A 55874-nucleotide genomic window follows, 5' to 3' on the forward strand; every position below is an offset into this window, starting at 1 on the left:
CCTTCAGGAAGCCGGGATTCTTCACCGCCGCGGTGCCGATGATGACGTACGAAAGCCCGTCGTCCAGCCAGCGCTCGATGGTGTTCAGGTCGCGGATGCCGCCGCCCAGCTGCACCGGGATCTCGTCGCCGACCTCGGCGATGATGGCCTTGATGGCCTCCTCGTTGCGGGGCTTGCCCACGAACGCGCCATTCAGGTCCACCAGGTGCAGGCGGCGGGCGCCCTGCTCCACCCAGTGGCGTGCCATGGCGGCGGGATCTTCGGAAAAGACGGTGGCCTGGTCCATGTCGCCTTGTTTGAGGCGTACACACTGACCGTCCTTCAGGTCGATGGCCGGAATGAGCAACATATGCGTGACGAGCGTGGTTGAGTGAGTGAGATTGAGCGAGACCGGCGCATGCCGGTCAGGTCGGGTCGATAGTCGATTGGAAACGGGTCAGGTGCCGGGTCGGTCAGCGGTCGGACATCGGTAAAAAAAGCGAATCGCGAATCGGCAAGCCTGTTGCTTCAGGGGTTCCAGTGGACGAAGTTCCGGTACAGCTGCAGGCCCAGGGCCGCGCTTTTCTCGGGGTGGAACTGCGTCGCGAAAATATTATCGCGCGCTACCGCGCTGGTAAACACGACTCCGTATTCCGTTTCGCCGGCGACATGGGCCGGATCCTGCGCCTGCACATAGTAGCTGTGGACGAAATAGAACCAGCTGTCGTCCGGGATGCCGCTCCACAGCGGGTGCGGCCTGGCCTGGCGCACCCGGTTCCAGCCCATCTGCGGCACCTTGTAGCGCGAGCCATCGGGCTGCGTCATGCCGTCCAGCGCAAAGCGCACTACCTGGCCGGGCATCAGCGCCAGCGCCGGGGTGCGGTCCGCGCCGGCGCGGCTTTCGGTGCTGAATTCGAACAGCATCTGCTCGCCCACGCACACGCCCAGCATCGGCTTGCTGGCGGCGGCCTCGACTACCGCCTGCTGCAGGCCGGACGCTCCCAGCGCCGACATGCAGTCGGGCATGGCGCCCTGGCCGGGCAGCACCACGCGGTCCGCCGAGCGGATGCCTTCGGGCGCATCCACCACCCGGACATCGGCTTCCGGCGCCGCGGCACGCAGCGCCTGCGCCACCGAGCGCAGGTTGCCCATGCCGTAATCCACAATTGCTATGGTAGTCATGATTTCAAAACAGGCAACAATGTCTTCAGCCCGTCAACGATGAATTCCACGGCCAGCGCCGACAGGATCAAACCCATCAACCGCGTGCCGATATTGATGCCGGTGCGCCCGATCACCCGGGCGATCGGGTCCGCCGCGCGGAATACCAGGTACACCATCGCGCCCAGCAACGCACCAATGCCGACCAGGATCAGCAGCTGGTACCAGTGCTGGGTCTTGCCGGCATAAACGATCACCGTGCTGATCGAGCCGGGGCCGGTCAGCAGCGGCAGCGCCAGCGGCACCACCGCGATGCTCGAGCGTGCCTCGGCCTCGTCCTCTTCCTCTGGCGTGGCCTTGGTGCGGCTGGTCTGCGCATTCAGCATGTTCATGGCCATCATGATCATGATGAGCCCGCCGCCCACCTGCAGCGATGCCACCGAGATATTGAAGAACTCGATGATCTGCTGCCCCAGCAACGCCGACACCGCCACCACGATTGCCACCGAGACTGACGCGATCTTGATGGTATGCCGCTTTTCCGCCTCGGTCTGCTGCGTGGTCAGGCTGATGAAGAACGGGATCGCCCCCGGGTTGATCAGCGCCAGCAGCGAAATAAACGACTTGAGCGTATCCATTGGTTGCGGTTCGCCAGCGTCGCTGGCCGGGTTCGTGCCGGGAAGGTCAGCGGGCGCCGCAACCAGCCGGCACGCCTACGGTTTCAGGAAGCTCAGAGGGTACCCTTGGTCGACGGGATCGTGTTGGCCGCGCGCGGGTCCAGTTCCACCGCCATGCGCAAGGCCCGGCCAAAGGCCTTGAATACCGTTTCGCACTGGTGATGGGCATTGATGCCGCGCAGGTTGTCGATATGCAGGGTCACGCCCGCATGATTGACGAAGCCGCGGAAGAACTCGATGGTCAGGTCCACGTCGAAACTGCCAACGCGCGCGCGCGTGAACGGCACGTGGAACTCCAGGCCGGGGCGGCCGGAGAAATCGATCACCACGCGCGACAGGCATTCGTCCAGCGGCACGTAGCTGTGGCCGTAGCGGGTGATGCCCTTCTTGTCGCCGATGGCCCTGGCGACCGCCTGGCCGAGCGTGATGCCGACGTCTTCCACCGTATGGTGGTCGTCGATATGCGTGTCGCCGGTGGCTTCGACTTCCAGGTCGAACATGCCATGCCGGGCGATCTGGTCCAGCATGTGGTCAAGGAACGGTACGCCGGACGCCAGCTTCTGGCGGCCGCTGCCGTCGAGATTCAGGGAAACGCGGATTTGCGTTTCCGAAGTATTGCGGGTGACCTCTGCAACACGCATGGTGTTAATCCTGCAGCGACGCTGCGAATGCCTCAAGGAACTGCGCGTTTTCTTCGGGCGTGCTGACCGTGACGCGCAGACAATTGGCCAGCAACGGGTGCATTTTACTCACGTTCTTGATCAATACCTTGCGGGCCAGCAGCCGGTCGAAGGCCTGTGCGGCATCCGGCACGCGCGCCAGCACGAAGTTGGCGGCGCTGGGGAACACCGTGACGCCGGGCTGCGCGGCCATGCCGTCGGCCACGCGGGCGCGCTCGGCGCGCAGTTGCGCGGCCTGTTCGTCCAGTACGGACACGTGTTCGAGCGCGAACAGCGCGGCCGCCTCGGTCAGCACGTTGACGTTGTAGGGCGGGCGCACCTTGTCCAGCTGCGCCAGCCATTCGGGCGCGCCGGCCAGGTAGCCCAGGCGGATGCCGGCCAGGCCCAGCTTCGATACGGTGCGCATCACCAGCAGGTTGCCGAACTCCACCAGGCGCGGCATCCAGCTGTGCTGGGCGAACGGCTGGTAGGCCTCGTCGACCACCACCAGGCTGTTGCAGGCCTCGCCCTGGGCGGCGCGGACGATGGCCTCCATGTCGTCGGCATCGAACAGGTTGCCGGTGGGGTTGTTCGGGTAGGCCAGGTAGATGATGGCAGGCTGGTGCTCGGCCATCGCCGCCAGCATGGCGGCGCGGTCAAGCGTGAAGTCCGCACGCAGCGGCACGCCGACGAATTGCAGGCCGGCGAACTGTGCCGACATCGCATACATGACAAAGCCCGGCACCGGTGCCATCACCTTCGCGCCCGGCTTGGCCGCGGCCAGCGCCAGCATGCTGATGATCTCGTCCGAGCCGTTGCCGAGCAGCACGTCCATGCCGGCCGGCACCTGCATCACCGTCTTCAGCTTCGCGCGCAGCGCTTCGCTGCTGGGCACCGGATAGCGGTTCAGTGCGACCTCACCGAGCCGCGCGGCCAGTTGCTCGCGCAGTTCGGCCGGCAGGCGGTAGGGATTCTCCATCGCGTCGAGCTTGACCAGACCGTGCGAATCCGGCACGTGGTAAGCGCCCATGGCGCGCACGTCGTCACGGATGATGCGTTCGATCAGGGAGGGCTCTACGGCTGACATGGAAGCTCCAGGGTGGGTGGGGTCAGGGTTAGCTACGCTTGAAACGGTATTCCGCGCTGCGGGCGTGGGCCTGCAGCCCTTCGCCATAGGCCAGCTCGGCGGCGATCTGCCCGAGCATCTGCGCCCCGCCCTCGCTCACTTCGATCAGGCTCGAGCGCTTCTGGAAGTCATAGACGCCCAGCGGCGACGAGAAGCGCGCGGTGCGCGAGGTCGGCAGCACGTGGTTCGGGCCGGCGCAGTAGTCGCCCAGCGACTCGCTGGTATAGCGGCCCAGGAAGATGGCGCCGGCGTGGCGAATCTTCTCGCTCCACTGGCGCGGGTTCTCGGCGGAGATCTCGAGGTGCTCGGGCGCGATCGCGTTGGCGATCTCGCAGGCCTCTTCCATGTCGCGCACCTTGATCAGCGCGCCACGGCCGGAGATCGACGCAGCGATCACGTCGCGGCGCGGCATGGTGCCAAGCTGGCGCTGGATGCTGGCTTCGACGCGGGCGATATAGTCCGCATCGGGGCACAGCAGGATCGACTGCGCCAGTTCGTCATGCTCGGCCTGCGAGAACAGGTCCATCGCCACCCAGTCGGGGTCGGTGGTGCCATCGCAGATCACCAGGATCTCGGACGGGCCGGCGATCATGTCGATGCCGACGGTGCCGAACACGCGCCGCTTGGCCGCGGCGACGTAGGCATTGCCAGGGCCGACAATCTTGTCGACCTGCGGCAGCGTCGCGGTGCCATAGGCCAGCGCACCAACCGCCTGGGCGCCGCCGATGGTAAACACGCGATCGACGCCGGCGATCTGCGCCGCAGCCAGCACCAGTTCATTGCGCACGCCGCCCGGCGTGGGCACGACCATGATGATTTCCTTCACGCCGGCCACGCGCGCCGGAATCGCATTCATCAGCACCGACGACGGGTAGGCGGCCTTGCCGCCCGGCACGTAGATGCCGACGCGGTCCAGCGGCGTCACCTTCTGGCCCAGCATGGTGCCGTCGGCCTCGGTGTATTCCCAGCTGTGGCTGCCGCATTCGATCTTCTGCTTCTCGTGGTAGGCACGCACGCGCGCGGCGGCGGCCTCAAGCGCGGCGCGGCGCTTGGGCTCGAGGTCTTCGAGCGCGGCTTCCAGCTGCTGCTGCGCGACCTCGAGTGCGCCCATCGACGCCGCTTCCACGCGGTCGAAGCGCCGGGTGTATTCCAGCACCGCGGCATCGCCGCGCGACTTCACGTCGGCCAGGATCTGCGCGGCGGCGCGATCGATGGCCTCGTCCTCGCCAGCCTCGAAGGCCAGCACCTGGCGCAGCGCCTCGGCAAAGCCCGGCGCGCTGGAATCGAGCCGGCGGACCGGCAGGTTTTCCATTTCGGTTGGGTTCATGACTTCTTTCCTTCTCGGGCGGCCACGGCCTCAGGCCAGTGCCGCCGAAGCGCGTTCAAAGGCGTCGAGGATCGGTGCCAGCCGCTCGCGCTTGAGTTTGAGCGCGGCCTGGTTCACCACCAGCCGCGACGAGATCTGCACGATTTCTTCCACTTCGACCAGGTTGTTGGCGCGCAGCGTGCTGCCGGTGCTGACCAGGTCGACGATGGCGTCGGACAGGCCCACCAGCGGGCCCAGCTCCATCGAACCGTACAGCTTGATCAGGTCGACGTGAACGCCCTTTTTCGCAAAATGCTCGCGCGCGGTCTGCACGTACTTGGTGGCCACGGCCAGGCGCGCGCCCTGGCGCACCGCGTTGACGTAGTCAAACCCGGCCGGCACCGCCACCGACATGCGGCAGCGCGCGATGTTCAGGTCGATCGGCGCATACAGCCCGGCCATGCCGTTTTCCATCAGCACGTCCTTGCCGGCCACGCCGAAGTCGGCCGCGCCGTACTGCACATAGGTCGGCACGTCCGAGGCGCGCACGATCACCACGCGCACCGCCGGATCGGAAGTGGGCAGGATCAGCTTGCGCGAGGTCTCGGGATCCTCGGTGACGCGGATGCCGGCGGCTTCCAGCAGCGGCAGCGTCTCGGTGAAGATGCGGCCCTTGGACAGCGCCAGCGTCAGCTGGTCGGGCGATGCGTTGAAAGTGGGGCTCATCGGACTTCCTCAGGCAATGCGGCGGATCTTCGCGCCCACTGCCGACAGCTTGTCTTCCATGCGGTCGTAGCCGCGGTCCAGGTGGTAGATGCGGTCGATCACGGTCTCGCCATCGGCCACCAGGCCGGCGATCACCAGGCTGGCCGAGGCGCGCAGGTCGGTCGCCATCACGTTGGCGCCCGACAGGCGCGGCACACCGTTGACCACCGCGGTGTTGCCTTCGACGGTGATGTCGGCACCCAGGCGGTTCAGTTCCTGGACGTGCATGAAGCGGTTTTCGAAGATGGTCTCGGTTACGCGCGCGGTGCCTTCGGCGACGGCGTTCAGGGCCATGAACTGGGCCTGCATGTCGGTCGGGAAGGCCGGGTATTCCGAGGTGCGGAAGCTTACCGCGCGGGCGCGGTGCGGCATCGCCAGGCGGATCCAGTCGGCCCCGGTTTCGATGCTGGCGCCGGCTTCGCGCAGCTTGTCCAGCACGGTGTCGAGGATCTCGGGCTGCACGCCGCGCAGTACCAGGTCGCCGAGCGTCGCGGCCGCCGCGCACAGGAAGGTGCCGGCCTCGATGCGGTCGGCGATGACACTGTGGCTGGCGCCGTGCAGGCGCTCGACGCCGTGCACCACCAAGCGGTCGGTGCCGATGCCGTCGATCTTCGCGCCCATCTTGACCAGCAGCTGGGCCAGGTCGGTCACCTCGGGTTCGCGCGCGGCATTTTCCAGCACGGTCTCGCCTTCGGCCAGCGTGGCGGCCATCAGCAGGTTCTCGGTGCCGGTCACGGTGATCATGTCGGTGACCACGCGCGCGCCCTTCAGGCGTTTGGCGCGGGCGTGGATAAAGCCATGTTCGATGGTGATTTCGGCGCCCATCGCCTGCAGGCCCTTGATGTGCTGGTCGACCGGGCGCGCGCCGATGCCGCAGCCGCCGGGCAGCGACACGCGGGCCTCGCCGAAGCGCGCCACCAGCGGACCGAGCACCAGGATCGACGCGCGCATGGTCTTGACCAGCTCGTACGGGGCCTCGAGCAGATTGACGTCGGCGCCGTTCAGCGTCACCTGCGTGCCATCCAGCTCGGCCTGCATGCCCATCTGGCGCAGCAGCTTGAGCGTGGTGCGCACGTCCTGCAGGTTCGGCACGTTATCCAGCGCGACGGTATCGGCCGTCAGCAGGCCCGCGCACAGGATCGGCAAGGCAGCATTCTTGGCGCCCGATACGCGGATTTCACCCTTGAGCGGGCCGTTGCCGTGGATCTGGAATTTGTCCATGTTCTGTCGTCTGTGCCGGGCACACGCCCGGCGTCATTGTTCTGGAGCCGCGCAAGGCGCGGCGCATTATTCCGGGCAGCTTACTTGCCTTCGCCAGCCTGCCACTCGGCAGGGGTCAGCGTCTTCATCGACAGCGCATGAATCTCGGCACGCATGCGGTCGCCCAGCGCCGCGTAGACACGCTGGTGGCGCTGGATCAGGCGCTTGCCTTCAAATTCGTTGCTGACGATGGTGGCAAAGAAGTGCTGGCCATCGCCCTCGACTTGCAGATGTTCGCAGGGCAGTCCTTGGGCAATGTAGTCCCTGACTTGTTCCGGTGTAGGCAGCATGGGTTCTCTTCAGGCTTTCACTTCATGTTGGGGCGCTGCGGCTCAGTGGCGCAGCTTGTATCCGGACTTCAGCAGGCGCAGCGCCAGCGCGGCCAGCACCACGAACGCCGATCCGACCACCGCCAGGCTGAACAGCGGCGACACGTCGGAGACGCCAAAGAAGCCATAGCGGAAGCCGTCGATCATGTAGAAGAACGGATTGGCATGGGACACCGCCTGCCAGAAGGCCGGCAGCGAATGGATCGAATAGAACACGCCGGACAGGAAGGTCGCCGGCATGATCAGGAAGTTCTGGAACGCGGCCAGCTGGTCGAACTTCTCGGCCCAGATGCCGGCGATCAGGCCCAGCGTGCCGAGGATGCCCGCGCCCAGCAGCGCAAACACCACGATCCAGCCGACGTTGGCAAAGTGCAAGTTGGCGAACCACGCCGTCACCAGCAGCACGCCCAGGCCGACGGTCAGCCCGCGGATCACCGAGGCCACCACGTAGGCGCCGAACATCTCCCAGTGCGACAGCGGTGGCAGCAGCACGAATACCAGGTTGCCGGTGATCTTGGACTGGATCAGCGACGACGAGCTGTTGGCGAACGCATTCTGCAGCACGCTCATCATCACCAGGCCGGGCACCAGGAAGGCGGTGTAGCTGATCTGGTCATAGACCTTGACCCGGTCTTCCAGCACATGGCCGAAGATCAGCAGGTACAGCACCGCGGTCAGCACCGGCGCGGCGACGGTCTGGAAGCTCACCTTCCAGAAGCGCAGCACTTCCTTGTAAAGCAGCGTGCGGAAGCCGACCAGGCTGCCGACGGCCATCGGGCCGAGGCGGGCGTCTTCCAGGATTTCGATCTCGCCAGGCTGCTTCATGCCGCAGCCTCCATCGCCGGATCGGGCAGCGCGCCGGGCATATGGCCTTCGCGGCGCATGATCTGCACGAATACGTCTTCGAGGTCGGCCTTGTTGATTTCCATGTCTTCGATGTCACAGCCCGCTTCGCGGCAGGCGGCCAGGATCGGCTCCACCGCCTGGTAGCCCGACAGCCGCAGCCGCACCGCGCGTTCGCCGGGATTGGCCGGCATGCGCAGCGGCTCCAGCGCGGGCGGCAAGGCGCCGCGCGCAAAAGTCAGCACCAGCTGCAGCCCGGCAAACTGGGTCAGCAGGTTGCTGGTGCGGTCCAGCGCCACCACTTCGCCGAACTTGAGCATGGCGATGCGGTCGCACAGGGCCTCGGCCTCTTCCAGGTAATGCGTGGTCAGGATGATGGTGTGCCCTTCGCGGTTCAGGCGCGAGATGAACTTCCACAGCGTTTGCCGCAATTCCACGTCCACGCCGGCGGTGGGCTCGTCGAGCACGATCACCGGCGGGCGGTGCACCAGGGCCTGCGCCACCAGCACGCGCCGCTTCATGCCGCCCGAAAGCTGGCGCATATTGGCGTCGGCTTTCCCGGTCAGGTCCAGGTTGGCCATGATTTCGTCGATCCAGTCGTCGTTGCGGGTCAGGCCGAAATAGCCGGACTGCAGCCGCAGCGTCTCGCGCACCGTGAAGAACGGATCGAACACCAGCTCCTGCGGCACCACGCCCAGCATACGCCGCGCCATCCGGTAATCGGAGACGACATCGTGCCCCAGCACACTGACGCGGCCGGAATCGGCCCGGTTCAGGCCGGCGAGAATCGAGATCAGCGTGGTCTTGCCGGCGCCGTTGGGCCCGAGCAGGCCGAAGAATTCGCCGCGTTCGACGGTGAAGCTGACGCCCTTGAGCGCCTGCAGGTTGCGGTAGCGCTTGCGAACGTCGTGGATTTCAATGGCTTTCATGGCCGATTGTTTGTGGCGGGTCCGGCTCTTTCGGGGCTGGCCGCCAGGAAATGGGGAGCAACTGCGTGCCCGGATGTCCTGGTCCGGCATGGATTGGGCCGGCAACAGGCAGGGGGATGGGCGAACAACCCGGAATTATAGGGGATGCGGGGTTGGTCCCGCTTGATCCCCGCCGGATCCGTCCCGGGGGCTCGACGGCCGCACGAGACGGTCGCCGCGGCATCGCGTGGGGTCGCCAGGCTGGCGACCGGCGATGCCGGATCAATGTCGGTGATGGTGTCGCAGTGGGGTGGCGGCTGGCGCGGCTGCGCTCGCCAGGCCGAGCAGGCCGTCTACGCCGTACAGGCTGGCCAGTTGCGCCAGGGGCGCCGGCACGCCGCGCAGCACCAGCGCCTGGCCGCGCGCCACGGCGGCCCGATGCCACGCCAGCAGCACGGCGACGGCAGATGAGTCCGCCTGCGCCAGGCCGGTGCAGTCCACTTCGACGTCGCCCTGGGCCACGCGCGCCAGCCCGTCGCGCAGCACGGCGGCGGCATTCTGGTTGGTCAGCGAGTTACCCGGCGAAAGCATGGCGTCAGTGGCCTGGATGCGGAAATGAAAACAAGAGACTAAAAACGAAGGCGCCCCGCCCGGGGGCGGGAGCCTGTGTCGCGAACGGCCATTGTAGTGCACATCGACGCGCCGTGCTGCATGGCAGCGACGCGCCGCCGGCGCAGGTCAGCTCTTGGCGTTGGCGAGCTGGCGGTTGCGATCCTGCAGCGTCTTGATCACGCCTTCGACACCCTGCTGGCCGACGATGGTGTTGAAGCTGCCCTTGTAGGCCTCGGTCAGCCACGCGCCCAGCACGTTGATGTCATAGACCTTCCAGCCCTGCGCGGTCTTTTCCAGGCGGTAGTCCATCTGGATCGGCTCGCCCTTGTTGATGACCTGCGTGCGGATGGTGGCATCGGTATCGTCGGCGGTGCCGCGGTACGGACGGTATTGCACGGTCTGGTCGCGGATCTGCGCGATGGCGCCGGCGTAGGTGCGGATCAGCAGGGTCTTGAATTCCTCGGTGATCTGCTTCTGCTGCTCGGGCGTCGCCTTGGACCAGTTGCGACCCATGGCGATCTGCGTGGTTTTCTGGAAGTTGGCGTTCGGAATAATCTTCTGTTCGACCAGCGCAGTGATCTTGCCGATATTGCCGGCCTGCATGTCCTTGTCGGCCTTAACGGCCGACATCACGTCGTTGACCACGGCCTTGACCAGCCCGTCCGGGGAGGCCACGTCCTGAGCCGATACCTGGGCCTGCGCGGTCCCCGCGAAGGCAACCGCCGTCAGGAGGGGGAGCAACAGTCGCTTGAGCATGTGAGATCTCCTTCTTATCAAAGAGGTCCGGACCCGCACACCGGCCCCTCGATACATGTCGGAAGGGCACGGGTCCGTACAGATTGGAACATAGCGGCGTCGCGCGCGCTGCCATGAAAAGCGCGGCTTGCGCCACCTACAAACAATTTGTTTCAGCGGTCACAGCGCATTCACAGCGCCAGTGACGTGTTCATCGCCTCAGCGGAAGCGTACCCCCGGCAAGCCACCCGGCAACACGGGCGGCATCGGCATGCTCTGGCCCTCCGGCTGGGTCTCGCCCGCGGCGCCAGGCTTGGGCGGCTCGGCGGCAGGGGCCGAAGCACCATCCGCCGCCGGAGCCGGAGCCGTTGCGGGTGCCGGCGCGGCACTGGCGTCGGTCGCGGCCGGCGCAGAGGCTTCGGTCTCGTCTTCGTCTTCGGCACCCGGCGGATTGCCGTCGTAGATCAGGTACTGGCGCCGCTGCAGGTAGGAGTCACGCAGGAACGAGTACTTGTCCAGCGCGGCCTGCTCCAGCAGGTTGCTGGCGCCCAGCAGTTGGGCCCGGCCGGCGACGATGCGCACGCCAACCAGCGAATTGCGCAGCGAAACCGGATAGAAGTACGCCGACGGATCCGCCTGCCGGTCTACCAGCATGCCGGCGGTGTCGCGGAACGTGCTCGGCCCGAACAGCGGCAGCACCAGGTACGGGCCGGCCGGCACGCCCCACACGCCCAGCGTCTGGCCGAAGTCTTCCTTGTACTTGGGCAGGCCCGCCGGGGTGGCGATGTCAATCAGGCCGCCGATGCCCAGCACGGTGTTCATGGCCACGCGCATGGTGTCTTCCGCCGCGCGTGTCGGCTTGCCCTGCAGCAGGTTGTTCACCGCCGAATAGACATCGCTGACATTGGAGAAGAAGTTCTCCACCGCGCGCTGCACCGGCGTGGGCATGTAGTCGGCGTAGACCTGGGCTACCGGGCGCAGGATGCCCTTGTCGAAGTCCTCATTGATCTTCGAGACCTCGCGGTTGAACGGCTCCAGCGGGTCCTTCGGGTTGGCGGTGGGGCCGGTGGCGCAACCGGCAAGCGCCGCCGCGGCGGCCGCCGTGGCCAGGATGCTCCGGAGGTGGCGGGCGGCGTTCACTTGAGATCTCCAGCCGGGGCCGGCGCACTGGCGCCGGCGGACGAGCCGCCGCCGGCATCGGCGGCCTTGTTGTACAGGAACTGCCCGATCAGGTTTTCAAGCACCACGGCGGACTGCGTCATGGTGATGCGCGCGCCGTCGGCCAGCATGGCGGTGTCGCCGCCGGCTTCCAGGCCGATGTACTGCTCGCCCAGCAGGCCCGAGGTCAGGATCTTGGCGGAGGTGTCCTTGGGAAACTGGTAGCGCTTTTCCAGGCTCATCTCGACGGTGGCCTGATAGGTCTTGTCGTCGAAGCGGATCGCCGCCACCCGGCCGACCACTACGCCCGCGCTCTTGACCGGCGCGCGCGGCTTGAGCCCGCCGATATTGTCGAAGCGGGCCTGCACGCTATAGGTGTCCTGGAAGCTGAAGGCGCTCATGTTTCCCGCCTTGAGGGCCAGGAAGAGCAAGGCGACGAACCCTGCCGCCACAAACAGCCCCACCCAGAAATCGAGTGTGTTCTTTTTCATTGGAATCTCTTTCTTCAACCCCGTAGTGTCTGTCGCTGCCTTGTTGTCGCTGCCTTGTTGTCGTGCTTCCCGCATTGTGGCCCGCTGGCGCTCCGCTCAGTTGCTGAACATCAGCGCCGTCAGCAGGAAATCCAGCCCCAGCACCGCCAGCGACGCGATCACCACGGTGCGGGTGGTCGCGCGCGAGACGCCTTCCGGCGTGGGCTTGGCCTCGAATCCCTGGTACAGCGCAATGAACGTCACCGCGATGCCAAAGATGAAGCTCTTGATCACGCCGTTGAGCACGTCGGCGCGCACGTCGACGCCGCCCTGCATCTGCGACCAGAACGCGCCGGCGTCGACGCCGATCAGCTGCACGCCGACCACGTAGCCGCCCAGGATGCCCACCGCGCTGAAGATCGCAGCCAGCACCGGCATGGCGATCACGCCCGCCCAGAAGCGCGGCGCGACCACGCGCTGCAGCGGATTGACCGCCATCATTTCCATGGCCGTGAGCTGCTCGCCCGCCTTCATCAGGCCGATTTCGGCGGTCAGCGAAGTGCCGGCACGGCCCGCGAACAGCAGCGCGGTCACCACCGGGCCCAGTTCACGCACCAGCGACAGCGCCACCAGCAGCCCCAGCGCCTGCTCGGAGCCGTAGCGGTTGAGCGTGTAGTAGCCCTGCAGCCCGAGCACGAAGCCGACAAACAAGCCGGACACCGCGATGATCACCAGCGACAGGTTGCCGACAAAGAAGACCTGGTCGGTCACCAGACGGAAGCGGCGCAGCAGCGCCGGCGACAGGGCCAGCACCGCCAGGAACATGCGCGTGGCGTGGCCCAACCCGGAAATGCTGCGACGCACGGCAGCGCCGATGGCGCTGAAGAACCCTGCCACCAAGCCGGTCATCGCGCGCCCCCGACGAAATCCTCGGCCAGCGAGGGTCCGGCGTAGTGGAACGGCACCGGGCCGTCGGCCTCGGCATGGACAAATTGATGCACGAACGGATCGGTGGAGGCGCGCAGGGCCTCGGGGGTGCCTTCGGCGGCGATGCGCCCGTCGGCAATGAAGTAGACGTAGTCGGCGATCTGGAAGGTCTCGTGCACGTCGTGCGAGACGATGATGGTGGTGGCGCCGAGGGCGTCGTTGAGGCTGCGGATGAGCCGCGCGGTCAGGCCCAGCGAGATCGGATCCAGGCCGGCAAAGGGCTCGTCATACATCAGCAGCGCCGGATCCAGCGCGATCGCGCGGGCCAGCGCCACGCGCCGCGCCATGCCGCCGGAGATCTGCGACGGCATCAGGTCGCGCGCGCCGCGCAGCCCGACCGCGTTTAGCTTCATCAGCACCAGGTCGCGGATCATCGACTCGGGCAGGTCGGTGTGCTCGCGCAGCGGGAATGCGACATTGTCGAACACCGACAGGTCGGTAAACAGCGCGCCGAACTGGAACAGCATGCCCATCTGGCGGCGCACGGCGTAAAGGCCGGCGGTGTCCAACTGGTGAATATCCGTGCCGGCAAAGCGCACCGCGCCCGACTGCGGCCGCACCTGGCCACCGATCAGGCGCAGCACCGTGGTCTTGCCGCAGCCCGAACCGCCCATCACCGCGATCACCTTGCCGCGCGGGAATTGCATGGTCAGGCCGGACAGGATCGGCTTGCCGTGGTCCGCATAGGCGAAATCCACCGCAGTCAGTTCGACAAGGTTTTGAGCAGAATCGGTCACGTTGGCACCGGTCGGGACAGGGGCGCATTATAAGGTGTACTACCTAGCCCTGCTGGTACCCGTGTGTCCCGCGCCACATGACGCGTGCCTGTGGTGCCTCAGAATCTTCCTGGCCACCCGTCAAGCCGGCCAACTCGCTCTGGAAAGCGGCCAATCCCCGTGCTGCGGTGCGGCTCAGGGCTCCTGCGCGATAGGCACGTCTTTCAGGATGACCTGCCATTGGATCGATTCCGAGCGAATCGCGGTGGCAAATGCCTCCGGCGAGTCGCGCAGCGGCGTCAGGCCGGCGGCCTGCAGGCGCGAACGCACCTCGCGCTCGGACATCACGCCTTCAAGCTCCCCAGCCAGCCGCGCCACGATCGCGCGCGGCGTCTTGGCCGGCGCCATCACGCCAAACCAGGCCGCTGCGGCGTAGCCATCCTGCCCCGATTCCTGCAGCGTCGGCACCAGCGGCGCCAGTGGCGAGCGCGCCACACCGGTCACGCCGACCAGCCGCAGCCCGCCGCTCTTGACCTGGCTCTGGACCGCCGCGAACGAACAAAAACAGGCGCTGATACGGCCAGCCAGCATTTCCTGCACCACCGCGGCCTCGCCCTTGCTGGTGACCAGCGGCACACCGCCGCGCAAGCCGCGCACCGCGTATTCGGCGTACAGGTGCGAAGGGCTGCCGGGCTGGCCATAGCCATAGCTGTAGGAACCGGGACTCGACTTGACCGCGGTCATCCATTGTTCCGGGGTGCGCATCGGCAGGCGCGCGTCGATCACCAGGAACAGCGGCGTGGTGGCCACGCGCGCCACCGGCGTGAAGTCGCGCACGACGTCGTACGGCACTGGCTCGAGCCCCGGCTGGATCAGCATATTGGCCTGGTGGAACAGCAGCGTATGGCCATCGGAGCTGGCCTTGGCGACGACATCGCCGGCGATGGTGCCGGCGCTGCCGGGACGGTTGTCGACCTCGACCGGCACACCGAGCCTGGCCGACAGGCGCTCGGCCAGCATCCGCGCTACGGCGTCGGCGACGCCGCCGGCCGGGAACGGCACGATCAGGCGCATCGGGCGGTCAGGGAACGTCATGCTGCGCGCCAGCGGCTGCGTGCCCGCATGTGCGGGCCGGGCTGGCACGGCGAAAGCCAGGGTGGCACATCCCAGGGCGTACAGGCACAGCACGGGCGGGAGCCAGCGCCGGGCGGCGGCCGCGGGCAGGCGCGGCGCGAACTTCGCTTTACCTCGCCAAAGCCGCGACAAATTGCGCACTTCGGACATCGTTTTCCTCCGGCCCGTCTCCTGAGGAGGCGGCAAACTGGTTCTGGGGAAAAAGGATTAGCGAGGCAGTTTCCGTTATTTGTTTTTGAAAATTGTAAGGACAATGCCGGGGCCGCCACAGGCACGTAAACCATAGCCGGGAGAACCCTGAAAGCCTTGCCACGCCTTGCAAAATGCGCTCTGGCGGGGGGCGGCGCAGGGCACGGCTATAATCCGCCGATGACGAAATTCACCGTGCGGCCCATGGTCTGGTCCGACCTGCCGGCCGTGCTCGCGGTGCAGGCCAGCTGCTATGCCGAGGGTCTGCTGGAAGGCCAGGCGGCGCTGGCCAGCCGGCTGGCGCTGTCGCCGGCCACCTGCTGGGTCGCGCACGGCCCCGCGCAGCGCGGCACCCTCGCCGCCTACCTGTTCACGCACGCCTGGCCCGAAGACAGCCTGCCGCCGCTGGACGGCGTGCTCGACGATGGCTGGCGCCGGAATGCCGCCCCTGACACCCTGACCTGGTTCGTGCACGACATGGCCGTGGCGCCCGCCGGCCGCGGCGCCGGACTGGCGCCGCGCCTGTACGCGGCGGCGCAGGCAGCGGCGCACGCCGCTGGGCTGCGGCGCTCGCGGCTGATCGCGGTGCAGTCGGCGGCGCCGTGGTGGCGCAGGCTTGGATACGCGCCGGTGCCGGCGCAGATGGCTGTCTGGCATGCCGGCAAGCTGGCGGCATACGGCCCCAGTGCGGTGCTGATGGAGCGGATGCTGGCCGGCTGAGCGACGCACCCCCTCAACAAAAAAAAGCCCGCCGGCTTGCGCCAGGCGGGTTTTTTTTCGGCTGGGCTGGATCAGCGCGGCAGGTCGGTGTGCCCCATCAGGAAGGCGTCGACCGAGCGCGCGGCCTGGCGGCCTTCGCGGATCGCCCACACCACCAGCGACTGGCCGCGGCGCACGTCGCCGGCGGCGAACACCTTGGGTACGTTGGTGTGGTAGGCACGCTCACCCTCGGTCGAGGCCTTGGCGTTCTTGCGCGCGTCGGTGTCAACGCCGAACGCTTCCAGCATCGAGCCCACCGGGTTGGTGAAGCCCATCGCCAGCAGCACCAGGTCGGCCGGCAGGATGAACTCGCTGCCTTCCACTTCCTGCATGCGGCCATCCTTCCATTCGACGCGGCAGGCCTTCAGCGCGGTGACCTTGCCGTTTTCGCCGATGAATTCCTTGGTGGCGACCGACCAGTCACGCTCGCAGCCTTCGTCGTGCGACGACGAGGTGCGCAGCTTGATCGGCCAGTACGGCCACACCAGCGGCTTGTTCTCTTCTTCCGGCGGCTGCGGCAGCAGTTCGAACTGGGTCACCGAGGTGGCGCCGTGGCGGTTGGAGGTGCCGACGCAGTCGGAGCCGGTATCGCCGCCGCCGATCACGATCACGTTCTTGCCTTCGGCGCGGATCTCGTTGACGCCGTCGCCCGCGACTTCCTTGTTCTGCGGGATCAGGAACTCCAGCGCGAAATGGATGCCCGCCAGGTCACGGCCCGGCACCGGCAGGTCGCGCGGCACTTCCGAGCCGCCCGCCAGCACCACCGCATCGAACTGTTCCATCAGCGCCTGGGCCGAGATGGTTTCCCGCGCATAGTTCTTGATGCCGGCCGGCAGTTCGCCGTCGGTCACCATCACGCCCGCACGGAAGGTCACGCCTTCGGCCTGCATCTGTTCCATGCGGCGGTCGATCAGCGTCTTCTCCATCTTGAAGTCGGGAATGCCGTAGCGCAGCAGGCCGCCGATGCGGTCGTTCTTCTCGAACACGGTCACGTCATGGCCGGCGCGTGCCAGCTGCTGGGCGGCGGCCATGCCGGCGGGGCCAGAGCCGACCACCGCCACGGTCTTGCCGGTCTTGTGGCGCGGCAGCTGCGGCTTGACCCAGCCTTCGTCCCAGGCCTTGTCGATGATGGCGTGCTCGATCGACTTGATGCCCACCGGCAGCTCGTTGATGCCCAGCGTGCAGGCGGCCTCGCACGGTGCCGGGCAGATGCGGCCGGTGAACTCGGGGAAATTGTTGGTCTGGTGCAGCACCTCGATCGCCGACTTCCAGTCCTGGCGATACACCAGGTCGTTGAAGTCGGGGATGATGTTGTTGACCGGGCAGCCGTTGTTGCAGAACGGGATGCCGCAGTCCATGCAGCGCGCACCCTGGAGCTTCGCTTCGCTGTCGGACAGCGCGAACACGAATTCCTTGTAGTGCTTCACGCGCTTGACTACCGGTTCGTAGCCTTCGTTCTGGCGCGGAAATTCGAGAAAGCCAGTCGCCTTACCCATGTTGCGTCCTTGGTCATGCTGCGCGGGACCGGCGGCGTCGCCGGCCCTGCGGTGGGGTCAGTATCTTGTCAGGGCCACGGCGGCTGCCGCGGCCCATCGCTGCTTGGTTGCTGCGCTCAGGCCGCGATGGCCTCGCGGTCGCTGTCGCGGGCGGCCTGTTCCTTGGCATACATCTCGCCCAGCGCGCGCTTGTACTCGGTCGGGAAGACCTTGACGAACTTGCGGCGTGCCGTGGTCCAGTCAGCCAGCAGCGCCTTGGCGCGCTCGGAACCGGTGTAGCGGAAGTGCTGCTCGATCAGGTTGCGCAGGACGACTTCGTCCAGCACGCGCTTGCCGTCGACCTTGTGCCACGAAGCCTGGGGCTGGCCCTTCTCCTGGTCGGCCGAGGCCAGCACCGCTTCCAGCGCCACCATCGAGGTGTTGCAGCGCTTGTCGAACAGGCCATCCTCGTCGTAGACGTAGGCCACGCCACCCGACATGCCGGCGGCGAAGTTGCGCCCGGTGCCGCCCAGCACCACCACCGTGCCGCCGGTCATGTACTCGCAGCCATGGTCGCCGGTGCCTTCCACCACCGCCACGGCGCCGGAGTTGCGCACCGCGAAGCGCTCGCCGGCCACGCCGTTGAAGAACGCTTCCCCGGCGATGGCGCCGTACAGCACGGTATTGCCGACGATGATGTTGCGGGTCGGATCGCCGCGGAACTCATGCGGGGCACGCACGATCACGCGGCCGCCCGACAGGCCCTTGCCGACGTAGTCGTTGCCGTCGCCGACCAGGTCCAGCGTGATGCCGTGCGCCAGGAACGCGCCGAACGACTGGCCGGCGGTGCCTTGCAGCTGGATGTGGATGGTGTCGTCGGGCAGGCCTTCGTGGCCGTACTGCTTGGCGACCACGCCGGACAGCATTGCGCCGACGGTACGGTTGACGTTCTTGACCGGCTGGATGAACGAGACGCGCTCGCCCTTCTCGATCGCCGGACGGGCCTTGGCGATCAGCACGTGGTCCAGCGCCTTGCCGGCTTCGGCCGACAGGCCGTGATCCTGCACGTCGGTGTGGTACAGCGGCACGTCCGCGCCCAGCGACACCTGGTGGAAGATGCGGCTGAAGTCGAGGCCGCGTGCCTTCCAGTGTTCGATGCCGGCCTTGGTGTCGAGCAGGTCGGCGCGGCCGATCAGCTCGTCGAAGGTGCGGATGCCCAACTGGGCCATGATCTCGCGCGCTTCTTCGGCGACGAAGAAGAAGAAGTTGACCACGTGCTCCGGCTTGCCCTGGAATTTCTTGCGCAGCTGCGGATCCTGCGTGGCCACGCCCACCGGGCAGGTGTTCAGGTGGCACTTGCGCATCATGATGCAGCCCTCGGCCACCAGCGGCGCCGTGGCGAAGCCGAACTCGTCGGCGCCCAGCAGCGCGCCGATGACGACGTCGCGGCCGGTCTTCATCTGGCCGTCGGCCTGCACGCGGATGCGGTTGCGCAGGCCGTTGAGCAGCAGCGTCTGCTGCGTTTCGGCCAGGCCGAGCTCCCATGGCGTGCCGGCGTGCTTGATCGACGACCACGGCGAAGCGCCGGTGCCGCCGTCATGGCCGGCGATCACGACGTGGTCGGCCTTGGCCTTGGACACGCCCGCGGCCACCGTGCCGACGCCCACTTCGGACACCAGCTTGACCGAGATATCCGACGACGGGTTGACGTTCTTCAGGTCGTGGATCAGCTGGGCCAGATCCTCGATCGAGTAGATGTCGTGGTGCGGGGGCGGCGAGATCAGGCCCACGCCCGGCACCGAGTAACGCAGCTTGCCGATGTAGTCCGAGACCTTGTGGCCCGGCAGCTGGCCGCCTTCGCCTGGCTTGGCGCCCTGCGCCATCTTGATCTGGATCTGGTCGGCCGAAGCCAGGTACTCGGCGGTCACGCCGAAACGGCCCGATGCCACCTGCTTGATCTTCGAGCGCAGCGAATCGCCGTCCTGCAGCGGCAGGTCGGCCTCGATCACGTCACCCAGCACGCTCTTCAGGCTGTCGCCCTGCTTGATGGGAATGCCGCGCAGTTCGTTGCGGTAGCGCTTCTCGTCCTCGCCGCCTTCGCCGGTGTTGGACTTGCCGCCGATGCGGTTCATCGCCACGGCCAGCGTGGCATGGGCTTCGGTCGAGATCGAGCCGAGCGACATCGCGCCGGTGGCGAAGCGCTTGACGATTTCCTTGGCCGGCTCGACTTCTTCCAGCGGAATCGCCTTGGCCGGGTCGACCTTGAACTCGAACAGGCCACGCAGCGTCATGTGGCGCTTGCTCTGGTCGTTGATGATGTTGGCGTATTCCTTGTACGTCTGATACGAGCCCTTGGCGTCCTCGGCGCGCACCGAATGCTGCAGCTTGGCGATCGAATCCGGGGTCCACATGTGCTCTTCGCCGCGGATACGGAAGGCGTACTCGCCGCCGGCGTCCAACATGTTTTCCAGCACCGGATTGTTGCCAAAGGCGTCCTTGTGCAGGCGCAGCGCTTCCTCGGCGACCTCGAAGATGCTGATGCCCTCGACGTTCGACGGCGTGCCGTGGAAGTACTTCTGCACCAGCTCGCGCGACAGGCCGATGGCTTCGAAGATCTGCGCGCCGGTGTACGACATGTAGGTGGAGATGCCCATCTTGGACATCACCTTGAACAGGCCCTTGCCGATCGCCTTGACGAAGTTCTTGACCGCCTTTTCCGGCGAAAGGTCGCCCGACAGGCCGCTGGCCATGTCGGCCAGGGTTTCCATCGCCAGGTACGGGTGCACGGCTTCGGCGCCATAGCCCGCCAGCAGCGCGAAGTGGTGCACTTCGCGCGCGGTGCCGGTCTCGACCACCAGGCCGGTCGACGTGCGCAGGCCCTTCTCCACCAGGTGGTGGTGGATCGCGGACGTGGCCAGCAGCGCCGGGATCGCGACATGGTCGGCATCGACCGGGCGATCGGTCACGATCAGGATGTTGTAGCCGGAACGCACCGCATCCACAGCCTCGGCGCACAGCGAGGCCAGGCGCGCTTCGATGCCTTCCTTGCCCCACGCGGTCGGGTAGCAGATGTTCAGTTCATACGCACGGAACTTGCCGCCGGTGTAGTGCTCGATGTTGCGGATCTTGGCGATGTCCTTGAAGTCCAGCACCGGCTGGGACACTTCGAGGCGCATCGGCGGGTTGATGTTGTTCAGCTCGAGCAGGTTCGGCTTGGGGCCGATGAACGACACCAGCGACATCACCATGTTCTCGCGGATCGGGTCGATCGGCGGGTTGGTGACCTGGGCGAACAGCTGCTTGAAGTAGTGGTACAGCGTCTTGTTCTTGGACGACAGGATCGCCAGCGGCGAGTCGTTGCCCATCGAGCCGGTGGCTTCCTCGCCGGCCAGCGCCATCGGCGCCATCAGGAACTTGACGTCTTCCTGGGTGTAGCCGAACGCCTGCTGGCGATCCAGCAGCTTGGCCACGGGCTTCTTCTCGGCGGCGACGTCTTCCGGCTTGGCATCGATCTCGTCGAGCTTGATGCGCACGGCGTCGATCCAGCTCTTGTACGGCTTGGCGTTGGCCAGGTTGTCCTTGAGTTCCTTGTCGTCGATGATGCGGCCCTGCTCCATGTCGATCAGGAACATCTTGCCCGGCTGCAGGCGCCACTTCTGCACGACGCGCGACTCGGGGAACGGCAGCACGCCGGCTTCCGAGGCCAGCACCACGACGTCGTCCTCGGTCACGTAGAAACGTGCCGGGCGCAGGCCGTTGCGGTCCAGCGTCGCGCCGATCTGGCGGCCATCGGTGAAGCAGATCGCGGCCGGGCCGTCCCACGGCTCCATCATGGCGGCGTGGTATTCGTAGAAGGCACGGCGGTTGTCGTCCATCAGCGTGTGCTGTTCCCACGCTTCCGGGATCATCATCATCATCGCGTGGACGAGCGGGTAGCCGGCCATCGTCAGCAGTTCGAGGCAGTTGTCGAACGATGCCGTATCGGACTGGCCCGGGTAGATCAGCGGCCACAGCTTGGGCAGGTCGTCGCCCAGCACCGGCGACGAGATTGCGCCGGTACGCGCGTTGATCCAGTTGACGTTGCCCTTGACCGTGTTGATTTCGCCGTTGTGGGCGACCATGCGGTACGGGTGGGCCAGTTCCCAGGCCGGGAAGGTGTTGGTCGAGAAGCGCTGGTGCACCAGGGCCAGCGCCGACACGGCGCGCTGGTCCTGCAGGTCGAGGTAATACTCGCCGACCTGGTTGGCCAGCAGCAGGCCCTTGTACACCACGGTACGGGCCGACATCGACGGCACGAAGTATTCCTTGCCGTGCTTGAGCTTGAGCGCCTGGATGGCGTGGCTGGCGGTCTTGCGGATCACGTAGAGCTTACGTTCCAGCGCGTCCGTGGTCATGATGTCGCGGCCGCGCCCGATGAAGATCTGGCGGATCACCGGCTCGGTCTTGCGCACCGTGGGGGACATCGGCATGGCCGCGTCGACCGGCACGTCGCGCCAGCCCAGCACGACCTGGCCTTCCAGGCGGACCGTGCGCTCCAGTTCCTGCTCGCAGGCCAGGCGCGAGGCGTGTTCCTTGGGCAGGAAGATCATGCCGACGCCGTATTCGCCGGCCGGCGGCAGGCTCACGCCCTGCGCGGCCATCTCTTCACGGTAGAACTGGTCGGGGATCTGGATCAGGATGCCGGCGCCATCGCCCATCAGCGGGTCGGCACCGACCGCGCCGCGGTGGTCCAGGTTCTCCAGGATCTTCAGGCCCTGGGAAATGATCTCGTGCGACTTCTTGCCCTTGATGTGCGCGACCATGCCGACGCCGCACGCGTCATGCTCGTTGGTCGGGTCGTACATGCCTTGTGCCTGCGGACGCAGGTCGAGGGCGGAGGAAGACTCGCTGATTTGCTCGCTGGTCTGCGCTTGGGCCGAAAGGTTCTTCATTTGGTCCACGGGCTGAATTCCGGTGAAGGCTGCGCGAAGTGCTGGGCGTACCGGAACGGGGACCGCGCGCTTTCTGGAATCCACCCAAACCGGTGGACCGGCGGGAAGGGAAATGGGGACGAAGCTGTCTGCGGGCCGCAGCGGCGTACACGAGCGTGACGCGCCGCACAATGACTGTGGGTGGAGCAACTATATGGGAATCGGGGGCGCCCGGCAAAAAAATTAAATGGGGTCGGAATACATTTAAATACGCACCGTTTCGGTGAATAGATTAAATGGGGACATATCAATATTATGTCTTTTTAGCCGCTTTTTCTTCTAAATTTTGCACTTTTTTGGGGCGCCCCTTGGGCAATGGCTGAATCCGTCTTGAGGCTTGTCTTTCCAACTGCGCCAGGAAGGCGTCGTCGCCCAGCGGCCAGCCACTGTGCGCATGGGCGCGCAACGTCTCCAGGGTCTTTCCGGACAGGCCTTCGGCGCTGACCATGCGGTAGTTGGACTGCCGCTCGAACGGCGTATTGCCCAGTTCCCAGTAAGCGGCGTGGTCACTGACAAAGGGGTTGGCCTCGATGCCGGCGTGATGGCGGTAGCTGCTCCAGCGGTCAGCCTCGGGGGTGCCAACCTCCCCCGCGCGCACCGCGTTGCCCTCGACATAAAGCATGGCCGGCAGCATCCAGTGGGCCGGATCGAACACGGCGGAGCGGAAGCGTCCATCCCACAACGTGCCCGTGCGCCCCGCCACGCGGTTGAAGTAGCGCGCGTAGCGGCGCCCGACGGCCTGGATGGTCAGGCTAAGCGCGTCCTCACTTTTGGGCGTTGCCACCAGATGCACGTGGTTGGGCCGCAGGGCATAGGCATGGACGGCCAGGTCGTGCTCGCGCGCGGCCATGCGCAGGCAATCGAGGTAATGGAGGTAGTCGTCAGTGCCCAGAAAGACGGGCTGGCGATTGTTGCCACGCTGCAACACCAGCGCGGGCAGTCCGGTGGGGGAAAAACGGGGAAGGCGAGCCATGACAGGTCGTGCGGGCTGGGATGCCCGCATCATAGCCTGATCCGTCCCTATTTTTCACGGGGCAGTTCCCTCGCTGACCGCAAAGATGCGACGGTGCTCGCGGATGGCGTAGCGGTCGGTCATGCCGGCAATGTAATGCGCGATCAGCCGCGACTGGTCGCCGCCATGGCCGGCCTGGTACTGGGGCGGCAACAGGCGCGGATCGGACATGAAGGCCTGGAACAGGTCGCCGACGATGCGCTGGGCCTTGGCCGACATGCGCATCACCAGGTAATGCCGGTACAGGTGCCGGAACAGGAAGCGCTTGAGCGCGGCGGCTTCCTCGTGGACCCGCGGGCTGAAGCCGACCAGCGGGCCGGCGGCACGCACTGCGTCGATGTTGCGCGGGTTGGCGTCGGCGATATTGCGGCTGGTGGTTTCGATCAGGTCGACGATCAGCGTGTTGATCATGCGCCGTACCGTCTCGTTGATGGCGCGCCGGCCATTGATGCCAGGGAAGGCCTCGGCCACCTCGGCCCGGTGGCGCGCCCACATCGGCACCTCGTCGAGCTGCTCTAGCGTGAGCAGGCCAGAACGCAGCCCGTCGTCGATATCGTGATTGTTGTAGGCGATCTCGTCGGCGAGGTTGGCGAGCTGGGCCTCCAGCGACGGTTGCGTGCCTTCCAGGAAGCGCCGCCCCAGTTCGCCCAGCGCCGAGGCATTGACGCGCGAGCAATGCTTGAGGATGCCCTCGCGCGTCTCGAAAGTCAGGTTCAGGCCGTTGAAGCCGCCGTAGCGCTCTTCCAGCTCGTCCACCACCAGCAGGCTCTGCAGGTTGTGCTCGAAGCCGCCGTGGTTCTTCATGCACTGGTTCAGCGCGTCCTGACCGGCGTGGCCGAACGGGGTGTGGCCCAGGTCGTGAGCGAGCGAGATCGCCTCGACCAGATCCTCGTTCAGGCGCAGGTTGCGCGCGATCGAGCGCGCGATCTGCGCCACCTCCAGGCTGTGCGTGAGCCGCGTGCGGAACAGGTCGCCCTCATGGTTGACGAAGACCTGGGTCTTGTACTCGAGCCGCCGGAACGCCGTGCTGTGGATCACGCGGTCGCGGTCGCGCTGGAATTCGCTGCGCGACAGTGATGCGGGTTCGGCGTGCACCCGCCCGCGCGTCTGCGCGGAGCGGGCGGCGTAAGGGGCGAGATGGCTTTCAAAGTCGGTCATGCGGCGCGTCCGGTGGCTGGGTCGGGGTGGCGAGGCATAACCGATCGGTCAGGCGACCGGCGCCTCGGTGGGAGGTTTGAGGACGGCGTGCGCCAGCGTGGCGCGCAGATCCGCGTCCGGCACCGTGGTGATGAACGCCTCGCCGAGCTTCTTCAGCAGGATGAACTTGATGTTGCCGGCCTCGGCCTTCTTGTCGACCTTCATCAGTTCGATATAGCGGTCGGCGCCCAGTTCCGGCGCCACCACCGGCAGCATCGCCGCCTGGGTCAGCGTGCGCACGCGCGCCAGCGTCTCGATATCGATAAAGCCGAGCCGGTGCGACAGGTCGGCGGCCATCACCATGCCGCAGCCCACCGCCTCGCCGTGCAGCCACGCGCCGTAGCCCATGCCGGCCTCGATCGCATGGCCAAAGGTATGGCCGAAGTTGAGGATGGCGCGCAGCCCGCCCTCGCGCTCGTCCTGCGCCACCACGCCGGCCTTGATCTCGCACGAGCGCTGCACGGCAACGGCCATCAGCTCGGGGTCGCAGGCGTTCAGCGCCTGGATGTTGCGCTCGATCCAGCCAAAATAATCGGCGTCGGCAATGGCGCCGTGCTTGATGACCTCGGCCATGCCGGCGGCCAGTTCGCGCGGCGGCAGCGTGCTCAGCGTGTCGATGTCGGCGATCACCGCGTTGGGCTGGTGGAACGCGCCGATCATGTTCTTGCCGAGCGGATGGTTGATGCCGGTCTTGCCGCCCACCGACGAATCCACCTGCGCCAGCAGCGTGGTCGGCATCTGGATGAACGGCACGCCGCGCATGTAGCAGGCGGCGGCAAACCCGGTCATGTCGCCGACCACGCCGCCGCCCAGTGCCACCAGCGTGGTCTTGCGGTCGGCACCGGCCTGCAGCAGGGCGTCGAAAATCCGGTTCAGCGTTTCCCAGTGCTTGAAGGACTCGCCGTCGGGCAGCGTGACGGTGCGCACGGTCTTGCCCAGCGCCGCCAGCGCGGCCTCAACCCGCGCCGCATAGAGCGGGCCGACGGTTTCGTTGGTAACGATGACGGCGTGCTGGCCGCGCACATGCGGGCGCAGCAGGTCGGCATTGTCAAGCAGGCCGGTACCGATATGGATGGGGTAGCTGCGCTCGCCCAGGTCGACTTCAAGGGTAATCATGGATTGGGGTCCTGCGCCGGTGGCTCGGCATCGTCCGCGGGCGCGGACGCCGGCTGCGGGGGATCGATCCGGAAACCGGCCATTTCAAGTTGCATCAACACCATATTAGCAAGCTGCGCCACCGAGGGCTTGCCGGTTTCGATGATGAAGTCGGCGACTTCGCGGTACAGCGGGTCGCGCTCGGCGTACAGCGCCTCGAGCTTGCCCTTGGGGTCGTCGGTCTGCAGCAGCGGCCGGTTGCGGTCGTGCCGGGTGCGCAGCCACAGGTCATGCGGGCTGGCGCGCAGGTACACGACGGTGCCGCGGGCCTTCAGCACCTCGCGGTTCTCGGCACGCAGCACCGCGCCGCCGCCGGTGGCCAGCACGATCCCCTGGCGCTGCGCCAGTTCGCCGATCATCGCGGCCTCGCGGTCGCGGAAGCCGGCCTCGCCCTCGAGTTCGAAGATCACCGGGATGCGCACGCCGCAGTGCGCCTCCAGCTCATGATCGGAATCGAAAAACGGATAGTGCAGGCGCCGCGCCACCGTGCGGCCCACGGTGGTCTTGCCGGCGCCCATCAGGCCGACGAAAAAGAGGTTGGGTCGATCGGATTCCGGGCGGTCGGCGCCGGATCGTTCGGCTTCGCGCCGATCCGGCGCCTGGCGCTGCGCCGCCGGCCCTGTCGCTGAGGCTGTCACGGGACTGTGGTTCGGGAGCGCGGCATGCGGGCCGTCCTCCCTGGTTGGGAACTGCATCATCTTCTTATGTTGTGGCGCGGCCGGCAAGTGCCGAATGCGGCATGGGCCGCATTTCTCGCCGTTCCGCGAGGAATGCAGCGCGCGGCGCAAAAAAAAGGCCGCATCTGCCGATGCGGCCTGCCAGTCTACTGTATCCGGCGCCCGGGCCCTACTTGAGCGACACGCTCTCGTTAAGGATGCGCGGCGTCAGGAACACCAGCAGCTCGGTCCGGTTGCGTACCTTGGCGTTGTTCTTGAACAGGTAGCCCAGCACCGGGATGTCGCCCAGCAGGGGCACCTTGTCGACATCGGTGGACTCGGTCTGGGTGTAGATGCCGCCGATCACCACCGTGCCGCCGTTCTCGACCAGCACCTGGGTCTGCACGTGCTTGGTGTCGATGGCAAAGCCCGACGTGGTCTGGATGCCGACGCTGTCCTTGTTCACGTCCACGTCCAGCAGCACATTGCCCTCGGGGGTGATCTGCGGCGTCACCTCGAGCTTCAGGTTGGCCTTGCGGAACTGCACCGAAGTGGCGCCGCTGGAAGTGGCCGCCTGGTAAGGCAGTTCGGTGCCCTGCTCGATCAGCGCCTTGATGTTGTTGGCCGTGACCACGCGCGGGCTGGAGATGATCTTGCCCTTGCCGTCCGCCTCCAGCGCCGACAGCTCCAGCGCCAGGAAACGCGTGGCGGCGCTGTTGAACAGGCTCACCGCGATATTGGCCGGGTTGGTGCCGTTGATGGAACCGGCCGGCAGGCTCAGGAACGGGCCGTTGTCCGAGGTCGAGCCCGGCAGCACGTTGTTATAGGTGTTGCCGACGCGGGCATTGTTGTACTGCCCGGCAAAGCCAAGCTTCACGCCCAGGTTGCGGCTGAAGGTATCGGTGGCCTCGACGATGCGCGCCTCGATGATGACCTGGCGCACCGGGATGTCGATCTTGCCGATAAAGCTCTGCACCTCTTCCAGCTTGGAGGCGATATCCGACACGAACAGCTGGTTGGTACGCGCATCGGCCGTCAGCGAACCGCGCTTGGACAGCATGCGCGTGCTGGCGCCCGCAGCGCCCGCGGTACCGATGGGGGCGACCGCGCCACCGCCGGCGCCCATGCCCAGCAGCATCCGGCGCACGTCCTCGGCACGCTGGTAATTGAGCTGGAACACCTGGCTGCGGATCGGCTCGAGATCATTGATCTGCTGCTGCGACTCGAGCTCCAGCTTCTCCTTGGTCTGCAGTTCCGCCTTGGGCGCCACCCACAGCACGTTGCCATTGCGGCGCGAGGCCAGCCCCTTCGCATCCATCACGATCTGCAGCGCCTGGTCCCAGGGCACGTCCTTCAGGCGCAGCGTGATGTTGCCCTGCACGCTTTCGCTGGTGATGATGTTCAGGTTGGTGAAGTCGGCAAACACTTGCAGCAGCGAGCGGATGTCGATGTTCTGGAAGTTCAGCGACAGGCGCTCGCCGCGATAGCCTGGGCCGCTGATCAGCTTGGTCGGGTCTTCCTTGACCGGGCGGACCTCGACCACGAACTGGGTGTCGGTCTGGTAGGAACTGTATTCCCAGTTGCCGCGCGGTTCGATGGTCAGGCGTGCGTTGCCGTTGGCGTCGGAAGCGCGCATGCCTTGCACCGGCGAGCCATAGTCGCTGACATCAAAGTGCCGCCGCAGGTTCTCCGGCAGCGTGGTGCCGAGAAAATCGACCACCACGTTCTTGCCCTGTTGCGCAATATTGATGCCCGACTCGCGCGAGGACAGGTCCACCACCACGCGCCCCGCGCCGTCGGCCCCGCGGCGGAAATCGATATTGCGCACCGATGGCCGCCCCCCGGCCGCGCCCGGCGCCGCGGCGGCCGGCGCGAACGTCGGCGCAGCACTCTTGGCCGCCGGCGCCACGTTATCCAGCGACACTACGAAGACATTGCCGCGCTGGTCGGTCCGATAGGTGGCGTTGCGCGCCAGGTCAAGAATCACGCGCGTACGGTCGCCGATCTGCATCACATTGGCGGCCTTGACCAGCTTGCCGCCGTATTCATACTGCGCGCGCCGCTCGGCAAAGCCGGTATCGAAGAAATCGATCGCGAGCCGTGCCGGGTTCTGCGTGGTAAAGTCCGCCGGCTTCTGCGCCAGCGGCCGTTCGAGTTCAACCACGAGCACGGTCTGCTCCCCGGTGGTGCTGACGTCCACCGACTTGATCCGGTTGCCCTGAGCCAGCGCCGCCGGTGCGCCAAGCGCAAGCCATAGCGCCAACGCCGTGGCCATGGTCCTCATCACGGCGCCCGCGCGCGCACGGTACCAGCGCGCGGGGGTCATGCCGCCGCGTCCAGCTTCAGGCTGGTCATTTTCTCTTTCCACTCGGATACCCCCTCCCGGACCAATTCGCGCAACACGATCTCCTGATCGGTGATGCGGACCACCCGGCCATAGCTCTGGCCGAGATACTGACCCACCTTCACATGGTGGATCTTGTTATCAACACGGACGATGCCGAAGGTTTCCCCATGCTTCTGCATCATCCCGAGCATCTTGAAGTTTTCGAGCGGGTAGTCCTCCAGCGGCTCGCGGCGCCGGCCGGCTTCGGGCGAATCCGCCAGCGTCTTGTTCAGCTCGCCGATCTTGGCCTGTGCGAACGGCTCGGGCGCATTGGCCGCGGCGTACTCGCGCGGCACGTAGGGCCGGGCGTCGGGCAGGGGCTCGGGCGGTTTGGCGCGGGCGCCGCGGGTGGCGTCCATCCACTGGCGCAGCGCGTCTTCATCACTGGCGCCGCAGGCGCTCAGCAAGCCGAGCGCCAGCGCCGCCGCCAGCGTGCGCCGCGATGCGGCCCTTGCCAGGGCACGGGTGCGAACGGTGCGGCTCATTTCGCACCTCCGGCCTTGGCGGCGGCGGCGGCCGCGTCGGCCTTGCGCTGTGCCGCCTGTTCGTCAGGATCGAGCGCGCGGTAGGCCATCGCCACCGCCTCCATCGTCAGCCCCCCGTCCTTGGTATTGGCCAGCTGCAAGTTGTGCATCGATACGATCCGCGACAGCGCCGCCACGTCGGCATTGAACTGCGCCACCTCGTGGTAGCGCCCGGTCACGCGCAGGTTCACCGGGATCTCAGCGAAGTAAGGCTTGATCACCGCGGCCTGCGGCTTGAACAGTTCGAATTGCAGCCCGCGCGCCACGCCGGCATGGTTGACGTCGGCCAGCAGCGCATCCATTTCCGTCTTGTTGGGCAACTGCCGCTCCAGCAGCGCCACGCGCTGCTCGACCTGTTTTTTCTGCGCGCGCAGCGCTTCGAGGTTGGCCACCTGCGCCACCTTGGACTGGTACGCCTGCTTCAGGCTTTCCTGCTCCTGGCGCTGGCGCTCGAGTTCGTCGAACTTGGCGCTCCAGTAGAACTGCCAGCCCAGCAGCAGCACTACCGCCGCGGCCAGGATCGCGAACAGCACGCGCGGCGCGGCCGGCCAGGTCTCCGGCTCATTCAGGTTGAGCCCGCGAAACTGGCTGCTCAGGTCAGCCAGGTTGATTTCGGTATTGAGCGCCATGGTCAGGCCTTTCCGGGCGCGGGGGCCGGTGCGGTAACAGGGACGGCGGACGGCGCCGAGGCGCCCGCGGCGGCCTTCTTGCCGTCGGCCGGCGCCTCCGGCGCGCGGTATGCGAAGCGCATCGAGAACTCGAACAGCCGGCGCTGCTCGCGCAGGTTGTTGGTCATGGTGACCGCCTTGGACTCGACCAGCTCGGCCTTGTCCAGCCAAGCCACGCCGCCGAGGTTGCGCAGCAGCTCCGAGATGCGCTCGTTGGACTGCGCCACGCCGGCAATGGCGAAGGCGTCGCCGGTTTGCTTCAGGCTGGTCAGGTAGACCCCTTCAGGCACCTGCCGCACTAACTCCTCGAGCAGCTGCACCGGGCGGTTGCGTTCGGTCTGCAGGCTTTCGACGGCCTTCTGGCGCTGCAGCAGCGCGTCAATATCCTTCTTCAGGCTGTTGACCTCGCGGATCTGGCTGTCGAGCCTGGCGTTTTCCGCGCCCAGCACCTGGTTGAGCCCCACCACCGACGCGATGCGCCCGTCGATATAGAGGCCGCCCAGCAACACCACGGCGGCGCCGGCGGCGGCCGCTGCGCCCAGCATCGTGTAGACCTTCTTGCGCCGCGCCGCCTTGCGGGCTTCGTGGTAGGGCAGCAGGTTGACCGAAGGCAGTGTGTTGGTTGACATCTCATGCCTCCCGGGCGTTATTGCAGGCCGCGCAGGGCCAGGCCGGCACTGACGATATACGCCGGCAGGTCGCGCTGCAGGTAGCGCTCATTGACCTTGGCGTTGGTCGCCATGTTGGCGAACGGATTCGCCAGCGTGGTGGTGATCTTGGTCTGGTGCTGGATCGCCGCCTGCGCGCCGAACAGCGAGGCATGCCCGCCGGACAGCAGGATCTCGTCGACCCGGCCCAGGCTGGAACTGGCGATGAAGTTGCCGATTGCCGACTGCACCTCCATGGCGAGGGCATCAAGCGATGGCTTGAGCAACTGCGCGCGCCAGGCCTCGGGCAGCGTGTTCTTGCGCTTCTTGATCTCGGCCTTGAGTGCGTCGAGTGTGAACATGCGCGCCGCGCTCTGCGTGAGCTGGTCGCCGTAGCTGTTCAGCGGCTGCTCATACAGCTCTTTCCAGCCCTGGTAGAAGATGGCCTTGGACCGGCTGCCGCCCAAGTGCACCACCGCCACCACCGGCAGCGCGCGCGCGTCGGCCTCGGACATCTCCTGCGGCACGCCCAGCATCTGCACGATCGAGCGCTGCACCGCGTATTCCTCGACGTCCATCACCTGGGGCTTGAGGCCGGCCATTTCGGCCGCGGTGACGCGCTCCTGCACGCGATCGCTGTTGGCCGCGGTGACGCGCACGCCGATGCCGCCCTCGGTCTCGCTGGGGCCGATCACGGCGAAGTCGAAGTTGACCGCCTGCGACGGCGGATAGAGCCGGTGCGCCTCGGATTCGACCTGGGAATAGAGTTCGTCTTCGGACAGGTTGTCCGGCAGGCTGACCGTCTGCGATTCGGTCAGCATGGAGGGCACGGCCAGCACGACTTCCTTGGAGCGGATGCCGGCCTTGCCGAGCGCACGCCTGAGCGCGATCCCGACTGCTTCGATATTGATGACGTTGCCATCGGCAACGGCGTTGCGGTCCAGCAGTTCGCTGGCGCATTTTTCCAGCCGGTAGTCTTGCCTGCTGCCCCCGACGGAGAGCTCGACTACCTTGACACTGGACGAGCCGATATCCACGCCGACCGTAGTCCGCCGCAGAAGCCCCGATAGAATACCCCGACGCAAGGTGACCCCCCTGACTTTTGAACTCGCCCCCGGCTTGTATGCTCTAATCGGGCGAGCCTAGTTTCTTGAATGAAACGTGTGCTTTTTATGTTGGCCGATTCTCACAAAATACGCCATTGGTGGCAACGTGCCGAACTGGGCCGAACTTGTTTTTGAGAAGACCCCCGGCAATCCGTTGCCAAAACCCCACGGTCGTCGGGTTCCCTTCCATGCCTGCCTGTGCCGCTCGCACTCCCCCATAGCCGCCGCCAACTTCGCCTTGCGCGCCGGCATCCGCGGCCTTACATCTTGTAACAGCGCGATAGCGGCGCCCCCGCCACTGTGCGCCCGGGCTGGCCGATGCCGGAAGATATAATCGCGGGCACCCCTGACTAGGTATTTCCCTTATGGCCACAGCACAACAGAAGCCGTCCCACCCTGCCCGCCGTCCGATCTGGACGCGGCTCATGTTCTGGGCGGTCGGACTGGTTGTCGCCGGTGCCGTCATGATTGCGCTGCTGCTTGGCTACGCGCTGCTGGTGGCGGCGCCCAACCTGCCTTCGCTGGACACCATCACGGACTACCGCCCCAAGATTCCGCTGCGGATCTACACCGCGGACAATGTGCTGATCGGCGAATTCGGCGAGGAGCGGCGCAATTTCGTGCCGATTGCCGAAATTCCGGACGTGATGAAAAAGGCCGTGCTGGCGATCGAGGACGACCGCTTCTACGAGCACGGCGGCGTCGACTTCGTCGGCGTGATGCGTGCCGGGCTGGCCAACTTGCGCGGCGGGCTGTCGCAGGGTGCTTCTACCATCACCATGCAGGTGGCGCGCAACTTCTTCCTGTCGAGCGAAAAGACCTACACCCGCAAGATCTACGAGATGCTGCTGGCGTACAAGATCGAGGCCAACCTCAGCAAGGACCAGATCCTCGAGCTGTACATGAACCAGATCTACCTGGGCCAGCGCGCCTACGGCTTCGACAGCGCCGCGCGCGTGTACTTCGGCAAGTCGGTGCGCGATGTGACGCCGGCCGAGGCGGCCATGCTGGCCGGGTTGCCGAAAGCGCCGTCTGCGTACAACCCGGTGGTCAATCCGCGCCGCGCCAAGGTGCGCCAGGAGTACATCCTGCAGCGCATGCGCGACCTGCGCTACCTCACGCCCGAGCAGTACGACCAGGCCGTGCAGGCCGAGCTGAAGGTGCGCACCGAGGGCAATGAGTTCTCCACGCATGCCGAATACGTGGCCGAGATCGTGCGCCAGCTGATGTATGCGCAATACCGGGAGGAAACCTACACGCGCGGCCTGACGGTCTACACCACGCTGACCAAGACCGACCAGGATGCCGCCTATGAAGCCGTGCGCAGCGGCATCATGAACTACGAGCGCAAGCACGGCTACCGCGGTCCCGAGGCCTTCATCGACCTGCCGTCTGACCCGGCCGAGCGGGAGCAGGCCATCGACGATGCACTGGTCGAGCACCCGGGCAGCGGCGACCTGCGCTCGGCCGTGGTCACCAGCGTGTCATCCAAGCAGGTCAAGGCGACGCTGTTGTCCGGCGAAGTGGCGACCATCGAAGGCTCGGCACTGCGCTTTATCTCGCCGTCGCTGTCGGCCAACGCGCAGCCCAAGATGAAGATGCGCCCCGGCGCGGTGATCCGCGTGACGCAGGATGAAAAGGGCAACTGGTCGGTGACGCAGCTGCCGGAAGTGGCCGCGGCATTCGTCTCGATCAACCCGCAGGATGGCGAGATCCGCTCGATGGTGGGCGGCTTCGACTTCAACCGCAACAAGTTCAACCACGTGACCCAGGCCTGGCGCCAGCCGGGTTCCAGCTTCAAGCCGTTCATCTACTCGGCGGCGCTGGAAAAGGGCTTTTCGCCGGCCACGGTGATCAACGACGCGCCGCTGACGATCGGTCCCGATACCGGCGGCCAGGTGTGGGAACCGAAGAACTACGACGGCCGCTTCGAGGGCCCGATGACCATGCGCCGCGCGCTGGCCAAGTCCAAGAACCTCGTCTCGGTACGGATCCTGCGCGCGATCGGCACGCAATACGCGCAGGACTACATTACCCGCTTCGGCTTCGAAGCCGACAAGCACCCCGCCTACCTGCCGATGGCGCTGGGCTCGGGCGCGGTGACGCCGCTGCAGATGGCCGGCGCGTACTCGGTGTTCGCCAACGGCGGCTATCGCGTCAACCCGTACCTGATCCAGAAGGTGGTCGACGCGCGCGGCAACGTGATCTCCGAAACCCGTCCGCAACGCGCCGGCAGCGACGCCGTGCGCGTGCTCGACGCCCGCACCGCGTTTATCGCCGACACCATGCTGCGCGACGTGGTGCGCATGGGCACCGCCAACAGCGCCAAGCAACGGCTGGGCCGCAACGACCTGGCCGGCAAGACCGGCACCACCAACGACGCCGTCGACGCCTGGTTCGCCGGCTACACCCCCAACCTGGTGGCGATCGCCTGGATGGGCTACGACCAGCCCAAGAGCCTCGGCGTTCGCGAGACCGGCGGCGGCCTGGCCCTGCCGATCTGGGTTGGCTACATGGGCAAGGTGCTCAAGGGCGTGCCAGAGTCTCCGGAACGGCCCGCCCCCGAGGGCGTGCTGATGGTGGGCGGCGACTGGACCTTCGAAGAGAACGCTGGTGGCGCGGGCGTAGCATCGGTGGGACTGGGCGATCCGTGGCCGGGCAAGCCGGACGAATCGACGAACCCGCCGGCCGATACCGAGCAGGAGAAACGCAAGATCCTGGAGATGTTCGGCGGCGCTTGAGCGCAGTCAGCAGACAGCAGAAAGCCGGCCGCAAGGCCGGCTTTTGTTTTTTGCGCCGCCGGGCGCGTGGCGTCAGTCGAGCTTGAGGCTTGCGCCCGCCTGCTCGCTGACATACCGCGACAGCGCCCCATACAGCTCGCCGCCGTTGCGGGTATCGATCCAGCGCTCGCCGTCGCGGCGGAAGTGGAAGCCGCCGGCGCGCGCGGCCACCCACAGCTCCTGCATCGGTGCCTGGCTGTTGATGATGATCTTTGAGCCGTTCTCGAACTCCAGCTCCATCACGTTGCCGGTACGGCTGATTTCAATGTCGGCGTCGGCCGCGTCGGCGGCCGCCTCGACCGCGGCTTCGATGCGGTCCAGCTCCTGCGTGGCCAGGGCCAGGAACTCGCTTTCGCTCAAGGGGGGCATGCTAAACTCCGAGACCGCCGTTGCCGCCGCTGCCCGGACCGGGCGTACGTGGCGCGAACGGCTTTTTTGTTGAGAATCTTCCGGATGCCCGGCCGTCGCGCGCTGGCCATCCAACGCCTTGCCAACAGCCAAAAGGACGACCCGATGCTGCGTCGTGTTGCGATTGTATCGGCGTTTGCCGCCGCCCTTGCGATGCCCCTGCTGGGCGGATGCGGTATCCGCGGGCCGCTGACCCTGCCCAAGGTCCCGCCCGAGCCGGCCCAGCCGACCGTACCGGATCCGGGCCTTGGCCGTGCCGATGCGATGCCGGCCGCCCAGGCCACGCCGGCATCCTCCCCCGCCGCCCCCACCACCCGATAACCATGACCGCATTTTTCCATCGCCAGGACGGCGCGCTTGCCGTCGAGCAGGTGCCGCTGGCGCGTATCGCCGCCGAATTCGGCACGCCCACCTACGTGTACTCGCGTGCGGCGCTGACCGCCGCGTACCAGGCCTATGCCGCTGCCTGCCAGGGCCGCAAGGCACAGGTCCAGTACGCGATGAAGGCGAATTCCAACCTGGCGGTGCTGCAGGTGTTCGCCAGGCTGGGCGCGGGCTTCGACATCGTCTCGGGCGGCGAACTCAAGCGCGTGCTGGCCGCCGGCGGCGACCCGCGCAAAGTGGTGTTCTCGGGCGTGGGCAAGAGCGCGGCCGAGATGGAACTGGCGCTGGCGCAGGACGTGCGCTGCTTCAACGTCGAGTCGATCCCCGAGCTGGACCGCCTGAACGAAGTGGCCGGCCGCGTCGGCAAGCGCGCGCGCGTGTCGCTGCGTATCAATCCCGACGTCGACGCTAAAACCCACCCCTATATCTCCACCGGCCTAAAGGGCAACAAGTTCGGCATCGCCTTCGAAGACGTGCTGCCGACCTACCGCGCCGCCGCCGCGCTGCCGCATCTGGAAGTCACCGGCATCGACTGCCATATCGGTTCGCAGATCACCGAGGTCGAGCCCTACCTGGAAGCGCTGGACAAGGTGCTGGACGTGGTCGAGGCGCTGGAGCGCGAAGGCATCAGCCTGGAACACATCGACGTGGGCGGCGGGCTCGGCATCACCTACACCGATGAAACCCCGCCGGACATCACTGGCTTCGCCACCACGCTGCTGGAACGCGTGGCCGCGCGCGGTCATGGCCATCGCGAGGTGCTGTTCGAGCCCGGGCGCTCGCTGGTGGGCAACGCCGGCGTGCTGCTGACGCAGGTGGAATTCCTGAAGCCCGGTGCGGCCAAGAATTTCTGCATCGTCGACGCCGCCATGAACGACCTGGCGCGCCCGGCCATGTACGAGGCCTACCACCGCATCGAGCCGGTGGCGCTGCGCGACGGCACGGCCGTGACCTACGACATTGTGGGCCCGGTCTGCGAATCCGGCGACTGGCTCGGCCGCGACCGCGCGCTGGCGGTGCAGCCCGGCGACCTGCTGGCGGTGATGTCGGCCGGCGCCTACGGCTTTACCATGAGCTCCAACTACAACACCCGGCCACGTGCCGCCGAAGTCATGGTCGATGGCGCCAGGGTGCACCTGGTGCGCGAGCGCGAGCTGGTCGAAGACCTGTTCCGCGATGAGCGCCTGCTGCAGGACTGACTCCGCAAGGCCCGGCCCGCCGTCCTAAGCGGCGGGCTGGCGCGTCCCCGCGGCCGGCTTGCGTAGCCGCCACCACAGCCGCATCCCCAGCAGCACGAACACCACCGCGGCATAGATCGACACTTCGCCGAAGTCGTTCTTGCCCGCCTTGTGCCACCAGTAATGCAGGATCGCCAGCACGGCAATCGCATAGACCAGCTTGTGCAGCGCCTGCCAGCGCTTGCCGCCGAGGCGGCGCACCATGCCGTTGGTCGAGGTCAGCGCCAGTGGCACCATCAGCATGAAGGCGGTGAAACCGACCGTGATGAAGGGCCGCTTGTACACGTCCTTGATCATGTAGGCGAAGTCAAAGCCCCGGTCCACGCCAATCCACAGCAGGAAATGCTGCAGGCCATAAAAGAACGCGAACAGGCCCAGCATGCGGCGCAGCTTGATCAGCCAGTTCCAGCCGGTCAGGCGGCGCAGCGGCGTGATGGTCAGCGTCAGGCACAGCATCACCAGCGTCCAGGTGCCGGTCGAGCGCGTGACGAACTCCAGCGGATTGGCGCCGAACTGCTCGGTGGCGCCGAGGTACAGCAGCCGCATGAACGGCAGCAGCGCGAGCAGCCAGAGCGCAAGCTTGAGCGCCCGTACGCGCTGCGGCGTCAGCGTGGCCAGGCTCGCGGGCTTGCGCGCCGCGGGGCTGGCGGTGGGAGTAGAGGTAGCCATGCGCTCGCCTTGCATCAGAAGAACTTCTTCAGGTCCATGCCCTGGTACAGCGCGGCCACCTGCTGGCCATAGCCATTGAACGGCAGGGTCTTGCGCTTGGGCGCGAACAACGCGCCAAAGCCGCTGCCGCGCTCTTCGCCGATGCGGCGCTCGGTGGCCTGGCTCCAGCGCGGATGGTCGACGTCCGGGTTCACATTCGAGTAGAAACCGTATTCCTGCGGCGCGGCCAGGTTCCAGCTGGTCGGCGGCTGCTTGTCGACGAAGCGGATTTTTACGATCGACTTGGCGCTCTTGAAGCCGTATTTCCACGGCAGCACCATGCGCACCGGCGCGCCGTTCTGGTTGGGCAGCACCTCGCCGTACAGGCCGAAGGTCAGCAACGCCAGCGGATGCATGGCTTCGTCCATGCGCAGGCCCTCGCTGTAGGGCCAGTCGAGCACGCCGCTGCTGACGCCGGGCATCTGCTTCTTGTCGGCCAGCGTGATGAACTGCACGTACTTCGCGCCGGGCTGCGGCTCGACGCGGCGGATCAGCTCGGCCAGCGGATAGCCGATCCAGGGGATCACCATCGACCAGCCCTCGACACAGCGCAGCCGGTAGACGCGCTCTTCCATCGGTGCCAGCTTCATCAGCTCGTCCAGGTCATAGACCTTCGGCTTCTTCACCAGCCCTTCGACCGCCACCTGCCACGGGCGCGGGCGCAGCGTGCCGGCGTGGCGCGCCGGGTCGGACTTGTCAGTACCGAATTCGTAGAAGTTGTTGTAGGTGGTGACCTCTTCGTACGGCGTGCGCTTCTCGGTGATGACGTAGCCGTTGTTGGGTGTCGCGGCCAGCTTGGCGCCATGCTGCCCCTGCGCGAGGGCCTGGCGCGCGAACCACGGCGCCAGCGTGCCGCCGGCGGCACCGGCGGCGGCCAGCAGCAGGATGCGCCGGCGCGCTTCAAAGACATGGCGGGGTGTGATCTCGCTGGCGGCAATGTCGCCGCCGCGCAGCCATTTGGGGGAAGGAATCAGCATGGTTTTCCTCGATTGCCTGGGGGGCCGGCGCCGGCGGCGCCAGCGTGCTTGCAGGATTGGACTCCGGGCTTGGTCGCGGAGTGCGGGCCAGTCCTGACAGATTTTTTTGGTTGCGTCGAAATGACGGGGCACCTGCGCACCGTGTGTCGCAAGCGCGGCATGCCGCTATCCGCCCTGGTATTGCTGGTACACCACCTGCGCCAAAGTCAGCAGCCGGGCGCGCTCCAGCGGCCCCGCCAGCGCAAAGCCCAGGTCGCGGTCGATCCAGTAGAACGCCATCATCGGGTCGCGGCCCGGCGGGCGGCGCCGCGCGCCCTCGCCCGTCACGCGCTCGACGCGAAAGCCCGTATCGGGCGTGCCCTGCGCCATGCGCCGCAGTTGCAGCGACAGGCGCGTGCCATCGTCCGCTTCATACATCAGGATGGCCGACGGGCCGCCCTCGGCAACGCCGAGCCGGCCGCCGATGAGGTGGAAGCCTTGCGCGCGCAGGTCCGGCACCTGCAGCGTAGTGCCCAGGCGCCGCGACAGCCAGGCGACCAGGTGGGCCTCCTCGGTCGCCGCGACTTCCACCGGGTGACGCATCTCCGGGGCGTAGACCGCGTGCGTGGCGAGGGCCTCGCGGGCGAAGCGCTCGCCGGGCGCCAGTACCAGCGTGCCACCGCCCAGCCGGCCGTGTGCCAGCCAGCCCAGCGCACCGCCCACGGTCAGCAGCGCGACCGAAGCGCAAGTGGCTGCCAGGGCCATGGTCCAGCGCGGCCAGGGGCGGACGCCATCGCGCCGGCCTGCGCGGCTGCGGTTGTGCCCCGGCTCACCGTGCAAACCCGGCGGCAAGGCCGACAGGGGCACCGGCTCATTGAGTACAGGGTCGAGCGCGCCGTGCAGCGCCTCGGCCTGCCGGCGCCAGGCGGCCACCTGAGCCGCCGCGTCAGTGTGCTGCGCCAAATAGGCCTCGACGGCGGCGCGGCGCGCGCCGGCCAACTGGCCATCGGCATAAGCGTGGAGATCGGCTTCCTGGATGCCCGGCATCATTTCACCCGTTGCAGCGGATTGGCGGCCTTGGGGGTCCGGTTCGGCGCCACGCCGTCAAGCAGCCGCCGCATCTGTTCGCGGGCCCGCGCCAGCCGTGACATCACCGTACCTTGTGGGATGTCGAGCACGCGCGCGGCCTCGGCGTAGGTCAATTGTTCCAGGCTGACCAGCAGCAGCACGGCGCGCTGCGGCTCGGGCAACTGCGCCAGCGCCTGCGACAGGTCGCGGCGCAGTCCCGGGTCTTCCGCGGGGCCGCTGACCTCGGGCAGGGTGTCGGTGGCCACCACCAGCTCCTTCCTGCGCAAGGCGTTGAGGCGCAGGCGGTGCATCAGCGTCAGCAGCCACGGCAGCAGGCCGTCGGCGCCGTCGCCCCACCAGGCGCCGGGGCGCAGGCGGAAGCGCCAGCGGTAGCGCAGCGCGCGCTCGAGCGTGTCCTGCACCAGGTCGTCGGCCAGCGCCGCGTCGCCGGTGAGGCCGCGCGCATGGCGCCGCAGCCGCGGCGCCAGCGCGACGAGCTGGCCGTCAAACCCTTCCATGCCGTGGTCGCTGTCGCGACTGTGGTGGCGGCTGCCGCGACGTCAGGGCTTGGCCACGTGCCAGACGTTGTTGACGTTGTCGCCGGTGCGGTCGCCCGGCTTGGCGTCCTTGGCGAAGCGGTACAGCGGCTGCCCGCGGTAGGCCCACTGCTTGCCGCCGTCATCGCGGGTGATGATGGTGTACTGGCCCGAGCCACTGGTGCCCGGGGCGGCCATCAGCGGCGGCCAGTTGGTGGCGCAGGGGCCGTTGCAGGCGCTCTTGCCGCTGCCGGCGGTGTCGCGGTCAAAGGTGTACAGCGTCAGGCCCTGCGGGTCGGTCAGCACCCCATTGGTCACCTTCACCGTGGGCGGCAGATTGCCGGCGCTGCCGCCGCCCATGCCCATGCCGGCACAACCGGCGAGCAGGACGGCCGCGCAGCCAAGCGCGAGCGCACCGGGACGAACGAGGGATGCCGCAGCGTTACGACGCAGACTTGCCATGATCTTGTTCTCCATGCAAACCGGTGCCGCCAGCCGGCACCGTTCCTCAAGTAAACACCGGATGTGATCTCTTTATTCCCGCAGCGCCCAAAAAAATTGAAAAAAGTCGAAAAAGAACCTGCCCGCGGGCAGGTTTTTGCATTGCAGCATGCCGGCCTCAGAGTTCGCCGTAGCTGTGCAGCCCCGACAGGAACATGTTCACACCCAGAAACGCAAAGGTCGTTACCAGCAGGCCGACCAGCGCCCACCAGGCCGCCACAGTGCCGCGCAGCCCCTTCATCAATCGCATATGCAGCCACGCTGCGTAGTTGAGCCACACGATCAGCGCCCAGGTTTCCTTGGGATCCCAGCTCCAGTAGCCGCCCCAGGCCTCGGCCGCCCACAGCGCGCCGAGGATGGTGGCGATGGTGAAGAAGGCAAAGCCGACCGCGATCGCCTTGTACATCACGTCGTCGAGCAGTTCCAGCGACGGCAGGCGCTCGGCCAGGATGCCGCGCTGCTTGAGCAGGTAGGCCATCGCCACCATCGCCGCCAGGGCAAAGGTGCCATAGCCGATAAAGTTGGCCGGCACATGGATCTTCATCCACCAGCTTTGCAGTGCGGGCACCAGCGGCTGGATCTCCTGCGCGTTGCGGCTGACCGTGTACCACAGCAGGAAGCCGACCGCGGCCGACACCACCAGCATCACGAACGGGCCCAGCGCGCGCGTGGCGTAGCGGCCTTCGTAGTACAGGTAGAACAGCGAAGTGATCAGCGTGAACAGCACGAACACTTCGTAAAGGTTCGAGATCGGGATGTGTCCGATGTCGGTGCCGAGCAGGTACGACTCGTACCAGCGCACCAGCATGCCGGTGAAGCCCAGCACCACCGCGGCCCAGCACAGCTTGCTGCCGAGGCTGTAGCCCGTGCCCGAACGCGACGCCAGCCCGACCCAGTAGAACAGCGTGGACAGGAACACCAGCGCGCTCATCCACAGGATGGCGGACTGGCTCGACAGGAAGTACTTGAGGAAAAAGGCCTGGTCCGCGCGCGCCAGTTGGCCGTGGTAGAGCTGGATCGCAAACAGCGGCAGCACCGCCAGCGCCACCATCAGCGGCCGCACCGGCTTCCAGTGCCAGCCGAGCAGCGCGAAGGTCGGCACGGCGGCGATCAGCACGGCCTTGTCGTAGCCGTTCATCCATTGCCCGTATTGCGCCAGCGCCACGCCGGCGCCAGCGGCGAGCGCCAGCGCAAACAGCCAGTCGACCCAGCTCAGGCGGCGCAGGAAGGAAGGTTCGAGGTAGGCCTCGGCGGCGCCGGTGTCGGCGCGCGGGGTGCCGCGCATCGCGGTACCGGCCTGGTTCACGTTTGAGGACATAGCGTACCTGCTCGATTCAGTGGGGAGTGCCGGCGGGCTCGTGGGCGGCGCTGCGGCCTCCGGAGGCACGGCCGATGTCGTCGCGCAGCGCGGTGAATTCCTTTTCGAAATCCATGGTGCGGCGCTGGGTCGACATCGCCATCAGCACGTGGCTGCCGGCATCGGTGTCGCCCGCGGCGGGCTGGTCTTTCACCCAGACCCAGACCCGGCGCTCACGGATATAGAACATCGCGAACACGCCCATCACCAGCAGCAGACACCCAAGATACACGATGTTCTTGCCCGGCGCACGGGTCAGCTGGAACACGCTGGCCTTGATTTCCTGGAAGTCGTCGAGCTGCAGGAACACGGGGGCGCCGTAGAAGAAACTATCCGACAACGCGTTGATGGCCTGCTGCAGGAAGGCGCCGCTCTGGGCACTGTTGGCCACCACCGGCAGCTTGTCCTGCGCACGCGCGAGCTGCCACAGCTCCCACATCGAACCGTTGAGGATCTTCAGCAGCACGTCGGCAGCCTTCTGCTGCTCCGCCGGCGGCACCGATTTTTCCAGGAAGGCCGCGATCGCGGTGAAGCCACCCGGCGGCGAATCCGGCGCGGGCCGCGTGGCGCCGGCGAACAGGTCGAGCGCGCGCAGCGAACTCTCGGCCAGCTGTCGGCGCAGCTCGGCCTTGTCGTCGCCTGGCATCGAGCTCAGCGCAAAGCGGCGCGCCGCCTCGCCGCGCAAGGCGCGGTCCTGCAGCGCGGCGCGCAGGCGCATCCAGTCGGCCACGCTGCCCTGGTCGTCGGCGGGAATGCGCAGGTAGCGGAACGGCTCGCTCGGCGACTCGCGCATGCCGGCCAGGAACACCGACTGGCCGTCCATCTGCACCGGCACCATGTAGTTGTTGTACTCGCGCGCCTGGCCGGTGCGGTCACGCAGCTTGTACTGCACCGACGGGCCGACATTGCGCAGCGTCTTGGCGCGGTCGGCGCTGGCGGCCGCGCCAAGATGCTTGTCGAGCGTCTCGTTGAAGGACTTGCGCGCCACGCCGCGCGCATCGGGCTTGCCCGAGGCGTCGGTGACGTTCTCGATATTCATCAGCCGGAAGTCGCTGAACTCCACCGTCAGGCCGTCGCTGTCCGCGCTGGTGCCGGTGCCGGCCAGCGGCTTGTTGCCGCCCACCGCGCCGTCGATGGCGAAGGTGGCGTGGCCGCTGCCCTGCATCGGGTAACCGACGAACTTCAGGCGCGAGCCGCCGTCCTCGAAGCTGGACTGGTAGATGGCGATGCCATCGACGATCAGCGGCTCGTTCACCTTGATAGTGGCCTCGGTGCGCTTGCCGGTGGCGCGGTCGGTCACGACCACGTCCGAGGCAAACAGCTTGGGCATGCCGGTCTCATAGAAGTCGACCTTGAACTTCTTGAGCGTGATCGCGAACGGCAGGTCCTGCACCAGCGCGCCGTCGGCAATGTTGAGGATGGCGGTGGAGACGGTCGAGCCCTCCGGCACATAGGCGTTGCCGCGGAAGCCGGGGTTGTTCACCGACAGCCGGTGCTGCGGCGGGATCTCGCTGATCACCGCGTTGCCGCGGATCGGGGTCTTGCCGCCCAGCCACATCTGCGCGCGGATCAACAGGTCGCCGTCGAGCAGGCCGCCGATGCAGATCACCACGATGGCGCTGTGCGCCAGGATATAGCCGGCCTTGTTGGCGGCGCCGGCCTTGGCGGCCAGGAGCGTGGCGCCGTCATGCTCGACCGCCTTGATGCGGTAGCCGCGGTTGCGCAGCAAGGCCGACAGGCGGCCCACCGCCTCGGCGCGCGGGCGGGCGCCATCGAACTCGCCGCGATGATGGAAGGCGCGCAGGCTACGCTCGCGCACATGGTCTTTCCACGAGCGCATGTCCGCCACCATCTTGGGCGCGTTACGCACCAGGCACAGGCTGGTTGACACCACCAGGAAGGCCAGGATCAGCAGGAACCACCATGATCCGTAGACCTTCTGCAGCGACAGCGTATGGAACACCTCGGCCCAGAACGGCCCGAACTGGTTGACGTAGTTCGGATACGGCTCGTTCTGCTTGAGCACGGTGCCGATCACGCTGGCGATGGAGATCACCGTCAGCAGCGCGATCGCAAAGCGCATCGAGGACAACAATTCGACCGCGTCGCGCAGCACGCGGTGAGAGGTCTTCAGGTGCAGCCCTGAAGTGGAAGCGGTCGACATGTGCAGTGAAACCTAAAACAGCTTACGGCCTGGAAATGAATAAAGGGTGGACATGCTTTGGCAAGCAGGCCACCCTTTTCGATTGTGACAAGCGCGTTCGGTTGCATGCTCTGGCACGCCGGCAGGCGGCGGCCGCTCAACCGATGCGCCGGCGCGCGCAGGCGCCAGCGTCGCGGAATCCCGGATCGTCAGCGAACCCCGGCGACGTAGTCCGCCACCGCCTTGATCTCGGCATCCGACATCTTGGCGGCGATGGTCGTCATGACCGGGTTGTTCTTGCGGGTGCCCTGGCGGAATGCTACCAGTTGGGCCTCGGTATAGTCGGCCCACTGGCCGCCAATTCGCGGATACTGGGCCGGAATGCCTGCGCCGGCGGGGCCATGGCAGGCGGCGCAGGCCGGCACGCCCTTGGCGGCGATGCCGCCGCGGTAAATCTTCTGGCCGGCTTCGATGCTGTCCTTGTTCTTGGCGGTGGCCGGCTTGAGCGACTGCTTGGCCAGGTAGGCCCCAACGTTGCGCATTTCCTCGTCGGTCAGCACCGACGCCATCGGCACCATGATCGCGTTGTTGCGCGCCTTGGCCTTGAAGTCGGCCAGCTGCTTGTGAACGTACTCGGGATGCTGCGCGGCCAGTTTCGGGTTGGCCGCAGCCGCGCTGTTGCCGGCGGCACCGTGGCAGCTCAGGCAGGCGGGCACATTGCGATCGGGGGCACCTTGCGTGTACAGCGTTTCGCCCTTGGCGGGGTCCGCCTTTGCGGCGGCCTGCTCTGCGGCAGATGCCAGTCCGGAAAGGGCGGCGGCAGGAACGGCCAGCGCCAGGACACCCAGAATCTTCGCAATGCGGTTCATTCGCACACCTTCTCTGAATTGTTTTGGATATCGTGATGCGTGCCGGTCCGGCGCTTTGCCGGCGGTGAGGACGCGCCGGTGCAAAAGGCTGGGAGTCGTGGCGACCCGCGTGCGGCTGACCGATCCGCGCAACGCTGGCCGTGGCGGCAGACCCCGCCAGCCCGCTCCCGCAGCCGCCGCACCGTCCGGTGCAACGCGCAATGCAGGGCAAGGCCTTGCCCACGATGGAACGACACACTAGGCTTCCCGCCCGGACGACGGCAGCCGAGGCACGCGGCATGGATGCCACGCGTCACCCGCTCAGGAGACCGTAAACCGGCGTATTGTACAATAAGTTATGTGCCGGATTGATGCCTTGCGCCTTGTCGTGCCCGCTTAGGGCTGCGCCAGATCAACCCCGGCGGGCGGCCCAGGCCGCAGCCATCCCACCCTGGCGAGACCCCGGCCCCGGCACGCACCCCGCGCTGCCTCCGCGGCCCCGCCCCACCGCTCTAGCGCATGTCCCTTCTTCACCAGGCCCGCTTCTTCATCACCGTGAACCACCTGCGCGACCTGCCCGCCACGGCCGTGCCCGAAGTGGCATTCGCCGGCCGCTCCAACGCCGGCAAGTCCACCGCCATCAATCTCCTGTGCAACCAGAAGCGGCTGGCGTTCTCGTCGCGCACGCCGGGGCGCACGCAGCACATCAACTATTTCTCGGTGGCGCCGGTCAAGGCGCCCGATCCGCTAGCGTTCCTGGTCGACCTGCCGGGCTACGGCTATGCAGAGGTCTCGGGCTCGGCCAAGTACCACTGGCAGGGCCTGCTCAGCGATTACGTGCAGACGCGCCAGCAGCTGGCCGGACTGATCCTGATGATGGACGCGCGCCGGCCGTTCACGGATCTCGATTGCCAGATGGTCGAGTGGTTCCTGCCCACGGGCCGGCCCATCCACGTGCTGCTGACCAAGGCCGACAAGCTCACCAACAGCGACAACGCGAAGGCCCTGCGTGAAGCGCGCAAGATGCTGCAAGGCTATGCCGAACAGATGGAGACACCGGTGCCGATGACGGCGCAGCTGTTCTCCAGCCTGAAGCGCCGCGGCATCGAAGAGGCGCAAAGCGTCATCGCCGGCTGGCTCAACCTGCCAGAAGCGCAGAAGGTGGAACGCCCGTCCACCGCGGGCAACACGGTGCCCCCCGCGTCCGATCCGGCCGCGTGATCTGACTGCGAGCGCGCAAAAAAAAGCCCCGTCGCAAGCAACGGGGACAAACTTCCCGCCGCTGGGGCGGGTACCCGCTCAGGGAGGAGTAGCGGGGGACACCGCGCCACGCAGCGCGCAACGCAAAGTGTCCGCGAGTATGATGGCGGGCACGCACAAAAGTTTAGTTTTTCTTCGGCCAGCCGCATGACGCTGCGCGCGCCGTGCTTGCCGGCCTTGCAATTCGTCCTGTTCCGTCAAGAAGCCGCCATGTCCACCTTCCCCGAGTTCCGCCCGCGCCGCATGCGCCGCGATGATTTCTCCCGCCGCATGATGCGCGAGCATCGCCTGTCCCCGGACAACCTGATCTACCCGGTCTTTATCCTCGACGGCCAGAACCAGCGCCAGGCTGTCGCGTCGATGCCGGGCGTGGAGCGCGTGTCTGTCGACTTGCTGATGCCGGTGGCCGAAGACTGCGTCAAGCTCGGCATCCCCGTGCTGGCGCTGTTCCCGGTGATCGAGCCGTCGCTGAAGACGCCCGACGGCAGCGAGGCCACCAACCCCAAGGGACTGGTGCCGCGCGCCGTGCGCGCGCTCAAGGACCGCTTCCCCGAACTCGGCGTGCTGTGCGACGTGGCGCTCGACCCGTACACCAGCCATGGCCAGGACGGCGTGCTCGATGACAACGGCTACGTGATCAACGACGTGACCGTGGAGATCCTGGTGCGCCAGGCGCTGGCGCAGGCCGAGGCCGGCGTCGACATCGTCGCCCCGTCCGACATGATGGACGGCCGCATCGGCGCCGTGCGCGCCGCGCTGGAAGACAACGGCCACATCCATACCCGCATCATGGCGTACTCGGCCAAGTACGCGTCGGCGTTCTATGGCCCGTTCCGCGACGCGGTGGGCTCGGCCGCCAACCTGGGCAAGGGCAACAAGATGACCTACCAGATGGATCCGGCCAACACCGACGAGGCGCTGCGCGAAGTGGCGCAGGACATCCTGGAAGGCGCCGACATGGTGATGGTCAAGCCCGGCATGCCTTACCTGGACATCGTGCGCCGGGTCAAGGACGAGTTCCGCTTCCCGACCTACGTGTACCAGGTCAGCGGCGAGTACGCGATGCTCAAGGCCGCGGCGCAGAACGGCTGGCTCGACCACGACAAGGTGATGATGGAATCGCTGCTGGCCTTCCGCCGCGCCGGCGCCGACGGCATCTTGACCTATTTCGCCCGCGACGCCGCGCGGCTGCTGAAGGCCTGAGCGGCCGACCGGCAGCGCGCCCATGGAATTGCTTGGTTTCTCCGCCAGCCAGGTTCACCCGCTCGCGTCGCTCACCGACGCGGCCAGCTTCCTCGGCGGCAATGCCGCGTCGCTGTTCGTGTGGGCGGACTTCTCCACCGAAGAGGTCACCGCGGCGCCGGACACCTGGCGCGAGCAGGTGCGCCAGCTTGCCGGCGCGCCCATCCTCGACCTGCACCTGGCCGACGCCACCAATGCCGCGCATCCGTCGTACTTCGATACGACCAACGCGTACGACATGGTGATCTTCCGCAAGCTGACCTTCGAAACCAGCCGCGCCATTGCCGAGGCTGAACCGCAGGAAGCCTCTGCCGGTGCCGCGAAGGCGCCCGTGACCGAAACAGTGGCCCGCCAGAAGCGGCATCCGCCCGGCTTCCTGCCGGCGCTGGCCAAGATCGACACGCAGCCGGTCACCTTCTTCATGTTCGACACCGTGCTGGTCACGGTGCGCTCGGGTCCGTCGCGCACCATCGACCAGGTGCGGCAGCGCCTGCTTGAGCTATGCCAGGCCCCGCGCCCGCAGGCCACGCCCGGGCGCGGCAATGGCCAGCCGCTGCTGCACGGCATCCGTCCGCCCAGCCGGCCCGAGGACCTGATGCTGCGGCTGCTCAACGCGATGGTCGACCGCTACCTGGAACTGCGCGCGCCGCTGACGCGCCAGCTCGACCGCTGGCAGCGCGCGCTGCTGAACTCGCGCCGCAGCTTCTCCAGTTGGGAAGGTCTGCTCGATGCGCGGATCCAGCTGCGCAAGCTGGAACACCTGAGCGAGGAGCAGCGCGACGCGCTGCAAGAATTCCGCGACAGCTTGCTCGACAACCGCTACAGCAGCGACCAGCCCGGCGGCGCAGCCAATGCGCCAGGCCGCGACGAGGTGTTGCTGGTGCGCATCAACGACGTGATGGAGCATATCCAGCGGGTGCTGGCGCATGCGCGCCGGCTGGAGGATTCGATTGAATCGGCGGTGCAGATCCACTTCTCGGCGGTGGCGCACCGGACCAACCGCACCATGCGCGCGCTGACGCTGATCACGGCGCTGTTCATGCCGCTGACGCTGATCACCGGCGTCTTCGGCATGAACTTCGACCGCATGCCGTGGCTGCGCGAGCCCCACGGCTTCTGGTGGTCGATCGGCCTGATGGGCGCCGTGGTGGTGGTATTGGCCGCGCTCTGGGGGCTGGCACGGCGCCTGGAACGCTAGCCGCAGGCGTGGGTACGGCTCAGGTGCGCGTGCGTTCGCCGAAAGCGCGCTCCAGGCTTTCCAGGAAACGGTTGGCCGACTGGTAGCCGATCACGCGCACCGGGCGCTCGCGCCCGTCGGCACCGAACAGGATGATGCCGGGCGGGCCGAACAGGCCAAAACGCTTGAGCAGCGCCTTGTCGTCGGCGTTGTTGGCGGTCACGTCCGCTTGCAGCAGCACGATCTCCGACAGCCGCGCGCGCACGCGCGGATCGACGAAAGTCATGCGCTCCATCTCCTTGCAGCTGACGCACCAGTCGGCATAGAAATCGAGCAGCACCGGCTTGCCCGCGGCGGCAGCCTGCGCCACGCGGGCGTCGAGTTCGGCCACGCTGCGCACGCGCTCGAAGCGCACCGCCTGGGCGGTTTCGCCGCCAACGCGCGCCACGCTCAGGTGCGACAGTGGCTGCAGCGGATCGCGTCCGCCCGACGCCACGCCGATCAGCACGATCGCGGCGGCGATGGCAAACAGCACGCCCACACCCTTGCCCACCCGCGCCAGGTTGCGCGGATCCGGGCCCAGGCCGTCGAAGGCGCCGAGGAATACCGCTGCCATCAGCAGCAGCGCCGCCAGCAACACCATCGTCAGCCATGCCGGCAGCACCGGCCCCAGCATCCACAGCGCCACGCCCAGCAGCAGGAAGCCGAAGAAGCGCTTGGTCACCTCCATCCAGCGCCCAGCGCGCGGCAGCAGGTTGCCCGCGCCCACGCCCACCAGCACCAGCGGCACGCCCATGCCGAGCGCCATCGCGAACAGCGCCGCGCCGCCGATCACGGCATCGCGGCTCTGCGCGATATAGGCCAGCGCACCGGCCAGCGGCGCAGTCACGCAAGGCCCGACGATCAGCGCCGAGATCGCGCCCATTGCGGCAGCGCCCGCCACCTGCCCGCCCTGACGGCGGTTGGACGATTCAGTCAGCCGGGTCTGCCAGCGCTGCGGCAGTTGCAGCTCGTACAGCCCGAACATCGACAGCGCCAGCGCCACCATCAGTGCCGCGAACGCGCCCAACACCCAAGGCTTCTGCAGCGCGGCAGACAGCCCCTCTCCCAGCAGCCCCGCGGCCACGCCGACCGCGGTGTACACCACCGCCATGCCCAGCACATAAGCCAGCGACACCAGCAGCGCGCGCCCGCGCGTCACGTGCTCGCCGACCACGATCGACGACAGGATCGGCACCATCGGCAGCACGCACGGCGTGAAGGTCAGCAACAGGCCCAGCCCGAAGAACAGTGCGCCGATCAGCCCCAGATTACGGCTGGCCAGCGCGCCGGCGATGCGGTCGCTGTCGTCCGCGCGCAGTGCCGCGGGCGCGGCCTGCGGGGCGGGTGCCGGCTCCGCCGCCGGTGCGTCGCTGCGGCCGCGCTTGCCGAACAGGTCGGCCAGCGCGCTGCCGCCCATCTTGTAGACGCTTTCCATGGGCGGATAGCACAAGCCCTTGTCGGCGCAGCCCTGCGAGGTCACCGTCAGCGTCCATTTGCCGTCGGCGGGCGCCGCCTCGACCGGGACGCGGATGACCACGGCGTCGCGATAGGTCTCCATCTCCTTGCCGAAGGTCTCGTCGAATTTGACCTTGCCGTGCGGATAGGCCGGCGCACCCAGCTTCACGTCGGCGGGCTGCACGGCAAAGGCGAAGCGCTCGCGGTACATGTAGTAGCCCGGCGCAACCTCAAAGCGCACTTCGATGGTCTTGTCGTCCGGCTGGCTGGCGGCAAAGCGGAAGGCCTGCTCCGGCGGCAGGAAGTCGTCCTCGGTGGCGGCGTGGAGCGTGCCCCCCAGGCACAGCCAGGCCAGCGCCGCCAGCAGCACTGCGGCAATATGCCGCGCCCAGATCTGCCCGGACGTATCCGCCCGCCGTGCCAAACCGATGTTCATGAAGCCGATTCCTGTTTGCTTTGATCCTGAGGTACTGCCGTACCCGGTGCTGCGCCGCCGGCGGTCTCGCTGCGCACCCATTCCAGGTAGGGCCCATAGCCGGCCGACACGGGCAGCGCGACCAGCTCCGGCACGTCATAGGGGTGATGTTGCCGGATCACAGCCTCGAGCGCAGCGTAGCGGGCGCGCGTGGTCTTGATCAGCAGCGGCCATTCCTGCGCCTGTTCCAGCTTGCCCTGCCACCAGTACTCGGATTCGACCGGAGCCAGTCGGTTCACGCAGGCGGCGGCGCGCGCCTCCAGGACGGCCCGCGACAAGCGCGCTGCGGTATCGGCATCGGGCGCATTGGTGACGACGACGAGCACCTCGTCGGGATCGGACCCTTGGTCAGTATGGCGTTGCATCGACACTCTCCCCGCGGCCGGCCACCGCCGACCCGCACAAAACAAAAGAGCCAGGCGGATGCCTGGCTCGATTGTAAGCGGTGTGCCCCGAAACCGTCGTGCGACGGCGCCGGGCAGGAAACGCACTTATTCCGCGGCTTCTTCAGCCGGGGCTTCGGTGATTTCCGGACGATCCACCAGTTCGACCAGCGCCATCGGCGCATTGTCGCCCTGACGGAAACCGAACTTCAGGATGCGGGTGTAGCCGCCCGGACGGGTGGCGTAGCGCGGGCCCAGTTCGGTGAACAGCTTGGTGACCATGTCGCGGTCGCGCAGGCGGGCGAAGGCCAGGCGGCGGTTGGCAACGGTGTCCTTCTTGGCCAGCGTGATCAGCGGCTCGACAACCTTGCGCAGTTCCTTGGCCTTGGGCACGGTGGTCTTGATCAGCTCGTGCTGGAACAGCGAGTTGGACATGTTGCGCAGCATCGCGAGACGGTGCGACGAGGTGCGGTTCAGTTTCCGCAGACCATGACGGTGACGCATGATGATTCCTTTCAGTTAAGTGTTTGACCAGCTCTTCTATCGTCCGATACTGCTGGGCGCGGGCCGGTAGTCATACAGGCCCCGGCCGGAGCCAGGGCGGTTACCGCGGTGCGGGGGCCAGCCCCCCGCGCCGCAATTACTTCTCCAGACCTGCGGGCGGCCAGTTCTCGAGCTTCATGCCGAGGGTCAGGCCACGCGAGGCGAGGACTTCCTTGATCTCGTTGAGCGACTTGCGACCCAGGTTCGGGGTCTTGAGCAGCTCGTTCTCGGTACGCTGGATCAGGTCGCCGATGTAGTAGATGTTTTCGGCCTTCAGGCAGTTGGCCGAACGCACCGTCAGCTCCAGGTCGTCGACCGGGCGCAGCAGGATCGGGTCGATCTGCGGCGTGCGGCTCGAAGCGGCTTCGGCCGCCGACTCGGTGCCTTCCAGCGCGGCGAACACCGACAGCTGGTCGACCAGGATGCGGGCCGACTGGCGGATCGCTTCCTCGGGCGAGATCACGCCGTCGGTTTCGATGTTCATCACCAGCTTGTCCAGGTCGGTACGCTGTTCCACGCGAGCGGATTCCACCGCGTACGACACGCGGCGAACCGGCGAGAACGAAGCGTCCAGCACGATGCGGCCGATGACCTTGCCGGATTCGTCGCCGAACTTGCGCACGTTGCCCGGCACATAGCCACGGCCTTGCTCGACCTTGATCTGCATGTCCAGCTTGCCGCCGGCCGACAGATGGGCGATGACGTGGTTCGGGTTGATGATCTCGACGTCGTGCGGCAGCTCGATATCGGCGGCCGTGACCACGCCTTCGCCATCCTTGCGCAGCGACACCGTGACTTCGTCGCGGTTGTGCAGCTTGAACACCACGCCCTTCAGGTTGAGCAGCAGGTTGACGACGTCTTCCTGCACGCCGTCGATGGTGGAATATTCGTGGACCACCCCAGCGATCGTGACTTCGGTCGGGGCATACCCGACCATCGACGACAGCAGCACGCGACGCAGGGCGTTACCGAGCGTATGGCCGTAGCCGCGCTCGAACGGCTCCATCACGACTTTGGCGTGATGGTCGCCCAGAGGCTCGACGGCGATGATTTTTGGCTTGAGGAGTGCTGTTTGCATTAGGTTGTCCTTTTCAATACCCTCGGCTCGTTACACCGATAAGGCTGACGTTTGGAACCTGGAAATCCCATCGTGACGATGGGCGAAGCCCGACGCGCGCGAAGCGCGTCGGGCTGAAGGAGAAGCTTTGCGACGAACGCAAGCTCTGGGCCGGCTGGTCGCGGATTAACGCGAGTACAGTTCGACGATCAGGCTTTCGTTGATGTCACCCGAGATATCGGCGCGATCCGGGACTTGCTTGAAGGTGCCTTCGAACTTCTTCGAATCCACGGCCACCCAGGTCGGGAAGCCCGACTGCTCGGCCAGCGACAGCGCTTCGGCGATACGGACCTGCTTCTTCGACTGCTCGCGGATGGTGACCACGTCGCCAACCTTGATCTGGGCCGACGGCACGTTCAGGGTCTGGCCGTTCACCAGGATCGCCTTGTGCGACACCAGCTGGCGCGCTTCAGCGCGGGTCGAGCCGAAGCCCATGCGGTAGACCACGTTGTCCAGGCGCGATTCCAGCAGTTGCAGCAGGTTTTCACCGGTGTTGCCCTTGCGACGGTCGGCTTCGGCGAAGTAGCGGCGGAACTGGCGCTCGAGCACGCCGTAGATGCGCTTGACCTTCTGCTTCTCGCGCAGCTGGTTGCCGTAGTCGGAGGTGCGGGCACCCGAGGTGCGGCCATGCTGGCCGGGCTTGCTGTCCAGCTTGCACTTGTCGGCCAGCGAGCGGCGGGCGCTCTTCAGGAACAGGTCGGTGCCTTCACGGCGGGAAAGTTTGGCCTTCGGGCCGGTATAACGTGCCACGTTGTCTTCCTTTGATCGATCACGACGCCTGTCAGGACGCGCCGTGAGTCCGTCAACGCAGTACTTCCCGGTATGCCGGGAGACCGTGACGGACGGTGGGCTTATTAAGCGCGCCCGTTGCCGGGTACGGCGCTGCAAGCATTTACCAGTGCGTCGGCTCAGGAATGTGCAGAAAGAGACATTCCCTCGACGCAAAACGAAAACCTGCCGCATTAAAATGCAGCAGGTCAACGCGCGATACTACCATATCCGAAACCGGCAGGTAAACCCGCCGGATCCGGACAACGCCATCGCATCAGATGCGGCGGCGCTTCGGCGGACGGCAGCCGTTGTGCGGAATCGGCGTGACGTCTTCGATGATTGCGATCTTGATGCCCAGCGCGTTCAGTGCGCGGACAGCCGATTCACGGCCAGGGCCGGGGCCCTTGATGCGCACTTCCAGGTTCTTGATGCCCTGGTCTTGCGCCACGCGGCCGGCGTTCTCGGCAGCGACCTGGGCAGCGAACGGGGTCGACTTGCGCGAACCCTTGAAGCCCTGGCCACCGGCGGTCGCCCACGACAGGGCGTTGCCCTGGCGGTCGGTGATCGTGATGATGGTGTTGTTGAACGAGGCGTGGACGTGCGCAATGCCGTCGGCAACGTTCTTCTTGACCTTTTTACGCGCGCGAGCGGCGTTATTCGGACCTTTTGCCATTAGTTTCTTCCTCTGCCTTCGGCTTTACTTCTTCAGAGCCACGCCGGCCTTGCGCGGACCCTTGCGGGTACGGGCATTGGTGCGCGTACGCTGGCCGCGCATCGGCAGGCCCTTGCGGTGACGCATGCCGCGATAGCAACCAAGGTCCATCAGACGCTTGATGTTCATCGTGGTTTCACGACGCAGGTCACCCTCGACCGTAACCTTGCCCACTTCGTCACGAAGCTTTTCCAGGTCGGCGTCGGTCAGATCCTTGACCTTCTTGTCAAACGGTACACCGGTGGCCTCGCAAATCTTGCGAGCGCGCGAGCGGCCAACACCGTAAATGGCGGTCAGGCCGATTTCGGTGTGCTTGTGGTTCGGGATGTTAACCCCTGCGATACGTGCCATTCGTCAATCCTCTTTCCGATTAGCCTTGGCGTTGCTTGTGGCGGGGATCCGACGAGCAGATCACGCGCACGACACCGTTGCGCTTGATGATTTTGCAGTTGCGGCAAATGCGCTTAACAGAAGCCAGCACTTTCATGATTTTTCCTCTTCCTTCAATTCCTGTTCGCTCACTTCGTCCGGAAGACGATTCGTGCGCGCGACAGATCATATGGGGTCAGCTCGACCGTCACCTTGTCACCCGGAAGAATCCGGATGTAGTTCATTCGCATCTTGCCGGAGATATGGCCCAGCACTACATGGCCATTCTCCAGCTTGACCCGGAACGTCGCATTGGGCAGGTTTTCCAGGACCTCGCCCTGCATCTGGATGACGTCGTCTTTAGCCATACCTAGCCTGTACCGATCCGAAGTCAGCGCAAGGTCAGATTGCCCTTGAAATTCGCCTTCTTCAGCAGCGACTCATACTGCTGCGACATGACATAGGACTGAACCTGGGCCATGAAGTCCATCGTGACGACCACGATGATCAGCAGGGAGGTTCCGCCGAAATAGAACGGAACGTTCCAGCGCAGCACCAGGAATTCCGGCAACAGGCAGACCAGTGTGATGTAGATCGCACCAGCCAGCGTCAGACGCACCAGGATCTTGTCGATATAGCGCGTCGTCTGCTCGCCCGGACGAATGCCCGGAATGAAGGCACCGCTTTTTTTCAGGTTGTCCGCCACTTCACGGCTGTTGTACACCAGGGCCGTATAGAAGAAGCAGAAAAATACAATCGCAGCAGCGTACAGCAGGATGTAGACCGGCTGGCCCGGCGACAGCGTGGCAGCCAGGTCCTTGACGAACCGGCCAACCGCGCCCGTCGACTGCGACGTGAACCAGCCTGCAATCGTCGCCGGGAACAGGATGATCGACGATGCGAAGATCGGCGGAATCACCCCTGCCATGTTCAGCTTCAGCGGCAGGTGCGACGACTGGCCGCCGTACACCTTGTTGCCGACCTGACGCTTGGCATAGTTCACCAGGATCTTGCGCTGGCCCCGCTCGACGAACACCACGGCGAAGGTCACACCGATCACGATCGCCACGATGAAGATCGCCGCGATGATGCTCATGGAACCCGTGCGGACCAGTTCGAACAGTCCGCCGATCGCGTTGGGCAGGCCCGCCGCGATACCGCCGAAGATGATGATCGAGATGCCGTTGCCCAGACCACGCTCGGTGATCTGCTCACCCAGCCACATCAGGAACATCGTGCCGGTCACCAGCGTGATCACCGCCGTGGCCCGGAACATCAGGCCAGGATCCAGCACCAGCCCAGGCTGCGACTCCAGCGCCACCGCAATCGACAGCGCCTGGAACGTGGCCAGGACCACGGTGCCGTAGCGCGTGTACTGCGTGATCTTGCGCTGCCCTGCCTGCCCTTCCTTCTTCAGCGACTCCAGCTGCGGCAGCACGATCGTCAGCAACTGCATGATGATCGACGCCGAGATGTACGGCATGATGCCGAGCGCGAAGACGGTAAAGCGCGACAGCGCCCCGCCCGAGAACAGGTTGAACATCCCGAGGATGCCACCCGACTGACTCTGGAAAAGCTTCGCAAGCTGCTCCGGATCGATACCGGGCACCGGAATATGAGCGCCGATGCGGTACACGATCAGGGCCAGCACCAGGAACATCAGCCGGCGCTTGAGGTCGCCGTACTTCGCCGTGTTCCTGGCTTGCGCGCTTGCATTGGGTTTCGCCGTGGCCAAACGATGCTCCGACTATGACTGCCTATGCTGCGATGAATGCCGTATCAGGCTGCGATCTGGCCGCCGGCGGCTTCGATCGCGGCCTTGGCGCCAGCGG

At 66.5% G+C, this 55874-nt stretch carries 56 protein-coding genes (2 of these 56 running past the window's edge); 7 read left to right on the plus strand and 49 right to left on the minus strand.

The features are described 5' to 3' along the window. The 18 genes from hisA to E5S69_RS22185 all read right to left on the minus strand — a co-directional run. Window positions 1–349: the beginning of a 1-(5-phosphoribosyl)-5-[(5-phosphoribosylamino)methylideneamino]imidazole-4-carboxamide isomerase gene (gene hisA / locus E5S69_RS22100; protein WP_171516758.1), read on the minus strand. 398 nt of this gene lie to the left of the window's left edge; the window shows 349 of its 747 coding nt (coding positions 1–349); it begins with the start codon at window positions 347–349; its stop codon lies beyond the left edge, outside the window. 158 nt (window positions 350–507) lie between these two features. Next, the gene (hisH, locus tag E5S69_RS22105) at window positions 508–1161 is read right to left on the minus strand and encodes an imidazole glycerol phosphate synthase subunit HisH (protein WP_171516759.1); all 654 of its coding nucleotides are present in this window, start codon (window positions 1159–1161) and stop codon (window positions 508–510) included. Then, entirely contained in the window at window positions 1158–1778 is a 621-nt protein-coding gene (locus E5S69_RS22110) for a MarC family protein (protein ID WP_171516760.1), read from the minus strand. The genes hisH and E5S69_RS22110 overlap by 4 nt, the downstream gene beginning before the upstream one ends. A gap of 92 nt (window positions 1779–1870) precedes the next feature. Then, on the minus strand, window positions 1871–2458 hold the full coding sequence (gene hisB / locus E5S69_RS22115) for an imidazoleglycerol-phosphate dehydratase HisB (RefSeq protein WP_010812330.1): 588 nt from the start codon (window positions 2456–2458) through the stop codon (window positions 1871–1873). Between the two features lie 4 nt (window positions 2459–2462). Continuing rightward, complete coding sequence (gene hisC, locus E5S69_RS22120; RefSeq protein WP_171516761.1) at window positions 2463–3563, minus strand: histidinol-phosphate transaminase; 1101 nt, start codon at window positions 3561–3563, stop codon at window positions 2463–2465. Between the two features lie 28 nt (window positions 3564–3591). Further along, on the minus strand, window positions 3592–4929 hold the full coding sequence (gene hisD, locus E5S69_RS22125) for a histidinol dehydrogenase (protein WP_171516762.1): 1338 nt from the start codon (window positions 4927–4929) through the stop codon (window positions 3592–3594). Window positions 4930–4959: 30 nt separating this feature from the next. Beyond that, window positions 4960–5634 carry an ATP phosphoribosyltransferase gene (gene hisG / locus E5S69_RS22130; RefSeq protein ID WP_171516763.1) on the minus strand — a complete coding sequence of 225 codons (675 nt, stop codon included), beginning with the start codon at window positions 5632–5634 and terminating at the stop codon, window positions 4960–4962. A gap of 9 nt (window positions 5635–5643) precedes the next feature. Then, window positions 5644–6894, minus strand: a complete 1251-nt coding sequence (gene murA / locus E5S69_RS22135; RefSeq protein ID WP_171516764.1) for a UDP-N-acetylglucosamine 1-carboxyvinyltransferase — start codon at window positions 6892–6894, stop codon at window positions 5644–5646. Between the two features lie 80 nt (window positions 6895–6974). Continuing rightward, window positions 6975–7223, minus strand: coding sequence for a BolA family protein (locus E5S69_RS22140; protein ID WP_062801931.1), 249 nt, complete (start codon window positions 7221–7223; stop codon window positions 6975–6977). Between the two features lie 42 nt (window positions 7224–7265). Beyond that, a complete protein-coding gene (locus E5S69_RS22145; protein WP_171516765.1) occupies window positions 7266–8087 on the minus strand; it encodes an ABC transporter permease in 822 nt (273 codons plus the stop codon). Further along, window positions 8084–9034: an ABC transporter ATP-binding protein gene (locus E5S69_RS22150; protein WP_171516766.1), complete on the minus strand. Its 951-nt coding sequence runs from the start codon at window positions 9032–9034 to the stop codon at window positions 8084–8086. The genes E5S69_RS22145 and E5S69_RS22150 overlap by 4 nt, the downstream gene beginning before the upstream one ends. A 261-nt stretch (window positions 9035–9295) precedes the next feature. Beyond that, complete coding sequence (locus tag E5S69_RS22155) at window positions 9296–9604, minus strand: STAS domain-containing protein (RefSeq protein WP_171516767.1); 309 nt, start codon at window positions 9602–9604, stop codon at window positions 9296–9298. Between the two features lie 147 nt (window positions 9605–9751). After that, a complete protein-coding gene (locus tag E5S69_RS22160) occupies window positions 9752–10381 on the minus strand; it encodes an MlaC/ttg2D family ABC transporter substrate-binding protein (protein ID WP_171516768.1) in 630 nt (209 codons plus the stop codon). A gap of 198 nt (window positions 10382–10579) precedes the next feature. Beyond that, a complete protein-coding gene (locus E5S69_RS22165; protein ID WP_171516769.1) occupies window positions 10580–11500 on the minus strand; it encodes an MlaA family lipoprotein in 921 nt (306 codons plus the stop codon). Next, the gene (mlaD, locus tag E5S69_RS22170) at window positions 11497–12009 is read right to left on the minus strand and encodes an outer membrane lipid asymmetry maintenance protein MlaD (RefSeq protein ID WP_171516770.1); all 513 of its coding nucleotides are present in this window, start codon (window positions 12007–12009) and stop codon (window positions 11497–11499) included. The genes E5S69_RS22165 and mlaD overlap by 4 nt, the downstream gene beginning before the upstream one ends. 96 nt (window positions 12010–12105) lie before the next feature. Next, window positions 12106–12885 carry a lipid asymmetry maintenance ABC transporter permease subunit MlaE gene (gene mlaE / locus E5S69_RS22175; RefSeq protein WP_116370459.1) on the minus strand — a complete coding sequence of 260 codons (780 nt, stop codon included), beginning with the start codon at window positions 12883–12885 and terminating at the stop codon, window positions 12106–12108. Window positions 12886–12893: 8 nt separating this feature from the next. After that, a complete protein-coding gene (locus E5S69_RS22180; protein ID WP_171516771.1) occupies window positions 12894–13712 on the minus strand; it encodes an ATP-binding cassette domain-containing protein in 819 nt (272 codons plus the stop codon). Window positions 13713–13886: 174 nt separating this feature from the next. Beyond that, window positions 13887–14975 carry a tripartite tricarboxylate transporter substrate binding protein gene (locus E5S69_RS22185; RefSeq protein WP_171516772.1) on the minus strand — a complete coding sequence of 363 codons (1089 nt, stop codon included), beginning with the start codon at window positions 14973–14975 and terminating at the stop codon, window positions 13887–13889. A 219-nt stretch (window positions 14976–15194) separates the two neighbouring features. Here E5S69_RS22185 and E5S69_RS22190 point away from each other — a divergent pair, with 219 nt between their 5' ends. Beyond that, complete coding sequence (locus E5S69_RS22190) at window positions 15195–15734, plus strand: GNAT family N-acetyltransferase (RefSeq protein WP_171516773.1); 540 nt, start codon at window positions 15195–15197, stop codon at window positions 15732–15734. A 71-nt stretch (window positions 15735–15805) separates the two neighbouring features. Here the strand turns inward: E5S69_RS22190 and E5S69_RS22195 are convergent, their stop codons facing one another. The 11 genes from E5S69_RS22195 to pilM form a co-directional block, all read right to left on the minus strand. Then, window positions 15806–17269 (minus strand): glutamate synthase subunit beta, encoded by a 1464-nt coding sequence (locus tag E5S69_RS22195; protein WP_171516774.1) that lies wholly within the window; start codon window positions 17267–17269, stop codon window positions 15806–15808. 116 nt (window positions 17270–17385) lie between these two features. Further along, window positions 17386–22179, minus strand: coding sequence for a glutamate synthase-related protein (locus E5S69_RS22200; protein WP_171516775.1), 4794 nt, complete (start codon window positions 22177–22179; stop codon window positions 17386–17388). Window positions 22180–22471: 292 nt separating this feature from the next. After that, the gene (locus tag E5S69_RS22205; RefSeq protein WP_171516815.1) at window positions 22472–23191 is read right to left on the minus strand and encodes a transposase; all 720 of its coding nucleotides are present in this window, start codon (window positions 23189–23191) and stop codon (window positions 22472–22474) included. Window positions 23192–23245: 54 nt separating this feature from the next. After that, complete coding sequence (locus E5S69_RS22210; protein WP_171516776.1) at window positions 23246–24388, minus strand: deoxyguanosinetriphosphate triphosphohydrolase; 1143 nt, start codon at window positions 24386–24388, stop codon at window positions 23246–23248. Between the two features lie 48 nt (window positions 24389–24436). Continuing rightward, the gene (gene aroB, locus E5S69_RS22215) at window positions 24437–25543 is read right to left on the minus strand and encodes a 3-dehydroquinate synthase (RefSeq protein ID WP_171516777.1); all 1107 of its coding nucleotides are present in this window, start codon (window positions 25541–25543) and stop codon (window positions 24437–24439) included. Then, window positions 25540–26220, minus strand: coding sequence for a shikimate kinase (locus E5S69_RS22220; RefSeq protein ID WP_423766660.1), 681 nt, complete (start codon window positions 26218–26220; stop codon window positions 25540–25542). Before E5S69_RS22220 ends, aroB begins: the two co-directional genes overlap by 4 nt. Before the next feature lie 208 nt (window positions 26221–26428). Then, window positions 26429–28564 (minus strand): type IV pilus secretin PilQ, encoded by a 2136-nt coding sequence (gene pilQ, locus E5S69_RS22225; protein ID WP_171516778.1) that lies wholly within the window; start codon window positions 28562–28564, stop codon window positions 26429–26431. Next, complete coding sequence (locus E5S69_RS22230) at window positions 28561–29109, minus strand: pilus assembly protein PilP (RefSeq protein ID WP_171516779.1); 549 nt, start codon at window positions 29107–29109, stop codon at window positions 28561–28563. Before E5S69_RS22230 ends, pilQ begins: the two co-directional genes overlap by 4 nt. Next, complete coding sequence (locus tag E5S69_RS22235; RefSeq protein ID WP_171516780.1) at window positions 29106–29777, minus strand: type 4a pilus biogenesis protein PilO; 672 nt, start codon at window positions 29775–29777, stop codon at window positions 29106–29108. Before E5S69_RS22235 ends, E5S69_RS22230 begins: the two co-directional genes overlap by 4 nt. Before the next feature lie 2 nt (window positions 29778–29779). Continuing rightward, a complete protein-coding gene (locus E5S69_RS22240; RefSeq protein ID WP_171516781.1) occupies window positions 29780–30445 on the minus strand; it encodes a PilN domain-containing protein in 666 nt (221 codons plus the stop codon). A 17-nt stretch (window positions 30446–30462) separates the two neighbouring features. Next, window positions 30463–31548, minus strand: coding sequence for a type IV pilus assembly protein PilM (gene pilM / locus E5S69_RS22245; RefSeq protein ID WP_171516782.1), 1086 nt, complete (start codon window positions 31546–31548; stop codon window positions 30463–30465). A 386-nt stretch (window positions 31549–31934) separates the two neighbouring features. Between pilM and E5S69_RS22250 the strand changes: the two genes are divergently transcribed. Beyond that, on the plus strand, window positions 31935–34310 hold the full coding sequence (locus E5S69_RS22250; RefSeq protein WP_171516783.1) for a penicillin-binding protein 1A: 2376 nt from the start codon (window positions 31935–31937) through the stop codon (window positions 34308–34310). A 72-nt stretch (window positions 34311–34382) separates the two neighbouring features. Here the strand turns inward: E5S69_RS22250 and cyaY are convergent, their stop codons facing one another. Continuing rightward, window positions 34383–34718: an iron donor protein CyaY gene (gene cyaY / locus E5S69_RS22255; RefSeq protein WP_171516784.1), complete on the minus strand. Its 336-nt coding sequence runs from the start codon at window positions 34716–34718 to the stop codon at window positions 34383–34385. Between the two features lie 84 nt (window positions 34719–34802). Between cyaY and E5S69_RS22260 the strand changes: the two genes are divergently transcribed. Together E5S69_RS22260 and lysA are read left to right on the plus strand one after the other, a co-directional pair. Then, window positions 34803–35078 carry a hypothetical protein gene (locus E5S69_RS22260; RefSeq protein ID WP_236901407.1) on the plus strand — a complete coding sequence of 92 codons (276 nt, stop codon included), beginning with the start codon at window positions 34803–34805 and terminating at the stop codon, window positions 35076–35078. A 2-nt stretch (window positions 35079–35080) separates the two neighbouring features. After that, a complete protein-coding gene (gene lysA / locus E5S69_RS22265; protein WP_171516785.1) occupies window positions 35081–36340 on the plus strand; it encodes a diaminopimelate decarboxylase in 1260 nt (419 codons plus the stop codon). 24 nt (window positions 36341–36364) lie between these two features. Here lysA and msrQ read toward each other — a convergent pair whose 3' ends face one another. The 8 genes from msrQ to E5S69_RS22305 form a co-directional block, all read right to left on the minus strand. After that, window positions 36365–37063, minus strand: coding sequence for a protein-methionine-sulfoxide reductase heme-binding subunit MsrQ (gene msrQ, locus E5S69_RS22270; protein ID WP_171516786.1), 699 nt, complete (start codon window positions 37061–37063; stop codon window positions 36365–36367). Then, a complete protein-coding gene (gene msrP, locus E5S69_RS22275) occupies window positions 37063–38064 on the minus strand; it encodes a protein-methionine-sulfoxide reductase catalytic subunit MsrP (protein ID WP_171516787.1) in 1002 nt (333 codons plus the stop codon). Before msrP ends, msrQ begins: the two co-directional genes overlap by 1 nt. A 165-nt stretch (window positions 38065–38229) precedes the next feature. Next, window positions 38230–39093 (minus strand): anti-sigma factor family protein, encoded by an 864-nt coding sequence (locus tag E5S69_RS22280; protein WP_171516788.1) that lies wholly within the window; start codon window positions 39091–39093, stop codon window positions 38230–38232. After that, window positions 39090–39629, minus strand: a complete 540-nt coding sequence (locus E5S69_RS22285) for an RNA polymerase sigma factor (RefSeq protein WP_171516789.1) — start codon at window positions 39627–39629, stop codon at window positions 39090–39092. The genes E5S69_RS22280 and E5S69_RS22285 overlap by 4 nt, the downstream gene beginning before the upstream one ends. 42 nt (window positions 39630–39671) lie before the next feature. Next, the gene (locus E5S69_RS22290) at window positions 39672–40109 is read right to left on the minus strand and encodes a COG4315 family predicted lipoprotein (protein ID WP_171516790.1); all 438 of its coding nucleotides are present in this window, start codon (window positions 40107–40109) and stop codon (window positions 39672–39674) included. A gap of 157 nt (window positions 40110–40266) precedes the next feature. Continuing rightward, window positions 40267–41433 (minus strand): c-type cytochrome biogenesis protein CcsB, encoded by a 1167-nt coding sequence (ccsB, locus tag E5S69_RS22295; protein WP_171516818.1) that lies wholly within the window; start codon window positions 41431–41433, stop codon window positions 40267–40269. Window positions 41434–41482: 49 nt separating this feature from the next. After that, complete coding sequence (locus tag E5S69_RS22300) at window positions 41483–43669, minus strand: cytochrome c biogenesis protein ResB (protein ID WP_171516791.1); 2187 nt, start codon at window positions 43667–43669, stop codon at window positions 41483–41485. Between the two features lie 188 nt (window positions 43670–43857). Then, window positions 43858–44517, minus strand: coding sequence for a c-type cytochrome (locus E5S69_RS22305; RefSeq protein WP_171516792.1), 660 nt, complete (start codon window positions 44515–44517; stop codon window positions 43858–43860). Between the two features lie 498 nt (window positions 44518–45015). On the opposite strand from E5S69_RS22305, the gene yihA reads away from it, so the two are divergent. From yihA to E5S69_RS22320, 3 genes are all read left to right on the plus strand, one after another. Further along, entirely contained in the window at window positions 45016–45717 is a 702-nt protein-coding gene (gene yihA, locus E5S69_RS22310) for a ribosome biogenesis GTP-binding protein YihA/YsxC (protein ID WP_171516793.1), read from the plus strand. 249 nt (window positions 45718–45966) lie between these two features. Next, complete coding sequence (gene hemB / locus E5S69_RS22315; RefSeq protein ID WP_171516794.1) at window positions 45967–46959, plus strand: porphobilinogen synthase; 993 nt, start codon at window positions 45967–45969, stop codon at window positions 46957–46959. 22 nt (window positions 46960–46981) lie between these two features. Continuing rightward, complete coding sequence (locus E5S69_RS22320; RefSeq protein ID WP_171516795.1) at window positions 46982–48196, plus strand: magnesium transporter CorA family protein; 1215 nt, start codon at window positions 46982–46984, stop codon at window positions 48194–48196. Between the two features lie 19 nt (window positions 48197–48215). Here E5S69_RS22320 and dsbD read toward each other — a convergent pair whose 3' ends face one another. From dsbD to rplO, 11 genes are all read right to left on the minus strand, one after another. Continuing rightward, window positions 48216–50108, minus strand: coding sequence for a protein-disulfide reductase DsbD (gene dsbD / locus E5S69_RS22325; protein WP_171516796.1), 1893 nt, complete (start codon window positions 50106–50108; stop codon window positions 48216–48218). Then, window positions 50105–50512 (minus strand): divalent-cation tolerance protein CutA, encoded by a 408-nt coding sequence (gene cutA / locus E5S69_RS22330; RefSeq protein WP_171516797.1) that lies wholly within the window; start codon window positions 50510–50512, stop codon window positions 50105–50107. The genes dsbD and cutA overlap by 4 nt, the downstream gene beginning before the upstream one ends. Window positions 50513–50638: 126 nt before the next feature. After that, a complete protein-coding gene (gene rplQ / locus E5S69_RS22335; RefSeq protein WP_010812373.1) occupies window positions 50639–51034 on the minus strand; it encodes a 50S ribosomal protein L17 in 396 nt (131 codons plus the stop codon). 136 nt (window positions 51035–51170) lie between these two features. Then, window positions 51171–52151, minus strand: a complete 981-nt coding sequence (locus E5S69_RS22340) for a DNA-directed RNA polymerase subunit alpha (protein WP_010812374.1) — start codon at window positions 52149–52151, stop codon at window positions 51171–51173. Window positions 52152–52316: 165 nt separating this feature from the next. Further along, window positions 52317–52940: a 30S ribosomal protein S4 gene (gene rpsD, locus E5S69_RS22345; RefSeq protein ID WP_171516798.1), complete on the minus strand. Its 624-nt coding sequence runs from the start codon at window positions 52938–52940 to the stop codon at window positions 52317–52319. Between the two features lie 295 nt (window positions 52941–53235). Continuing rightward, window positions 53236–53634: a 30S ribosomal protein S11 gene (gene rpsK, locus E5S69_RS22350; protein ID WP_010812376.1), complete on the minus strand. Its 399-nt coding sequence runs from the start codon at window positions 53632–53634 to the stop codon at window positions 53236–53238. A 24-nt stretch (window positions 53635–53658) separates the two neighbouring features. After that, on the minus strand, window positions 53659–54024 hold the full coding sequence (rpsM, locus tag E5S69_RS22355; RefSeq protein WP_010812377.1) for a 30S ribosomal protein S13: 366 nt from the start codon (window positions 54022–54024) through the stop codon (window positions 53659–53661). Window positions 54025–54043: 19 nt separating this feature from the next. Beyond that, complete coding sequence (rpmJ, locus tag E5S69_RS22360; protein ID WP_008642959.1) at window positions 54044–54160, minus strand: 50S ribosomal protein L36; 117 nt, start codon at window positions 54158–54160, stop codon at window positions 54044–54046. Window positions 54161–54191: 31 nt separating this feature from the next. After that, window positions 54192–54410 (minus strand): translation initiation factor IF-1, encoded by a 219-nt coding sequence (gene infA / locus E5S69_RS22365; RefSeq protein WP_010812378.1) that lies wholly within the window; start codon window positions 54408–54410, stop codon window positions 54192–54194. A gap of 23 nt (window positions 54411–54433) precedes the next feature. After that, window positions 54434–55777: a preprotein translocase subunit SecY gene (gene secY, locus E5S69_RS22370; RefSeq protein ID WP_171516799.1), complete on the minus strand. Its 1344-nt coding sequence runs from the start codon at window positions 55775–55777 to the stop codon at window positions 54434–54436. A gap of 44 nt (window positions 55778–55821) precedes the next feature. Next, window positions 55822–55874, minus strand: the end of a protein-coding gene (rplO, locus tag E5S69_RS22375; RefSeq protein WP_012354135.1) for a 50S ribosomal protein L15. 382 nt of this gene lie beyond the right edge of the window; 53 of the gene's 435 nt are visible here — the last part of the coding sequence; its start codon lies off the right edge, out of view; the stop codon is at window positions 55822–55824.

Origin of the sequence: Cupriavidus necator (assembly GCF_013141915.1) — a bacterium.
In the GTDB taxonomy this organism is placed as follows: Bacteria; Pseudomonadota; Gammaproteobacteria; order Burkholderiales; family Burkholderiaceae; genus Cupriavidus; species Cupriavidus necator_B.

Bases quoted from the DNA above. Each gene is read 5' to 3' on its own strand.
- yihA (WP_171516793.1), top strand. From the start codon at position 45,016: ATGTCCCTTCTTCACCAGGCCCGCTTCTTCATCACCGTGAACCACCTG.
- E5S69_RS22185 (WP_171516772.1), bottom strand. From the start codon at position 14,975: ATGTCCGAAGTGCGCAATTTGTCGCGGCTTTGGCGAGGTAAAGCGAAG.
- E5S69_RS22190 (WP_171516773.1), top strand. From the start codon at position 15,195: ATGACGAAATTCACCGTGCGGCCCATGGTCTGGTCCGACCTGCCGGCC.
- infA (WP_010812378.1), bottom strand. From the start codon at position 54,410: ATGGCTAAAGACGACGTCATCCAGATGCAGGGCGAGGTCCTGGAAAAC.
- E5S69_RS22340 (WP_010812374.1), bottom strand. From the start codon at position 52,151: ATGCAAACAGCACTCCTCAAGCCAAAAATCATCGCCGTCGAGCCTCTG.
- E5S69_RS22290 (WP_171516790.1), bottom strand. From the start codon at position 40,109: ATGGCAAGTCTGCGTCGTAACGCTGCGGCATCCCTCGTTCGTCCCGGT.
- msrQ (WP_171516786.1), bottom strand. From the start codon at position 37,063: ATGCAAGGCGAGCGCATGGCTACCTCTACTCCCACCGCCAGCCCCGCG.
- cutA (WP_171516797.1), bottom strand. From the start codon at position 50,512: ATGCAACGCCATACTGACCAAGGGTCCGATCCCGACGAGGTGCTCGTC.
- E5S69_RS22160 (WP_171516768.1), bottom strand. From the start codon at position 10,381: ATGCTCAAGCGACTGTTGCTCCCCCTCCTGACGGCGGTTGCCTTCGCG.
- E5S69_RS22210 (WP_171516776.1), bottom strand. From the start codon at position 24,388: ATGACCGACTTTGAAAGCCATCTCGCCCCTTACGCCGCCCGCTCCGCG.
- E5S69_RS22285 (WP_171516789.1), bottom strand. From the start codon at position 39,629: ATGGAAGGGTTTGACGGCCAGCTCGTCGCGCTGGCGCCGCGGCTGCGG.
- ccsB (WP_171516818.1), bottom strand. From the start codon at position 41,433: ATGCGCGGCACCCCGCGCGCCGACACCGGCGCCGCCGAGGCCTACCTC.
- rpsM (WP_010812377.1), bottom strand. From the start codon at position 54,024: ATGGCACGTATCGCAGGGGTTAACATCCCGAACCACAAGCACACCGAA.
- E5S69_RS22140 (WP_062801931.1), bottom strand. From the start codon at position 7,223: ATGCTGCCTACACCGGAACAAGTCAGGGACTACATTGCCCAAGGACTG.
- aroB (WP_171516777.1), bottom strand. From the start codon at position 25,543: ATGATTACCCTTGAAGTCGACCTGGGCGAGCGCAGCTACCCCATCCAT.
- pilQ (WP_171516778.1), bottom strand. From the start codon at position 28,564: ATGACCCCCGCGCGCTGGTACCGTGCGCGCGCGGGCGCCGTGATGAGG.
- hisC (WP_171516761.1), bottom strand. From the start codon at position 3,563: ATGTCAGCCGTAGAGCCCTCCCTGATCGAACGCATCATCCGTGACGAC.
- E5S69_RS22145 (WP_171516765.1), bottom strand. From the start codon at position 8,087: ATGAAGCAGCCTGGCGAGATCGAAATCCTGGAAGACGCCCGCCTCGGC.
- murA (WP_171516764.1), bottom strand. From the start codon at position 6,894: ATGGACAAATTCCAGATCCACGGCAACGGCCCGCTCAAGGGTGAAATC.
- E5S69_RS22230 (WP_171516779.1), bottom strand. From the start codon at position 29,109: ATGAGCCGCACCGTTCGCACCCGTGCCCTGGCAAGGGCCGCATCGCGG.
- E5S69_RS22300 (WP_171516791.1), bottom strand. From the start codon at position 43,669: ATGTCGACCGCTTCCACTTCAGGGCTGCACCTGAAGACCTCTCACCGC.
- E5S69_RS22260 (WP_236901407.1), top strand. From the start codon at position 34,803: ATGCCCGGCCGTCGCGCGCTGGCCATCCAACGCCTTGCCAACAGCCAA.
- E5S69_RS22320 (WP_171516795.1), top strand. From the start codon at position 46,982: ATGGAATTGCTTGGTTTCTCCGCCAGCCAGGTTCACCCGCTCGCGTCG.
- hisD (WP_171516762.1), bottom strand. From the start codon at position 4,929: ATGAACCCAACCGAAATGGAAAACCTGCCGGTCCGCCGGCTCGATTCC.
- E5S69_RS22305 (WP_171516792.1), bottom strand. From the start codon at position 44,517: ATGAACCGCATTGCGAAGATTCTGGGTGTCCTGGCGCTGGCCGTTCCT.
- rpmJ (WP_008642959.1), bottom strand. From the start codon at position 54,160: ATGAAAGTGCTGGCTTCTGTTAAGCGCATTTGCCGCAACTGCAAAATC.
- hisH (WP_171516759.1), bottom strand. From the start codon at position 1,161: ATGACTACCATAGCAATTGTGGATTACGGCATGGGCAACCTGCGCTCG.
- hisB (WP_010812330.1), bottom strand. From the start codon at position 2,458: ATGCGTGTTGCAGAGGTCACCCGCAATACTTCGGAAACGCAAATCCGC.
- E5S69_RS22155 (WP_171516767.1), bottom strand. From the start codon at position 9,604: ATGCTTTCGCCGGGTAACTCGCTGACCAACCAGAATGCCGCCGCCGTG.
- E5S69_RS22280 (WP_171516788.1), bottom strand. From the start codon at position 39,093: ATGATGCCGGGCATCCAGGAAGCCGATCTCCACGCTTATGCCGATGGC.
- mlaD (WP_171516770.1), bottom strand. From the start codon at position 12,009: ATGAAAAAGAACACACTCGATTTCTGGGTGGGGCTGTTTGTGGCGGCA.
- E5S69_RS22110 (WP_171516760.1), bottom strand. From the start codon at position 1,778: ATGGATACGCTCAAGTCGTTTATTTCGCTGCTGGCGCTGATCAACCCG.
- E5S69_RS22205 (WP_171516815.1), bottom strand. From the start codon at position 23,191: ATGGCTCGCCTTCCCCGTTTTTCCCCCACCGGACTGCCCGCGCTGGTG.
- E5S69_RS22200 (WP_171516775.1), bottom strand. From the start codon at position 22,179: ATGAAGAACCTTTCGGCCCAAGCGCAGACCAGCGAGCAAATCAGCGAG.
- dsbD (WP_171516796.1), bottom strand. From the start codon at position 50,108: ATGAACATCGGTTTGGCACGGCGGGCGGATACGTCCGGGCAGATCTGG.
- msrP (WP_171516787.1), bottom strand. From the start codon at position 38,064: ATGCTGATTCCTTCCCCCAAATGGCTGCGCGGCGGCGACATTGCCGCC.
- E5S69_RS22250 (WP_171516783.1), top strand. From the start codon at position 31,935: ATGGCCACAGCACAACAGAAGCCGTCCCACCCTGCCCGCCGTCCGATC.
- E5S69_RS22195 (WP_171516774.1), bottom strand. From the start codon at position 17,269: ATGGGTAAGGCGACTGGCTTTCTCGAATTTCCGCGCCAGAACGAAGGC.
- E5S69_RS22235 (WP_171516780.1), bottom strand. From the start codon at position 29,777: ATGGCGCTCAATACCGAAATCAACCTGGCTGACCTGAGCAGCCAGTTT.
- hisG (WP_171516763.1), bottom strand. From the start codon at position 5,634: ATGAGCCCCACTTTCAACGCATCGCCCGACCAGCTGACGCTGGCGCTG.
- E5S69_RS22150 (WP_171516766.1), bottom strand. From the start codon at position 9,034: ATGAAAGCCATTGAAATCCACGACGTTCGCAAGCGCTACCGCAACCTG.
- cyaY (WP_171516784.1), bottom strand. From the start codon at position 34,718: ATGCCCCCCTTGAGCGAAAGCGAGTTCCTGGCCCTGGCCACGCAGGAG.
- rplQ (WP_010812373.1), bottom strand. From the start codon at position 51,034: ATGCGTCACCGTCATGGTCTGCGGAAACTGAACCGCACCTCGTCGCAC.
- lysA (WP_171516785.1), top strand. From the start codon at position 35,081: ATGACCGCATTTTTCCATCGCCAGGACGGCGCGCTTGCCGTCGAGCAG.
- hemB (WP_171516794.1), top strand. From the start codon at position 45,967: ATGTCCACCTTCCCCGAGTTCCGCCCGCGCCGCATGCGCCGCGATGAT.
- E5S69_RS22240 (WP_171516781.1), bottom strand. From the start codon at position 30,445: ATGTCAACCAACACACTGCCTTCGGTCAACCTGCTGCCCTACCACGAA.
- rpsK (WP_010812376.1), bottom strand. From the start codon at position 53,634: ATGGCAAAAGGTCCGAATAACGCCGCTCGCGCGCGTAAAAAGGTCAAG.